Annotated in this window: 47 protein-coding genes (1 of these 47 cut by a window edge); 30 read left to right on the top strand and 17 right to left on the bottom strand. The window is 60.9% G+C overall.

The window, feature by feature from the left end; all coding sequences use genetic code 11:
• Nucleotides 1-142: 142 nt before the first annotated feature.
• On the top strand, nucleotides 143-382 hold the full coding sequence (locus tag D2K64_RS24435; RefSeq protein WP_157985860.1) for a DUF6894 family protein: 240 nt from the start codon (nucleotides 143-145) through the stop codon (nucleotides 380-382).
• 82 nt (nucleotides 383-464) lie between these two features.
• Here D2K64_RS24435 and D2K64_RS14635 read toward each other — a convergent pair whose 3' ends face one another.
• The 5 genes from D2K64_RS14635 to D2K64_RS14620 all read right to left on the bottom strand — a co-directional run bounded on the left by D2K64_RS14635 (nucleotide 465) and on the right by D2K64_RS14620 (nucleotide 4,177).
• Nucleotides 465-1,157 (bottom strand): Crp/Fnr family transcriptional regulator, encoded by a 693-nt coding sequence (locus D2K64_RS14635; RefSeq protein WP_238384200.1) that lies wholly within the window; start codon nucleotides 1,155-1,157, stop codon nucleotides 465-467.
• 857 nt (nucleotides 1,158-2,014) lie between these two features.
• Nucleotides 2,015-2,383: a hypothetical protein gene (locus D2K64_RS14630; RefSeq protein ID WP_157985859.1), complete on the bottom strand. Its 369-nt coding sequence runs from the start codon at nucleotides 2,381-2,383 to the stop codon at nucleotides 2,015-2,017.
• Nucleotides 2,384-2,756: 373 nt separating this feature from the next.
• Entirely contained in the window at nucleotides 2,757-3,026 is a 270-nt protein-coding gene (locus D2K64_RS24430; protein ID WP_157985858.1) for a hypothetical protein, read from the bottom strand.
• 42 nt (nucleotides 3,027-3,068) lie between these two features.
• Nucleotides 3,069-3,407, bottom strand: a complete 339-nt coding sequence (locus D2K64_RS14625) for a hypothetical protein (protein ID WP_157985857.1) — start codon at nucleotides 3,405-3,407, stop codon at nucleotides 3,069-3,071.
• Nucleotides 3,404-4,177 (bottom strand): hypothetical protein, encoded by a 774-nt coding sequence (locus tag D2K64_RS14620; protein ID WP_120009118.1) that lies wholly within the window; start codon nucleotides 4,175-4,177, stop codon nucleotides 3,404-3,406. Before D2K64_RS14620 ends, D2K64_RS14625 begins: the two co-directional genes overlap by 4 nt.
• A 908-nt stretch (nucleotides 4,178-5,085) precedes the next feature.
• Between D2K64_RS14620 and D2K64_RS14615 the strand changes: the two genes are divergently transcribed.
• The 4 genes from D2K64_RS14615 (at nucleotide 5,086) to D2K64_RS14600 (ending at nucleotide 9,092) form a co-directional block, all read left to right on the top strand.
• On the top strand, nucleotides 5,086-5,655 hold the full coding sequence (locus tag D2K64_RS14615; protein ID WP_120009117.1) for a hypothetical protein: 570 nt from the start codon (nucleotides 5,086-5,088) through the stop codon (nucleotides 5,653-5,655).
• A gap of 171 nt (nucleotides 5,656-5,826) precedes the next feature.
• Nucleotides 5,827-6,507 carry a hypothetical protein gene (locus D2K64_RS24425; RefSeq protein ID WP_157985856.1) on the top strand — a complete coding sequence of 227 codons (681 nt, stop codon included), beginning with the start codon at nucleotides 5,827-5,829 and terminating at the stop codon, nucleotides 6,505-6,507.
• 298 nt (nucleotides 6,508-6,805) lie between these two features.
• Complete coding sequence (locus tag D2K64_RS14605; RefSeq protein ID WP_120009115.1) at nucleotides 6,806-8,152, top strand: phosphatase PAP2 family protein; 1,347 nt, start codon at nucleotides 6,806-6,808, stop codon at nucleotides 8,150-8,152.
• A gap of 250 nt (nucleotides 8,153-8,402) precedes the next feature.
• Complete coding sequence (locus tag D2K64_RS14600; protein ID WP_120009114.1) at nucleotides 8,403-9,092, top strand: hypothetical protein; 690 nt, start codon at nucleotides 8,403-8,405, stop codon at nucleotides 9,090-9,092.
• A gap of 316 nt (nucleotides 9,093-9,408) precedes the next feature.
• On the opposite strand, the gene D2K64_RS14595 is transcribed toward D2K64_RS14600, so the two are convergent.
• Nucleotides 9,409-9,966: a recombinase family protein gene (locus D2K64_RS14595; protein WP_120009113.1), complete on the bottom strand. Its 558-nt coding sequence runs from the start codon at nucleotides 9,964-9,966 to the stop codon at nucleotides 9,409-9,411.
• Between the two features lie 379 nt (nucleotides 9,967-10,345).
• Here D2K64_RS14595 and D2K64_RS24420 point away from each other — a divergent pair, with 379 nt between their 5' ends.
• Nucleotides 10,346-10,966 (top strand): hypothetical protein, encoded by a 621-nt coding sequence (locus D2K64_RS24420; RefSeq protein ID WP_157985855.1) that lies wholly within the window; start codon nucleotides 10,346-10,348, stop codon nucleotides 10,964-10,966.
• A gap of 15 nt (nucleotides 10,967-10,981) precedes the next feature.
• Here D2K64_RS24420 and D2K64_RS24415 read toward each other — a convergent pair whose 3' ends face one another.
• Nucleotides 10,982-11,221 (bottom strand): hypothetical protein, encoded by a 240-nt coding sequence (locus tag D2K64_RS24415; protein ID WP_157985854.1) that lies wholly within the window; start codon nucleotides 11,219-11,221, stop codon nucleotides 10,982-10,984.
• Nucleotides 11,222-11,351: 130 nt separating this feature from the next.
• Here D2K64_RS24415 and D2K64_RS14590 point away from each other — a divergent pair, with 130 nt between their 5' ends.
• From D2K64_RS14590 to D2K64_RS14510, 17 genes are all read left to right on the top strand, one after another.
• Nucleotides 11,352-12,257, top strand: a complete 906-nt coding sequence (locus D2K64_RS14590) for a phage tail protein (RefSeq protein WP_120009112.1) — start codon at nucleotides 11,352-11,354, stop codon at nucleotides 12,255-12,257.
• A 15-nt stretch (nucleotides 12,258-12,272) separates the two neighbouring features.
• Entirely contained in the window at nucleotides 12,273-13,907 is a 1,635-nt protein-coding gene (locus tag D2K64_RS14585; protein ID WP_157985853.1) for a hypothetical protein, read from the top strand.
• Between the two features lie 266 nt (nucleotides 13,908-14,173).
• A complete protein-coding gene (locus D2K64_RS14580) occupies nucleotides 14,174-14,497 on the top strand; it encodes a hypothetical protein (RefSeq protein WP_157985852.1) in 324 nt (107 codons plus the stop codon).
• A 13-nt stretch (nucleotides 14,498-14,510) separates the two neighbouring features.
• The gene (locus D2K64_RS14575) at nucleotides 14,511-15,758 is read left to right on the top strand and encodes a hypothetical protein (protein WP_120009109.1); all 1,248 of its coding nucleotides are present in this window, start codon (nucleotides 14,511-14,513) and stop codon (nucleotides 15,756-15,758) included.
• Nucleotides 15,759-15,770: 12 nt separating this feature from the next.
• Nucleotides 15,771-17,564, top strand: coding sequence for a transglycosylase SLT domain-containing protein (locus D2K64_RS14570; RefSeq protein ID WP_120009108.1), 1,794 nt, complete (start codon nucleotides 15,771-15,773; stop codon nucleotides 17,562-17,564).
• Nucleotides 17,564-19,351, top strand: coding sequence for a hypothetical protein (locus D2K64_RS24410; protein ID WP_157985851.1), 1,788 nt, complete (start codon nucleotides 17,564-17,566; stop codon nucleotides 19,349-19,351). Before D2K64_RS14570 ends, D2K64_RS24410 begins: the two co-directional genes overlap by 1 nt.
• Nucleotides 19,344-19,910, top strand: a complete 567-nt coding sequence (locus D2K64_RS24405; protein ID WP_157985850.1) for a hypothetical protein — start codon at nucleotides 19,344-19,346, stop codon at nucleotides 19,908-19,910. The genes D2K64_RS24410 and D2K64_RS24405 overlap by 8 nt, the downstream gene beginning before the upstream one ends.
• Nucleotides 19,907-21,496 (top strand): phage terminase large subunit family protein, encoded by a 1,590-nt coding sequence (locus tag D2K64_RS14555; RefSeq protein WP_120009105.1) that lies wholly within the window; start codon nucleotides 19,907-19,909, stop codon nucleotides 21,494-21,496. The genes D2K64_RS24405 and D2K64_RS14555 overlap by 4 nt, the downstream gene beginning before the upstream one ends.
• A gap of 8 nt (nucleotides 21,497-21,504) precedes the next feature.
• A complete protein-coding gene (locus D2K64_RS14550; protein WP_157985849.1) occupies nucleotides 21,505-23,565 on the top strand; it encodes a portal protein in 2,061 nt (686 codons plus the stop codon).
• A gap of 3 nt (nucleotides 23,566-23,568) precedes the next feature.
• On the top strand, nucleotides 23,569-23,841 hold the full coding sequence (locus D2K64_RS14545) for a hypothetical protein (RefSeq protein WP_120009103.1): 273 nt from the start codon (nucleotides 23,569-23,571) through the stop codon (nucleotides 23,839-23,841).
• A 35-nt stretch (nucleotides 23,842-23,876) separates the two neighbouring features.
• Nucleotides 23,877-24,908: a hypothetical protein gene (locus tag D2K64_RS24400; protein ID WP_157985848.1), complete on the top strand. Its 1,032-nt coding sequence runs from the start codon at nucleotides 23,877-23,879 to the stop codon at nucleotides 24,906-24,908.
• A 30-nt stretch (nucleotides 24,909-24,938) separates the two neighbouring features.
• Complete coding sequence (locus D2K64_RS14535) at nucleotides 24,939-25,823, top strand: SU10 major capsid protein (RefSeq protein WP_120009101.1); 885 nt, start codon at nucleotides 24,939-24,941, stop codon at nucleotides 25,821-25,823.
• Nucleotides 25,824-25,907: 84 nt separating this feature from the next.
• The gene (locus tag D2K64_RS14530) at nucleotides 25,908-26,210 is read left to right on the top strand and encodes a hypothetical protein (protein ID WP_120009100.1); all 303 of its coding nucleotides are present in this window, start codon (nucleotides 25,908-25,910) and stop codon (nucleotides 26,208-26,210) included.
• 16 nt (nucleotides 26,211-26,226) lie between these two features.
• A complete protein-coding gene (locus tag D2K64_RS14525; RefSeq protein WP_157985847.1) occupies nucleotides 26,227-26,850 on the top strand; it encodes a phage adaptor protein in 624 nt (207 codons plus the stop codon).
• 1 nt (nucleotide 26,851) lies between these two features.
• Nucleotides 26,852-29,305: a tail fiber domain-containing protein gene (locus D2K64_RS14520; RefSeq protein WP_157985846.1), complete on the top strand. Its 2,454-nt coding sequence runs from the start codon at nucleotides 26,852-26,854 to the stop codon at nucleotides 29,303-29,305.
• Nucleotides 29,298-29,597, top strand: a complete 300-nt coding sequence (locus D2K64_RS14515; protein ID WP_120009097.1) for a hypothetical protein — start codon at nucleotides 29,298-29,300, stop codon at nucleotides 29,595-29,597. The genes D2K64_RS14520 and D2K64_RS14515 overlap by 8 nt, the downstream gene beginning before the upstream one ends.
• Nucleotides 29,598-29,681: 84 nt before the next feature.
• Entirely contained in the window at nucleotides 29,682-30,134 is a 453-nt protein-coding gene (locus D2K64_RS14510) for a DUF6876 family protein (RefSeq protein WP_157985845.1), read from the top strand.
• Between the two features lie 113 nt (nucleotides 30,135-30,247).
• Here D2K64_RS14510 and D2K64_RS14505 read toward each other — a convergent pair whose 3' ends face one another.
• Entirely contained in the window at nucleotides 30,248-30,799 is a 552-nt protein-coding gene (locus D2K64_RS14505) for a lysozyme (protein WP_120009095.1), read from the bottom strand.
• A 326-nt stretch (nucleotides 30,800-31,125) separates the two neighbouring features.
• Here D2K64_RS14505 and D2K64_RS14500 point away from each other — a divergent pair, with 326 nt between their 5' ends.
• From D2K64_RS14500 to D2K64_RS14490, 3 genes are read left to right on the top strand one after another with little or no spacing between them, the layout of a single operon-like run.
• Nucleotides 31,126-32,013 (top strand): hypothetical protein, encoded by an 888-nt coding sequence (locus D2K64_RS14500; RefSeq protein ID WP_157985844.1) that lies wholly within the window; start codon nucleotides 31,126-31,128, stop codon nucleotides 32,011-32,013.
• Nucleotides 32,013-32,639 (top strand): AAA family ATPase, encoded by a 627-nt coding sequence (locus tag D2K64_RS14495; RefSeq protein WP_120009093.1) that lies wholly within the window; start codon nucleotides 32,013-32,015, stop codon nucleotides 32,637-32,639. The genes D2K64_RS14500 and D2K64_RS14495 overlap by 1 nt, the downstream gene beginning before the upstream one ends.
• 1 nt (nucleotide 32,640) lies before the next feature.
• On the top strand, nucleotides 32,641-33,210 hold the full coding sequence (locus D2K64_RS14490; RefSeq protein WP_120009092.1) for a hypothetical protein: 570 nt from the start codon (nucleotides 32,641-32,643) through the stop codon (nucleotides 33,208-33,210).
• Between the two features lie 96 nt (nucleotides 33,211-33,306).
• Here the strand turns inward: D2K64_RS14490 and D2K64_RS14485 are convergent, their stop codons facing one another.
• The 5 genes from D2K64_RS14485 to D2K64_RS14465 all read right to left on the bottom strand — a co-directional run bounded on the left by D2K64_RS14485 (nucleotide 33,307) and on the right by D2K64_RS14465 (nucleotide 37,205).
• Nucleotides 33,307-34,971 (bottom strand): recombinase family protein, encoded by a 1,665-nt coding sequence (locus D2K64_RS14485; protein WP_120009091.1) that lies wholly within the window; start codon nucleotides 34,969-34,971, stop codon nucleotides 33,307-33,309.
• A gap of 93 nt (nucleotides 34,972-35,064) precedes the next feature.
• Nucleotides 35,065-35,928, bottom strand: coding sequence for a portal protein (locus tag D2K64_RS14480; RefSeq protein ID WP_120009090.1), 864 nt, complete (start codon nucleotides 35,926-35,928; stop codon nucleotides 35,065-35,067).
• 7 nt (nucleotides 35,929-35,935) lie between these two features.
• A complete protein-coding gene (locus D2K64_RS14475) occupies nucleotides 35,936-36,166 on the bottom strand; it encodes a hypothetical protein (RefSeq protein ID WP_120009089.1) in 231 nt (76 codons plus the stop codon).
• A gap of 141 nt (nucleotides 36,167-36,307) precedes the next feature.
• On the bottom strand, nucleotides 36,308-36,757 hold the full coding sequence (locus D2K64_RS14470) for a hypothetical protein (protein WP_120009088.1): 450 nt from the start codon (nucleotides 36,755-36,757) through the stop codon (nucleotides 36,308-36,310).
• A 10-nt stretch (nucleotides 36,758-36,767) separates the two neighbouring features.
• A complete protein-coding gene (locus D2K64_RS14465; protein ID WP_120009126.1) occupies nucleotides 36,768-37,205 on the bottom strand; it encodes a hypothetical protein in 438 nt (145 codons plus the stop codon).
• Between the two features lie 121 nt (nucleotides 37,206-37,326).
• Here D2K64_RS14465 and D2K64_RS14460 point away from each other — a divergent pair, with 121 nt between their 5' ends.
• Nucleotides 37,327-37,977, top strand: a complete 651-nt coding sequence (locus tag D2K64_RS14460; RefSeq protein ID WP_120009087.1) for a S24 family peptidase — start codon at nucleotides 37,327-37,329, stop codon at nucleotides 37,975-37,977.
• 96 nt (nucleotides 37,978-38,073) lie between these two features.
• On the opposite strand, the gene D2K64_RS14455 is transcribed toward D2K64_RS14460, so the two are convergent.
• Nucleotides 38,074-39,999 carry a phosphatidylglycerol lysyltransferase domain-containing protein gene (locus tag D2K64_RS14455; RefSeq protein ID WP_120009086.1) on the bottom strand — a complete coding sequence of 642 codons (1,926 nt, stop codon included), beginning with the start codon at nucleotides 39,997-39,999 and terminating at the stop codon, nucleotides 38,074-38,076.
• Entirely contained in the window at nucleotides 39,996-41,639 is a 1,644-nt protein-coding gene (locus D2K64_RS14450) for a lysine--tRNA ligase (protein ID WP_120009085.1), read from the bottom strand. The genes D2K64_RS14455 and D2K64_RS14450 overlap by 4 nt, the downstream gene beginning before the upstream one ends.
• A gap of 142 nt (nucleotides 41,640-41,781) precedes the next feature.
• Between D2K64_RS14450 and D2K64_RS14445 the strand changes: the two genes are divergently transcribed.
• The 3 genes from D2K64_RS14445 (at nucleotide 41,782) to D2K64_RS14435 (ending at nucleotide 47,251) form a co-directional block, all read left to right on the top strand.
• A complete protein-coding gene (locus tag D2K64_RS14445; RefSeq protein WP_238384199.1) occupies nucleotides 41,782-44,640 on the top strand; it encodes an ATP-dependent DNA helicase in 2,859 nt (952 codons plus the stop codon).
• A gap of 84 nt (nucleotides 44,641-44,724) precedes the next feature.
• A complete protein-coding gene (locus tag D2K64_RS14440) occupies nucleotides 44,725-45,147 on the top strand; it encodes a tellurite resistance TerB family protein (protein WP_120009083.1) in 423 nt (140 codons plus the stop codon).
• Between the two features lie 13 nt (nucleotides 45,148-45,160).
• Complete coding sequence (locus tag D2K64_RS14435) at nucleotides 45,161-47,251, top strand: prolyl oligopeptidase family serine peptidase (protein ID WP_120009082.1); 2,091 nt, start codon at nucleotides 45,161-45,163, stop codon at nucleotides 47,249-47,251.
• Between the two features lie 54 nt (nucleotides 47,252-47,305).
• On the opposite strand, the gene D2K64_RS14430 is transcribed toward D2K64_RS14435, so the two are convergent.
• Nucleotides 47,306-47,509: a cold-shock protein gene (locus tag D2K64_RS14430; RefSeq protein ID WP_120009081.1), complete on the bottom strand. Its 204-nt coding sequence runs from the start codon at nucleotides 47,507-47,509 to the stop codon at nucleotides 47,306-47,308.
• 269 nt (nucleotides 47,510-47,778) lie between these two features.
• On the bottom strand, nucleotides 47,779-47,980 hold the final stretch of the coding sequence (gene groL / locus D2K64_RS14425; protein ID WP_120009080.1) for a chaperonin GroEL. 1,448 nt of this gene lie beyond the right edge of the window; only the last 202 of its 1,650 coding nucleotides appear in the window; its start codon lies off the right edge, out of view; it ends in the stop codon at nucleotides 47,779-47,781.

Below are 47,980 nucleotides of genomic sequence, written 5' to 3'. Positions count from 1 at the left end.
CTGGCGACGACAGCATCAGGCGGCCGCACGTGCCGCTCACCTCAAGTCACGCTGTAAAAAGCAACTGTAGTACTAGGGGGGGGAAAACTCAACCAGAACGACTGCTACCGAAACTCCTAGCCCCTCCGCACGCTCTTGCTTCATGCCCCTGTATTTCTTCCATGTGCGCACCATCGATCGGCTATTCCAAGATGTGGAAGGGGCTGATTTTCCGCATCTTGAAGCGGCACAAGATGAGGCTAAGACGGCGGCCCGCCAGTTGCTGGCTCAGCAAGTCGATAGCGATGGCGTGCTCATCAGGAACCAGCAATTCGAGATCTGCGACGAAGCAGGGCAGCTTCTTGCAACAGTTCCTTTCGCCGACGCAGTCAAGCTGAAGTAGCTTTAAGCGTTCTTCGGTCGTTGCTGGTTGCTGCCTTTGATTGAATCTTCAACCTAGCGAGAAGAGCAGACACACAGGGCTTTCACTGGCAGACGAGCTGTGGTGATAAGATTTGCTGCCCATGAAAGCGATCCGAGGCACGGCGCACGATGCCGTAGCACTCGCAGGCGGCAGCCTCCAGGCCGGGCCGGTTGGTCACGGTGATCTCCCCCCGCTCGTAGTGGATGAGGCCTGCTTTCCGTAAGAACCCCGCTGCTACGGAGACGCCGGCCCGACGCACCCCGAGCATCATGCTCATAAACTCCTGCGTCATCGAGAAGGTGTCGCCTTCACTCCGATCATGCGCCATCAGCAGCCACCGGGCCAGACGCTCGGCAACTCCGTGGCGCCCGTTGCAGGCGCCTGTGCGGGCCACCTGCTCATGATGCACCAAGGCGTAGCGAAGCAGCAGGGAGTGGAGCGCGGGCGTGCTCTCCAGCATCTCCCGCAGTGCCGCCGCGCTCATCCGCAACGCGGTGCCTGGGTGCTGCACCATGGCCTCCAGGCCATCGGAATCACCTTCAAGCACGACTGGAATCCCGACCATGCCATCGAAGCCGATCTGCCCGACCTCGATGGCATCACCATCCTCCATGTAGACCAGCATGGAAACATAGCCGGTCTCGGGGAAGTAGATCTCGGTGATGGGCTGTTCCGGCGCGTGCAGGACCCGCCGGATAGGCAGTTCAACAAGCTTCAGCTGTGGCCAGAGCGTCGCGAGGTCTTCAGGCGGCAAGGCGGCCAGCAGGCGATTGCGGGGAGCGGGTCGAGACGGGGGGGCCATGATGAGCTCTAGCGAACGGGTGTCGGCGGGAGCGCATGGCATCTCTCAGCTGCCTGCGCCGGAGGGGGCCTCAGCAGGCAATAAACGGTATCTGGTGCGGGGAGGCACCGGATATAAGTACGAAACCGCACAAAAAGCTCCAGAGCTACAGTTAGCGGCTTCCTGATCGAGGCTTCACCCTGATTGGCGACCTGGGAGGAGTATACTACTTCGGGTGTCTCGCCAAACAACGGCTATTCGCTGCTCCGGCAGTCGGCCCTCAAACCGGCCCGCGCAAGTCATGTGCCAGTGCTGCCACGTCGCGACTGCTAAGGTCCAGGCTCTTGCCCTGTAGGTACGTCTCAATCCACGCAGTGCGTTCGGGCGACCCGGTGACAATCACCCTGGCTTCAGCAGCGCTGAGCCCTGTGCGGATCAAAGCCGCTTGGACCGCGAGAGTGGTGGTAGACAGTGAAGTAACAGCTTGGGACATTTTGCACGCTTCCCTCTGACTGGTCAGCCTCATCTACTTGCCGAGTTCGGTGCAAACGTGGCTGCAAGTTGTCTAGAAACGGTCAACGCCACCGAACTGTTGCAGTGCAGCACAAATGTCGCACTGCACAAATGCGAAGTGTGGAAGTTTTGTGAAACCACTTGGTAGAAGAGCAGTTATTCCACACAGCAACGCATGGAGGTGAACCCCTCAGTGATCTTGCAAGTGACGACTACGGCGTAACTCTGTTATCGCTCTCCGTAAAATCCTAACTGTCGAGTGTCATTCTTGATGTCGTGGAAATGGCGAGCGGACAATCCGCTCGCCATTTTTGTTTTCAGCTGACCAGCTTGGCTGCAATGGCACCTAACGTCTTAACCGCCTCGGTGACTGCAATGTTGCCATCGCGTAGATCCCTGAAGCACTGCATGACCTGTTCGCCTGCTTCCTTGCGGATCACGTCCACACGCACACGCTCTTCATCCACGCGCTCGCGTTCCTCGCGTAGCTGCGCCTCGAAGCTGACACGCTGTTCCTTCATCTCACGCTTGAGGTTGCCATGGCTGACTAGCAGCACGAACACGAACCCGATCAACAGGTATGCAGCGCCAGGACCGGCACCAGCGATTGTGGTCACCGCAGTTAGCATGGCTGTGACGAGTGCGGCACCAACTGGCCCGTTAAGAATGTCCTTGAGTGTGTCCATGCTCGCCTCCCAATAGCTGTGCGAGGAAGGCCTTCAGGCGATCAACCTCTTTGTCTCTGACGATGCGTGAGCGCTCTGCTTCATGCTTGGCATCTTGGATCTGTGTGTCGATGTTCTGTGGATTGCGTGGCTTTCCGCGACGCTCAATGGTGACTGATGTGCTCATACAGGGCTTTCATGCTGGCGTTGATGCCAGCATTGCGCATGGCCAATGCCTGTATTTAATCCTGTGAGAGTGATGTTCCGGAGAGTGATAAGTAGAAGAGCGCCAGACTTCGTGCCAGGACAGCTGAACTATCGAAGCTGCTCTTCTAGACGACTCCTAAAGGTGGATGAACCCTATGCCCTCACTATGGCATGGGGTTCTTCTTTGTCAGCCGAACGCCTGCCACTCACGTAGCTTGGCTTCGCATGCCTTTCGGCTCTTCTTGCATTCCCACGGTGGGTTGCCGTCATCGTAGAAGTGTGTGCCGTGCATCGCTGGTGTTAGCTGCACTGGTCTCGAATGTTGCTCCACCACATTGCCTGTTCGCAGTAGGATCTTGTGGTAGTTGCGATTGACCATGAGTTCCGAGCCATCCTCCAGCTTGTAGATTGCATAGGGCAACTCGGTGCGTAGGCGCTGGCTAAGCGTCTGCTTCATTGATGTGACTCCTTGACGGTGTTCTTGTTGTTTGTGCGACTGTTAGTCGATGCCGTGTGTCATTCTAGCTATGAGTATGTCGGTGCCCTTCTTCTCGTGCTCCTCCACGACAGCATTCAACAGCACCAAACGCTTCTGCTCCGCGGTTTGAAGTTCACTGAGCTGATCGTGTTGCTTCCTAAGATCCTGCCTCATACTCTGTAGCGTATCGCATTCCTCGTAATGCTCCATGCCCGCAAGCGCTCTGATCTTCTGGAGATTGCCCCGCATGATCAGTCCTTGGAGGGTGGTAATGAACTCCTCCCTCATCCGGCATCGGATTGAGAGATCACGCATTTCGATGCGAACACGAACTTCCTGATTCACCTTGTTGTTCTTCATGATGCGTCTGCCTCTCTGAACATTGCTGCCTGTCGCTTCACTAATGCGAACACATCCAGGTCGTCTTTATGTGATTTGATGTCTGCGATGATCTTCATGGCCGGATGAGTTTCGTGAGCCAGCTTGATGTCTTTGATGCGGGCTAGCACCTGTTCCGCGCTGTTGTCCGGGGTGGCGTTAGCAACTGGCTGCTCGGCCTGCTGTACTGCGTTCTCAACGATTGCGGCTTCTAGCTTCTCGGTCTGTGCAGTCTGCTGCATTGCGACCTTCTGCGCGCGCACGCGTGCCCAACGCTCCTGCGCCTTCAAGCGCTTCTTCTCGCGCGTCTCGTCTGAGTCCTTTGTGCCAGTGAGCGTCTTTGCAATCTTGTCGGCCTTCTCACGTGAGCAAGCGATGCCGGTCTTCACTAGTGACTGACGAGCTTTGGTCTTCTCGCTATGCCTGTCGCCCTTTTTGAACTGGGCGTTCTTGATGCTCTGCTTGCGGGTCATGATCTGCACGTCATTGACCGTCATCACAGCAGCCGGCTTGCCGGTCTTCCATGTGAGAACCAAGCCTGTCTCTGGATCGCGGAACATCTTGGCGAAGGCATTCAGCCCACGCTTGTTGAGGTGCTTGAGCAGTGTGTTTCGACGGAAGGAGGTGTAGAGGCTGAGATACTGGGACAGTGTCAGCTGGAAATCGACGCCTTTGCCGGTCTGATACCGACGGGCTGCTTCATAGCGGCCGGTGAGGAATGCGACGACGTCTTCGGGTGTGTATGTCTTCATGGGGTGGAAGCCCTCGTGTTAGAGAAAAGAAAAAGCCCGGTGCGGGCTTCCAAATCGCACCGGGCTTACCAAACAATCGAACCCTGGCCGGGGTCAGTGACTGCTGGAAAACTGTATCTGAGACGAGTTGTTGGAAGCCTGTCTCTCCGATCTACACATCTATTTATCTAGCAGCGTCATTTCGCTGCACCCTGCGTCTGAGTTCGTTGTAGCTGGGCTCAGCTGGCTTTCTCAATATTCATCCGACGTGACACAAGAAAACAGGTAATAGGCTGATCCCATATGACTCTTCTTGATTGACTTGGCTTTCCTCTCTCAGAAGTAATTGGCTGATCCCATCTACTTCGTAGAAGTAGATAGGACCACCCACTTTCCCCTGAAAGAAGAAACACAAGACGAATCGTCTTTCGCCTGGCTGCGCCACTTTCGTGGCACGCCTCAGGCGAACACGTCGCTTTCAGCTCGTCAGGGCTTCGCCCTTTCAACGCTTCGCTTGTGCTCATCTGTCGTGGCTTTGCCACTCCTCAGGTGTCGTGACTTCGTCACTCCTGGGTTGTCAGATGTGTGGGTCATTGGCTGTGGTCGTGGCCTTCTGCCACTCCTGGTTCTTGAGAGGAATTGGCAGGGTGAGTGACGTGGCGCGCGTACGAAATCCAGCAGCACACGCGCCCTGCAAACACGCCCACAGATGCCCTGCGCGGGTCACACAGGGCAGCTCATGCACCGAGAGCCAACTGTATAGCAGCCAATCACACAGGCGCTCACAGGGCATCGTAGACGCTGTCACTGAGTGCATTAACTGCGCATAGAACCTCAGACGCATGAAGGTAAATACCAATGGCAGACAGAGAAAGCGCTGCCCAAGTCATTCATTCCTAAATTCATTCGTTCATGAAAGGACACGCAAGATGTCTGGAATCAGAAACTTCCTCGTCAAGCTCGTAGAAGTCACCGACGAGCAGTACCAGGATCGCGCACAAGAGATCCTCAACCGCTTCGACAAGTACGGCGCAGAAGGCTTCTATCTCGGCCCCAATCTCAAGCTATGGGCAGCACGCGCGCTCAAGTTCAATAAGAAGCTCAAGAAGGTCGCAGTGCCGCAGTGGTTCAAGGACTACGTGAACAGCGACGACAGTGACACAGACAATGAGCGCTTTGGCAGCACTGTTCCGACAAACATCACGAACCACCGCCTTGGTGGTGTCGTGACCCGCACACCGACAACACCGGCCATTGTGCGCAATATGCCCGAGCCCATCCTACTACCCAGCGCCAAGCGCCTGCTTGCAGAGACTACCAAGAACGCCACACCGGATGAGATTGCCCAGGCATTTGCCACCATGGAAGACGAAGATCCTTCCGTGGATGACCTAGTGCTCAACCCGCAGATGGTGGAGTTGGTGCGCTGCTTGGTACAGGTCGAGATGCGCAAGATGTTTACCCAGCTTGCAGCTCTGCCCCCACTGGCCGACGAATAAATACCACTGAGAGTGCAAGGTCCTCCAATCCATTGGCTGCTCAATCTCAATGGCACCAGCACTTCAGACCCCATGGCCCCCTGCGGTCATGGGGTTCTCCTTTGGCCACCCCTCAAGCTCAAGCTGGCCTCATGCGGCGGTAAGTAGGCTGAGAAGGAGAACCCGCACGCAATGACCAGCCCATTCACCATCCTCGCCCCACCCGTCGAAGGCCTCTATCGGCTCAGCCCCCTCACTGAACGAGCCAAAGGCAAGATCACGGTCCATCACTGGCCGCTGACCCAGCAGGGCAGAGAGCACTATCAGGCCGAGTACCAGGCCCTCCGTGAGCAGCTGGCCCAACAGCGCAGCCCACTGTCCGCACAGCAGCCCTGTCCCGAGCCACAGACGCCCTACAAGGCTCCTAAAGCCAATCCCCTAAGCCGGGACAGTGTTGAGCCTGAAACGCCCTGTACGGTGCCCGCAGAACCCCTATGGGACGCTTATCCGGTGGAAGAGCAAAGCGGGCCAGGACGCCACGCCGCGATGTTCGCGCACAATGGCCTAGTGATGTCCGGCAAGGCTTGGGCAGATCGGTTAGGCTACAGCTACGGCAACATGCTCCATCGCCTGAGGTGCATGCCCATTGAGCAAGCCCTCACTTCCAAGCGCTGCCCCTCTTACAGCAAACCTCACAGGGGCAACCGCCATGGTCGCTCCATCACGTACCAGGGCAAGACTGCCACAGTGCGTGAATGGGCCGAGAGTATCGGCGTCAAGGCAGACACACTGCACCGCCGCTTGCGTGATGGCGAGAGTTTGGAGCAGGCCATGGACCTCAGAAGCCGCCGTGGAGGCGCCCGCACGCGATGACTACTCGCAGGCAGAGAGGGGCAATACGCCCCTCATGGTACGCACTACAGCCGCGAGATCGAAACGCGCTGTGTGACCCGCGCAGACCCGCTCAGCATCACTTGCTCAGGCCGATCCACCACAAGTGCCCGGCCGCCTCACCACTAGGAGCCAGCCCAGCTTTGAAAGCACAACGCTGGAAGCAAGTGAGGCTTTCCAACACAAATTCGTCACCATCGCCTAAACACCAAAATCCATGTGGCATTGTTCCATTTCGATTATACACTGATTTGCCGTCAACCAAAACGAGGATGCCAATATGGACGCAGCGTCAGGCGCACAAGGCGCCCTGCGGTATGAACTGCCTGGAAATCAAGTCGAGCCAACAGCAGGACATTGGCTAACTGAACGGAGCCTGTGTCTGCCGTCGCTCAGCGACATTCAAAACATCATAGGTGGCGACAGCAGATTCAAGCTCACGAACGCTGACTTCCCGCAGAATTACGATGATCTTGCTGCGCAGTTTGCCATCTTGATAGCTTTACAAGAGGCACGCTCTTCCGACGCCTATCCCACCCACGTCTCTTATCAAGCCCCGAATGCCGCTGGAGATGAGCAGCAGCGCTTTGATCTGACACCACTTAGCCGCTTCCTCCACCTACAATCAGTTCCCTTTGGAGCCATCATCGACATCGAAGAGCACACCGAATACAGTATAGGCAATGTGAACGAGCAGCATCTGCGCATTCTGTCTCCCACGACACTCGTGAAAGAAGGGCAAGAACTAGCGCGATTGTTCGAGAACGAAACACCAGGACTATACCATCGCCACGCGATGAACTGGCTGCTGTTCGGGCGAATTGATATCTCTCCGCCACGGCAGGCACGAATGTGGATGGCATTGGACATGGCCATATACGCGGCTCTCAGTGCCGCGTGGCACTACAAATGGCTCGATGCCACGCAAAGCCGCTTGCTGCGTCCATCGGAGTATGCGGCCGCCGAGGCCAAGCGTGCCGACAGCAAGGATGATTCAGCCAAGACAGCCGCAAACACATTCACTGTGCTGTACGACACCATTGTGGATCCCGAGGGTCACGAAGTGAACACCTCACCTCGCCCATTTCCCTGCCCTTCTCCCGGCACGCCACGCCACCCGGCATGGCCCTCCGGCCACAGCACTTACAGTGCAGCCGCCAGCTGGCTTCTCGAATACCTCTTCTGTCCTGACGAAACACGCAACATGGAAGATGCTGTGATTTTCGACCGAGCAGACAAGCTCAAAGATCGGCAAGGCAAATTTGACACGAAGGACATTGAGAACCCGATATGGATTGCCGCTGAGCTACGTCGGCTTGCGAACAACATTGGCGAAGCGCGCATGTGGGCAGGCGTGCATTGGCACTTCGATCACTTGGCTGGCCAGAAGATCGGTCGCGCTGCCGCCGAAGCAGTCATCGCTCAGCTACAGAAAGACTGTATCAAGGCCTACACCAAACCGAACCTCCCTGACCCAGACGTCGAATGCATGTCAGATCAACTGCCCACGCCACCCGATGATATTCCAACAGATCGCACGCCATGTGCTGGCAACGAGACGCATGACAAAGTAGCGCCGCAACCCAAGCGTGGGCTGCCTCTGCTCAGAATCCTCGGCACCACCTGAAAGCCGCATTAGACCTGCGCAACAAGAACCCGCAGCAGCCTGAGCTTCAGCCGACGTATTCGCGCCTCACCAGTTAAGCCTTGCTTCGTCTCCGGGAGGCTTAACTGGACAACTACAGACGCAGGCTGCATCACGTGCAGCGAGCCGTCTGGCAGTCATGCTGCTCAAGCTGAGCAGAGCCATCTGACCTCCAACTAGTCACCCGTCAGAGTTAGTGATACTCTTGTGTAACGGAACAAGAGGTTCGCGCGTGCTGCTGATCATCGCCAGGTACTTGCGCAGTTGGCTTCACGTCCCCACACCCACCGAAGTACTTTGGGCGTATCTGATCTCGGTGTCCGCCACGGCTGTGACAGTTGGCTTGCTGGTGGAGCAAGCGGATCTCATGGATGCCATGGCGGCCTACTGGACCGCAGCGGCGGTGTTTACTGCTCTGGTCTGGAGCAGCTGGCAAGAATGGAAACGCGACACGGCACAGCGGGCCGAGTACCACAAGCGCGCCCGTGCCCTTTCACCCGCATTGTACCAGCAGACCAAAGCGCTCGTGGATGTCATGAGGGACATGGCGCGACAGCTCAAGAGTAGTGACAGCTCGTACCACGTCTCCTATCTAGTCGCGAAGCAGTGGTTGCACCCCAAGGTTCAAAAGCAGATCCAAGCGCTGGTCGCACACAATGGCAGCTTTCATCTGTTCCGCGATCGGACGTGTGATCACCTCATTCGCGTGATTGCCAAGATGCAGACATACTCAGCCAGTTGCATAGATCTGACCAACGAAGAGTTCATAGTGAACATCCATGCACGCAGCGGACATGCCCCATACATGTCCGACATGCTACGCGACACTGCAAACCTTAGTGCCACGCTACTGATGCTCTCGCGACACGGAGGCGATTTCATCTTCGTGCCCGACAGGCCATCACCGAAAAGGAAGACTTGATTGGCTGTTGAGAGATCAGAAGACGATGTCTCGTGCTGTGGAAACACCGCACGGCTGAAAGAGATCAGGCACACCGCAGAGAGACACAGTCACACACCTAGACAGCCGAAATACCACTGGCCCCTGCAACACAACGGAGAAATGCCACTCACAAGAAGAGAAATGCATGATCCACCCTTCTCCTCCACCTCTCCACTCACTCCTGAAAATCGCCTCAGTACTCCTGCCCTCAGAAGCCCGCAGAGGGCACAGACAGGAAGAGCGCTACGTGGATAGCGCTCTGTTGCCCTACAGCCCTGTGTGACGCTCTGTGACCCTAGCTGACCCGCATCAGCCTATGCACTGTGGCCCTGTTGATGCCCAGCTCAGCCGCTATACCCACCACTGACATACCGCCCTCCTTCAACTCCCGAATGCGGTCCAGCTGGTTGCGCGCAGTGGGAGCACGACCCTTGTACTTCCCTTCCGCTTGAGCCTTGGCAATGCCTGCGCGCTGCCGTTCAACGATCATGCTGCGCTCCATCTCGGCCACTGCGCCCAATACTGTCAGCATGAACTTGCCAGTAGCCGTGCGGCTATCGATCTGCTGCCCACCCATGCTGAGAATGATCAGCCCCACAGAGCGTCTGTCGAGGTCAGCGACAACCCTGAGCAGTTCCTCCGTACTACGTGCAAGCCGATCCATCTTCGTCACTACGAGAACGTCTGAGGGCTTCAGCGACGCAAGCAAGCTGTCGAACATGGGACGGTGGCCAACTGCACTGGCCTTCTCACCCACTACGTTGCTGCACCCAGCAGCACGCAACTCCGCGTGCTGGTCCTCAAAGCCTGCGTCCTGACCTTGCGTGCTAACACGCGCATACCCGATTTTCACTTGCTCACTCCATCAACTGCATCACTCGCTCAGCGAAGTGTCGCAGCAATCAAAGAGCAAGAAGTATCTCAAGCCGACACAGTCACACTAGGACATCCTCATTGCGATACTCACGCACACATTCCTGTAGGCCACGCAGTCTTCGGCTGACATGCAGGCTCATGATGCTAGAGTTGTTCGCCCTAGGTCATCTCGGTCTCGTTTCCAAAACCAAACTCACATCTGCGAACTGTGAATTAAAAACCACGGCTTCACCCTTCCTCATTGCCCTTTTTGATGCAGCATCCCGACAGCAACTCTGCTCTGTAGAGTTCGCTGCTACTATCTAGGCACCCCTCTTGGCCACTGTTACGATGTGCGGTCGAGAAGAGGCACACGCATGCGCAAACTGATTGATTTTGTATTGCTCGCGCTGCCTTTGTTGGCGCTCGTGCTGGCAGGTATTGGCGGTTGGTATCTGTTTGATTCCCAAAGCGAGATCAATCGCTGGAATGCACTCAGCGCCTACGCCACTGCTGTGGCTGGTGTATTGGCTGTGACAGTGGCCGTGTGGATCGAAGTAGTACGTATTCGTCAAGCGTCGCGCGACCGCAAACCACTCATGGTGATCCAAGCGTATCGTCTGTTGCCGCTGATCAACGAGCTCGTGGCTGAGACTGCAAAGGGTCAAACATCACTGGCGCAACGTGGCTATTTCAGCGATTTGGCATTAATTGGAGTTCGACCCGATCCGATAATCAGCCCCAGCTTGATGACTGAATTCGAGAACGCCTCCGGGGGATTTCAGCATCTGCCAGAACGTGGGCGCAACTCCGCAGCGTACATCCTTGGTAGCTTGGCCACGTACCGCAAGAGCATAGATCGCATGAACAATGGCTTCAATGCGCAGAAGCCCGACACCCAAGCTGTGCGTGATCTAATCAAGCAGCTCAAAACTATCACCGACCACCTCGCGATCTTGCAAAAGGAGGTGCACGCTGTGATCGACGGCAAGCGCTGACTTACATGGCCTGCACTACTGCCCACGCATCCGATAGGGTGGCGGCAATGTCTGCTCATCCACCCACGCAGCAATGATCCGAAACACTGCTTCTGCATTGCCCCAGGCACTCAGGCCGTCATAGGGGTGGCCCGGCAGCTTGAGAATGGCTGTGCTCTGACTGTGCCGCACTGTGGTGCCCCGGTACTCATACACTGTCCAGTCGGTGACTTTCTCACCACGTTCAATGATCCGGGGGCTGTGCTTCTGGCTCATGGGCAGAGAATACCATCCCCCGCCATTAAAAACAGCACGCATGCCCTGAGATCCGTTTCGGCGGCCAACACCCCAGCCCTGTCTGTGAGGTCGGTAAATAAGCAAAACCACTCACAGCTAGGGACACCGCATGGCATTAGAGACATTCAATCTGGTCAAAGACCTAGACATCAACAGCCCTGCCGGTGGTGACAGCCGTGCTCAGGGTGATGACCACATTCGCGGCATCAAGAAGACCATCAAGAACCAGTTCACCAGCTTGGAAGGTCCGGTCACTGTCACAGCGGCACAGCTCAATGACGTGGTGGCTCTTCGCACGGAGCTAAACACTGCCAAGACAGATCTAACCAAGGTGCTCACTCTGGCTGGTGGCATCATGAGTGGCCCCATTGTGGCACCTGCATTCACCACGCCGCCAAGCGGCGTGATCAACGCGGGCTTGATCCAGCAGAATGGCGTGCGACTGATCCCCGTGGGCACAGTGGTCATGTGGTATGGCGATCTCAACGCTGTGCCCGCTGGCTGGTACGTGTGCAATGGCACCAATGGCACTCCCGATCTGCGCAACCGCTTCATCGTGGGTGCAGGCGCAGCGTATGGCGTTGGTGTCACTGGCGGCGTGGACACCCACAACGTGCAGACTTCCACCAATGGCCATCACAACCACACTGGCGTGGTCACGGCCGGTGGCTATCACACCCATGGCGGCACCGTGGGTCATACCGCACTGGGCATTGAGCACATTCCAGCACACCAGCATGGCATGGTATCTAACAGTGGTGGTGGTGGCGGTCTCATCGAGATCACCGGAAACTACGGCAACACCAACAACTACATTCTGCGCATGGATGGCACTCCGACCAGCACTGTGGGCCTTACCAGCGCCACTGGCTCCGGTCATGGCCACACGCACGGCATCGCAGGCGATGGCGAGCACACGCATGGCATTCAGCCGGAAGGCGGCCACGCACACACCATCAGCTTCGACAATCGCCCCAGCTTCTTCGCGCTGGCCTTTCTGATGTTCAAGGGCTGATCGGGGGATAACACCATGGCAAGACACATCCCCCTGCCAGTTCGCAACTTGGCACAAATCGGCATCGTGACTGACGGGCCGTCCTATGACCTGCCACTCAATGGCTTCACGGGTGGCAGCAACGTGGTGTTTGAAAATGGCGCAGTGCGCGACGCACCCATCTGGCGCAAGGCATTTGATCTAGGCACCACAGTGCCCGTGTATGCCATCAGCATGCGCGGCACTCAGACCTATGACGAGACATTTCACGTCACGTCAGACGGACGCATCTTCCGCTTTCAAGATCGCAGCAACACCGAAGTCACACCTGCTGGTTTCACACCCATCGAGGGCATCACACCCTTCACGGGCACCGTGCTGGGATCGGTGGTTTATATCAGTCGCGAAACTCACGTGCCCATGTGCCGCTTGCCAACTGAAACTCAGTTCAAGCCACTGCCCAACTGGGACCCCAACTGGCGTGCAAAGGCTGTGCGCAGCTTTCGTGATTTCGTGTTCGCGATCAATGTCACCAAGGATGGTGTGGACAATCCGAACCTCGTGAAATGGTCAAACCTCGCTCTCCAAGGACAGGTGCCCGACACCTGGGACAGCACTGACATCAGCAACAACGTGGCCGGTGAAAATCCACTCACCGATGCCACAGCACCGCTGATCGATGCCGGTACACTGCGCGACTTCTTCATGATCTACGGCGGTCGCGAGACGTTCAAGGCACGTTATGTCGAGGGCCAGTTCATCTTCGACTTCCAGAAAGTCAGCGGCAATGGCGGCATCATCAACGCCAACTGCTTTGCGGAGGTCAATGGCGAGCATTACGTGTTCGGCCCCAACAACATCTACAAGACCGATGGCACCAATCAGGTCAGCATCAGCGAGGGCATGGTCAACAACGAGATCTACGGCACCATGAACAAGCTGAAGGCGCACCGCTTCTTCGTGTTCCACAATGCCAAGCTGGGTCACGTGATGTTCTGCTTCGTGAGCGGCAACAACGTTCACTTCGAGAACACCGAGTTCTGCAACCGCGCTGCGGTGTTCAACTACAAGAACAACACGTGGTCCTTTGCCGATCTGCCCAACGTGCCCATGATGGTCAACAGCAACATGGACAGCCGCCGCACCTGGGATGAGGTGGAAGGCACATGGGATGATGATGGGGGCACCTGGTATGACGAAGAGCACAGCAGCGCCACGCACGCTGTAGGCTTTGCCTGCCAGTGGAGTGACGTGGGTTCCGGTCGTTCGATCCCCACCAGCCGCGTGGTGGCCTATGACTATCTGGATGATGGTTCAGTTGGCTACCCCATGGACCCGGATTGCTACGCTCCAGTTTGGATCGAGCGCATCAACATCGACCTCGACGAGCTACAACTGCCCATCAAGACGCAGAAGAGCATCCGAGAGCTGGCGCCGCAGGTGGACACTGCGCGCAACATGCCCTTCGTGTTCCGCATCGGCGCTGGGCGTACAGCCAGTGAACGCACCTACAGTGATCCTGTGGAGTACAACCCCACCGATCCTGTTCGCGTGAAGGTGGATAGCCGCGCTACAGGTCGCTACCTCAACATTCGCGGCACTACCACCACCCCGGCTGGCTTCAAGTGGAGTGGTTATGACCTGCTCGTGCTGCCCATTGGCAGGAGATAAGCCATGGCACTGAATTCACGTGATTATCTGGTGCTGGTGCCCTATCGGCCCACCAGCCCACCGGAAGACCCTCGCAGCCTCAAGCAGTACTTCCACAATGAGCTGGAGAAGCTGAGTGCCACAGTGGCTCAGATTGCCGAGGCAGCACCACAGGCCGCAGATACAGCACCTCGCAACCCTCGCAGGGGCACAATCCGCCTCAACGTCCTGCCCTGGAACCCTACTGGGGATGGGGCAGAAGGGCTTGTGTGGTGGAATGGCACATCATGGCGCCGCATCACGTCGGCGTAACGCCCAGCCACAGCTTCAAGGTGCCGGTGGTTGTCCGCCCCGGCTACCTGATCAGCCTTGAGCGCTTCGGCGCTGTGACCTTTGGCCACATCGACGTAACTGCCCCCTACACACCCAGCCTCAAGCGCCAGATCGCAGCCGATTTCCAGCTGGTGCGACAGCTACAGGGCGCACCTGTGTTCATCCACGTGGAACGCACCAATACCAAGCTGGCAAGGTTCGCACAGAGCTTCGGCTTCCGCCTGATCACCAGCTGCACCGATGACCGAGGAGTAAATACGGACATCTACGCAATCTGATCAAGGAGATGCCATGGGAAGCCTATTCGGTGGTGGCGAAACCAAGCAAACCACAAAGTCCTCGGTGCTACAGGAAGAGCAGGTCAAGGCTATGCTGTCCGGCGCTATCGATGACTACAACAACAAGCAGACCCAAGATCTGCCTCTTCAGCAATACGCCGGGCTCAACTCCAATCAGCTTGACGCAATCAACTACATCCAGCAGTTCGCAGCCAACAATGGCTCAGTGGCTCAGACAGGTGACGCAGCCTCGACCGGCCTAGGCGCCATGAACCCGTTCGTGCAGAACGCCAGCAACTTCGCAGCCGGCAATTTCGGCAATGCAGGTGGCGCCAATGCCGGACAGGTCAACGCGTTCAACGACAGCAGCCTAGCAGCACTCCTGCAATCAGGCACCTATGGCAACAACGCACAGACGTTGTTCAACACTGCCATGGGTGATCCCACTCAGCAGAACGTGTCCGCGGCAACTGCCTACATGAACAACCCGCTTGTTCAGGGCCAGATCGACGCAGTGAGCCGCGACGTGGCTCGCAACCTTAGTGAGAACACACTTCCCACACTCAACATGGCAGCCAGTGCAGGCGGCAATCTCAACTCCAGCCGTGCTGGTGCTGCCGAAGCAGTGGCTACACGCGCTGCAAGCGATCAGATGGCCGACAACGCCTCCAACATTCGCAGTGCGGCTTACAACAATGGCCTACAGCTAGCCGAACAGGCTCGCAGCACCAACCTGAATGCGGCCAATGCTGCAAATGGTCAGGTGGGCAACTACGCCAACATGGGCTTCACCAACACATTGAATGGCATGAACTTTGGTGAAGGTCAGCGCCAGTTCAACGTAGGCACTCAGCAGCAGGCAAACGCTCAGCTTGGCCAAGCAGCCAACATGGGCACAGAGAACGCCACTGCACAGACCGATCTCGCCAGCAGCCTCTATCAGTTGCTCGCCGGTGCCGGTGCTACCAAGCAGACCGATCAGCAGAACCAGAACAACACCGACTACCTGAACCAGATGGGTCTCTACAACAAGGACAGCGCGGATCTCGCGACATTCAAGAGCCTGCTTGACGGTAACTACGGAGGAACAGACGTCACATCTTCAAAGAAGTCCAGCAACGTAGGCGGACAGGTTCTCGGAGCCATTGCCACTGTAGCAGCGGCCTACTTCACAGGCGGTGCGTCTCTTGCTGTGCAGGCTGGTGCAACTGCGGCTGCGGGTGCGGCTGCTAGTGCCGCATCAAACTCCGGCTCAAAGTGAGGGGAACACACCATGACAGTTAATCCCACAATGCCAGCATATGACCGCACGGCTTACCTGGCACAGCTTCGTCAGCGCGAAAGCTCTGGCAACCCCAATGCAGTGAACAGCCGCAGTGGCGCAACAGGCACATACCAGTTTCTACGCAGCACTTGGGCCGACCTCATGCGTCGCCGCCCGGAGCTAGGTCTGACACCTGATGGAATGACTGACCCGACGCAGCAGGAACGTGCCGTGGCTGCGTACACAGAGGAAAACAACTCTGTGCTCCAGAACCGCCTAGGCCGCACACCGACCGCTGCTGACAGTGCAGGTGCGCATCGCCTTGGTGCGACTGGCTACACTCGCGTTGCCAGCGCCGATCCGAACACTCCGCTTGTCGATCTTGTCAGCCCCGCTGCTGCAAGAGCAAACCCTGACTTCGCACAGCACACAGCAGGCAGCTTCGTTGCCATGCTCAACGGCGACTACAACGGCGTAACGGCTTCTACTGCACCGGCTGCACCGGCAACTCAGGAAGACCGCAACACGTCACGCATCGCATCTGCATTCCCTAGCGCCGACGTGCCCGGCGACGTGCAGAACTCCGCAAGCACGCCTACTCCGGCACCCGCCGAACGTCCTGAGATCACCAGCAGTGACGTGGCCAAGGAACTCGCAACACTAGAGTCCTTCATGCCGCAGAACACCGATCAGCGTGGCATGTTCGAACGTCCTGACACTTGGTTCAACATTGCAGCAGGCTTGTTCAAGGGTGAGAACCTTGGCGACAGCTTGGGTAATGCAGCTGGTGCAGTCGGGCAGAGCTACGCGAATGATCGTCGCCGTGGTGATGAGCTTGGCAAGCAGCGCAGCCTGTTGGCTCAGCAGGCCTATCGCGACATGACCAGCCGCAACAACAGGCTGGCAGATCGTGAACACGATGAACGCCGCCAGGATGGACGTTTCAAGGTGCAAGATCAGCAGCACGCTGAAAGCTTGCAGGTCCAGCAGTCGCGCCTTGCACAACAAGATGAGCGTCTTGCTGCGTCTGAGCGTCGTGCCGATGCTACACAGACCCGCTTGGAGACAACCGCACGCAATCAGCAGATCCAGCAGTATGTGCGCCAGGGCTACACCCAGGCTGATGCTGCCCTGCTTGCTGATGGCAAGGTCACAAGCCCCGAGGACATGACCGCCGTTGAGCAGCGCCGCCAGCAGAACGAGAAGCTGCCCAGCACTGTGACAAAGGCTGATGATGCTGATTTCGCCACGTTCCAAGAGGCTGAGCAGGCTCGCGTCAACATTGGACAGGCCCGCCGCCAGCTAGAGGTCAAAGACAAGAACGACACCAACTACGTGGACATGGATGGTTTCACTCCCTGGGTCGGCACTGCCGCTGGCATGAACAACACCATCGGTGCGCGCAACTATGGCAGCTTCCAGGCCAACATGAAGGGCCTCGTCAACGATTTGCTTCGCCAGAACAGGGGCGTGCAGACGGACGGTGACGCCAAGCGTGAGACTGAAGCACTGATCAACAGCTTGCCCCAGGCTGCTACGCGCGAGGAGTACCTCACCCGCTTGAACGAGATTGAAGCCCGGTTCCGTGCTGCTTCTGAGCGCTCACGCAACAGCATCGACCGCCGCCGCAGCGAGGGCAACCACCGTGGCTTCGGATGGGATAGCTACAAGGCACCGGCACCTACGCAGTTCCTAGGTGATCCCACCGCCGCGAAGGAACAGCAGGAGCGTGCAGCTAGCCAGCCCACTGCTCCGGCTACCGGGACACGTCGCCCGCTCGGCGCTTTCGGAGGTTCTAACTGATGGCTACTTTTGACGTAAAGGGCGCACTTTCCGAGGGTTACTCCCTCGGTGAGATTGCCGAGCATGTTGCGAAAAGCAGTCGCTTTGACCTCGATGCCGCTCGCCAGGAGGGCTACAGCGACGCTGAGATTGTCAGTCACTTGACCGGCTTCGTGCCGCCGATGCCTGCGAAGGCACCAGCCGACACCCGCTCTAGCGGTGAGGTTGCCGCCAACAGCGTTGGTCTATTCGGACGCGGCTTCAATGACCGCCTAGCCGACGTGGTTGGTGCTCCGGTGGATCTAGTGACTGCCGGTATGAACTACCTGGGTGCTGACATTCAGAACCCGGTAGGCGGCTCGGAGAGCATCAAAAGCGCGATCCGTGGTGTCACCGACATCGCGGGTGCCCCTGCTGCCCCTACCACTACGGCTGAAGAGTTGGCCTATGGCGCTGGTACAGGTGTGGCAGACGCCGCTACGGTGGTGCTTCCGGCTGCTGCGGTAGCCCGCACGGCCCGCGCCGGCTCTGCTGTAGCAGCTGGTGCCGAGACCCTGGCCGCCCAGCCGGTCCTACAGGCCGCCAGCGGTGCCGCAGCCGGTGCTACTACCGAAGCCACAGACAACCCCTGGCTTGGTATGGCAGCCGGTATGTCTGTTCCCCTGGGTGCTAGCATGGGCACACGCCTAGTCAGCCCCACCCGCAGCACTCTGAACCCTGAGCAGGCCCGCCTAGCTACCGTGATCCGCAATGAGGGTGTGGAGCTAACACCAGGCCAAGCCACCGGCTCCAAGCCACTGCACATGGTGGAAAGCTCGTTCGCTGAGCTGCCGTTCACCTCCAGCGCCCGCCAAGCTGAAGTTCGTGTCCAGCAGAACGCCTTCAACCGCGCAGCCCTACAGCGTGCCGGTATCCAGGAAGAGCTTGCCACCCCAGACGTGCTGGTTCGTGGCCGTGATGACCTAGGTAACGAGTTCACTCGCCTCTCCAGCCAGAACACGCTGGATGCGAATAACGGCCAGTTTGTGAACGACCTCGTGACCCTGGACAACTCCCTGGTGGATGCAAGCTCAGAAGTGGCAGGCCGTGTGACCCGTCTCCGCGACGAGCTGCTAGACCACGTTGATGCCAATGGCCGCATCTCAGGTGCATTCTACCAGCGCTTCCAGAGCCGCTTGAGCAAGATTGCCCGTGAGAATGGCCAGTCCAATCCCGAGCTACGCAACCGCGTACTGGACCTGCGCAACGTCGTGCGAAATGCGATGGAGCAGAGCATCAGCCCTGGTGATGCCGCTGACTGGCGCGATGTCACTCGCCGCTATGCGAACTTGAAGAACATCGAAACTGCCATGGCTGCTAACCCCTCACAGGCCACAGCAGGCAACATCAGCCCATCGGCGCTCTATCAGGCAGTGAACCGCAGCACAGGAGGCAATGCTGCCCTCGGCCGTGGTGATCTGCGTGACCTAGCAGCCGCAGGCATCCAGTTCCTACGTGAGCCGATCGGCAACAGCGGCACCGCTGGCCGTGCAAGCATCATGAGCATGCTCAAGGGTGAACCGCTGCGCGCAGGTATTGCAGCAGCCACACTCGGTGGCCCGACCGGGTTGCTGGTCGGAGGCACGGCAGCAGCCGCAGCAGGCACAGCAGCAGTGGTGCTGCCGAAGGCTGTTCAGACTGCCTACAACAACCGCCTAGTGCGCAGCTACCTGACCAACCAGTTGGCCAACAACTACCGCGCTCGTCGCGCGCTGCCGGGTGTGGTGGCAGGCGAACTGGTGCGCCGCAGTGAGGGCGGCGATGACTAAGAAGATCTGGAACAACAGATCACTACGCAAGGACCGGCCTACGGAAGTCACCGACAAGCCGGTTCCTGTGAAGGATCTGAAGCGCAAACTGGCTCCTGGCAACGAGAGCTGGTTTGCAAAGTGCAAGCGTGAAGACCCTGAACGCTTTGCAGAGATGCGCCGCAAGGCGGAAGCCACAGGCCGACTAAGTACGGGCAGACCAAAGGGCGTCGGTCATGGCTTCACCAAGCATGTGATCATGGACGCCTACGAGACAGCAAAACAACGCGCGGAGGTGCGATACGAGCAGATGGAAAAGAACGGCGAAATCGACATCAACCTAGACAACGCATCCAAGATCGCTCTCAAGGCCGCCCTTCAGATCGTGGAAGCCAACAACAGCGTGGCCGACGACCACGTCAACAAAGAGCTGGTAAGCCCCAAAGATCGCATCGCAGCGGCGCGTTTGGTGCTGGACTTCACCATGGCCAAGCCTGCTGCAAAGACCGAGATCACACACAAGGGTGCAGAGGACTGGCTCAACGACCTGCTGGACGAGGACAAGAAGGGTACTGAATGAACGAAGCGGCCCTCAAGGCCCTTCGCAAACGGTTCTACACTGACTTCAAGTTCTATGCCGAAAAAGCACCGCTGAAGATCAAGACCAAGAAGGGCGAAACCACCACCCTCACTCTGAAGCCAGCTCAGCTGCGCCTGATTGACCTGATCGAAGAACTGCTGCGGACAAAGGGCCGCGCCAGCGTGATCATCTTGAAGGCACGTCAGCAGGGTATGAGCACGGCCACAGGTGGTTACCTCTATTACAAGGTCAGTCAGAACAAGAGCAAGAAAGCCATCGTGGTCACGCATAAGAGCGAGGCATCAACCAACCTCTTTGACATGACCAAGCGCTTTCACGACGGCATCAACAACCATCCCATGATGCCACTCAAGCCCAGCACCAGCCACCGCAACGGCCGCCAGCTAGCTTTCGACAAGCTGGACAGTGGCTATGCAGTAGCAACGGCGGGCGGTGACGGCATCGGACGCGGTGACACCTTTTTCTACGCGCATCTTTCAGAGCTTGCGTTCTGGCCAGCAGCCACAGCCGAAGACAACTTCAACGGCTTGATGCAGGCCATCTCCCCTGCCGATGGCACGGTGAGGATCATCGAGAGCACTGCCAATGGCGTGGGCAACATCTTCTACAGAGAGTGGCAGAAGGCCGTAAACGGCGAGAGTGACTTCGTGGCGCTGTTCATCCCGTGGTTTGAGGAAGCTGAATATCGCGAACCCGTTACGGGCAAGCTGGCCTACACAGACGACGAGAAGAAGCTCAAGCGCTTGAACAAGCTGGATGACGAGCAGCTGATGTTCCGACGCATGAAGATCGCGGAAATCGGACCCGATGCATTCAAGCAGGAATACCCCAGCACAGCTGAAGAGGCATTTCTCACTTCAGGTACGCCCGTGTTTCCGCCGTCGCACTTGGAGCAGCAGACAGCCAAGGAACCCAAGGCCACATACTCCATCGACAGCACTGGCCTTCATGAGAACAGCCGCGGCGCCTTGGCAGTGTGGCAGGAGCCCAAGCCCGGTGAGACTTACTATGTGTCAGGTGACGTAGCCAGCGGTAGCACTGCCAAGGGCAAAGACTGGTCAGTCAGTCACGTGCTGGATTCAGACGGCAATCTCGTGGCTCGCTACAGAGCACAGATCCAACCGGACGTGTTTGCACATCATCTGGAGAGGATCGCACTGCACTACAATGAGGCCAAGGTCATCGTGGAGAACAACAACCATGGTGGCACGGTGCTGAACGAACTCTACAAGCACATTGGCTACAAGAACGTCTTCACCGAAGTGGTGGTGGACAAGATCACCGAAGAGCAGACCGTCAAACTGGGTTTCAACACCAACAAGAAGACCAAGCCACAGCTCATCGACCGCCTCAAGAAAGCGCTGCGTGAGAGGGAGATAAATATCCCAGACAAGATCACGCTAGCTGAACTCAAGAGCTTTGTTGAGAAGCCAGATGGCGGCATGGGCGCAGAAGGCAGAAATCACGATGACTGTGTGATGAGCCTGGCACTGGCCCTTTGGATTCACGAACGCAGATGGGAGCCGATTACAAACCAAGAAGACTGGTATGTAGAAGGGCTGTAAGGGAATGAATGGCAGACAAGAAGAAGAAACTCTCTGACAGGGAAATCGTCAGCGTTCTAGACCAGCACCTTGCACGCGCCGATGGGCGCGGCGCAACCACGCGAAGCCAAGAGCGTGAGGAAGTGCTGAAGTACTACAATGGCGAGCTACCTCTACCAGTTGGCAAGCGCTCCAAGTTCAACAGCAACGACATCTACGACAACGTTGAGAGCACCAAGGCTGTCATTCTCAACGCCATCCATCAGGGCCTCAGCAACATCTGCTTCACACCCGAGGATGACAAGGATGAGGTAGAGGCTCGTGTTGCCACTGCCTACACGGACCACGTTCTGAACAAGCTCAATCCCGGCAGCCGCATCCTACACGACGCCATGCATGACGCACTTCTCGCACGCAATGCAGTCGTCAAAGTGTGGTGGGAGAAGATCACCGAGACTGAGGAATTCGAGATCAGCGGCACAGAGGATGCCGTGATGCTCATGATGCAGGAAATGCAGAGCGGCGTCAGCGAGCAGGACAAGTTCAAGCAGCGCGACGAGCCCTTGGAGATCGACCCGAAAACAGGTCAGATGAGCGGCAAGCTCTACAAGGACATCGACCGCAGCCAAGTTCGCATCGCCAACATTCCGGCCGAAGAGTTCATCATCAATCCCGGTGCCAAGTGCATTCAGGAAGCCACGTTCATCGCGCATCGCAGCCGCCGTCGCATCAGCGAACTGGTGGCGCAGGGCTATAACGAGGACAAGCTAGAGCAGGCACGTTCTGCCAGTGACGACCTCTCTTTCAACAGCGAGCGCATTGCTCGCGCCGATGCTGCCGGTGAGGACGGCACCGAGGAGAATGAGGACGATCAGCTAGTTCAAGTTGAGGAATGCTATGTCTATCTCAACGTGGACGGCAAGGGCGAGAAGCGCTGGCAGGTCACGAAGGTAGGCGACTACATCCTAGAGAAGCAGGTAGCCGACACCGTACGCTTCGTCAGCTATTGCGCTCTGCCGGTCAGCCACACCTTCTGGGGCAACAACTACGCTGCACGCCTCATCCCCACGCAGAACGTCAACAGCACGATCATGCGCTCCCTGGTGGATCAGACTGTGTTCAGCAGCATCCCCCGCTACATGGTGGCCAAGGGCGGCCTAAAGAACCCGGCTGAGCTGACCGACCTACGCTTTGGCGGCATGGTCAACGTGGACAACCTCAATGCGGTGGGTCTGCTGCCACAGCCCACCATCAACCCCTATGTGATGACCACCTTAGAGCTGATGGCCACCAAGGCTGAGAGCATCAGCGGCGTCAGCCGCACGGCCATGGGCATCAACCAGAATGTCGTCGGCAAGCAGAACAGCGGCGCACTGCTGGATCAGGTCACTTCGGCCAGCCAGCAGAAGATGACACTCAGTGCCAAGTGGCTTGCGGAGTTCATCGCTGAGCTAAAGCTAGCCATCTACGACCTGGCACTCCGCTACGAGAAAAAGGAAGTCATCGTGGAGGTGGCAGGCAGCTATGTGCCTGTTTCTCCTGAGAAGTGGCGCGAACGCCGCCAAGTGACCGCCGAACTCCATCTCAGCCCGGAACACCGTCAGGCTGAAGCTCAGAAGCTGGTGGCCACGTTTACCATGTTCAGCCAGGACCCCGCTCTAGCCAGCATGTTCGGCCCCGCACAGAAGCGCCTATTCGCTGCCAAGTACCTCAGCCTCATGGGCTTGCCCAACGTGGACAAGGTGCTGCTACCGGTTGAGCAGGCCGCCAAGCCCGGCCCCGATGCCAACCTCCAGCTACAGATGAAGCTCATCGAGGCTCAGCAGCAGGCCAATATGGCTCAGGTGCAGATTGGCCAGATGAAGGCTCAAGCCACATTGCGTCAGGCTCAGTTAACGGCAGAGGTCAAGGCACTCAAGGGTGAGCAGGACTTCGCACTGCGCAAGGCTGAGATTGAACTCAAGGCCATGACCGAAGAGAGAAAGAGCGCAGAACTCGACCACAGCATGCAGATGGAAGAAGCCAATCTCGAACTGGCCCGCGATGCGCAGGACGTGAATGCCATCATCAAGCTAACAAGCGGGAGCTAAGCAATGGACGAACAAGACCAGAAGATCATTCAGCGCGGCATTGCAGCTCAGGAGCTACTAGAGAACGAAGCCTTCCAGGCAGTGCGCTACGTGGTGGAGCAGGGTTATCTCTCCTCCATCATGACCACCGGGCTAGAGGATGGTGAGACGCGCGAGAGGCTGTTCCGCAAGGTGCATGCGCTGCGCGAACTGACCGTGGAACTCAATGACTGGGTGTTCCAGAAAAACTCACGTGAAGACCGTCTCGCACAGGGAGACGACTTCGCAGAGGATTAAATAGTGCTGTCAATAACTGAATCCAAGGACAGCACATGTCAGAGACTACTTCGGTCATCGTAACAGACACCGAGAACAGTTCAGGCCTAACTGATGATCAGGCCATTCAAGCCTTTCTAGATCGCTATGAGGACACCGAAGGGTCATCCGAAGACACGACACCCGGAAAGCGTGACGCCGAAGAGGAGGGCTTTACCTCTGAGGAACACGACAGCGACGAAGCAACCGACGAGGAGATTGAGGACACCGAGGACACTTCCGCCGAAGAGGCATCAGAAGAGCCAGAAGCTGCACCGCACACCATCAGCGATGATGATGTCGTGGAGGTCACAGTGGATGGCAAGACTGAGAAGTTATCCATACGTGATCTCAAGAAGACCGCCGGGCTACAGGCTTCGTTGACACGAAGAGCCCAAGAACTTTCTGCAAAGGAAGAGGCTGCTGCTACCAAGCACGCTCACGTTGAGAAGGTAATCAACGCGAACTACGAACGTGCAGTCGCCCGCATGAAGGAATTCGAGGCATACACACCAGCACGAGCACTCGCTGATCTACAGGAAAAGCGCATTTCTCGCGAGCAGTATGACGCACTTGAAGCCGAAGTGTCCGAGCGCTGGAATGATCTACAGAAGGCCGAACGCGAGAAGAAGGACTTCTCACAGGCCGCACAGGTAGAGCGCCAGCAATCCGAGCAGAAGCGCATCGCCGCTGTGTCCGCACAGATTGATGAGATGTATGAGAAGGAAGGCCGCACCAAAGAACAGGTGCGCGATCTAGCCATGAAGCTGGGCCCCTACGCATTGCAGATGGGTCTAACTCAGGAAGAGCAGATCAAGCACTTCAACGCACCTCTCTTTAAGATGATGGAAAAGGCATACCTCTACGATCAAGCCCAGGCCAAGAAGCCTGAGATCAAGAAGGTAGTGGCCGAACCAGCCAAGGTCATCAAGCCGCAGAGCACTGCTGGAAAGCAGAGCAACGGCACTGATGATGCGATGCGCAAACTTCGCAAATCCGGCTCCACTGACGACGCCATGGCAGCGCTCATGGCTTGCTACCGGGACTAACAACCAAGATGATCCAAGAAAGGACGCACAATGGCTATTGCAAGCACATCCACTCTAGTTGGCAAGGTTGAGGACGTATCTGACGTCATCAGCATGATTGATCCGGCTGCCACTCCTTACGTCACCTCCATCGGCAGCGAGAAGGTTCACAACCAGACCTTCGGCTGGCAGGAAGACTACCTTGACGCCCCTGGCGAGAACGCGGCCGTAGAAGGCGCCGCAGCCGGTGATGCCAACTACACCCCGACCGTGATGGTCGAGAACCGCACCCAGATCATGAAGAAGGTCTTCGGTGTAACTGGTTCAGTTGACGCAGCCAAGCTACATGGCCGCAAGAGCGAGAAGGCTCGCCAGCAGGTCAACGCCGGTAAGTCCCTAAAGCGCGATCAGGAGAAGGCTCTTCTATCTGGTCAGGCCAAGGCCGCTCAGGCTGGCGCAGTCGGTGCAAAGACTGCCTCTCTGCAGGCACTCATCAGCGCTGACATGATTGACCGCCCGAGCACCGCTGCTGCTTTCACTGAGGCCCGTCTGCTAGCCAAGTTCCAGGCTTGCTACACTGCCGGTGGCACACCCTCCATCCTCAGCTATGCTCCGAAGCACGCCAACACTGTGAACGCATTCGCCATTGCTGGCGGCCGCACTCGCAGCCTCAACGACAAGACCACCACCATCACCAACGTGGTGAGCGTGTATGAGTCCAGCTTCGGCACCCTGAAGACTGTTCTAAACCGTCTCCAGCTAGAGAGCGACGTGATCGCTTATGACCCGTCTCTCTGCAAGCTAGCCTGGTATCGCCCGTGGGCAACTCGCGAGCTAGCCGTAACCGGTGACAGCGACAACTACATGACCATCGGTGAGTTCGGTCTAAAGAACTACAACAGCAAGGGTCACTTCGTAATCGGCAACAACACCTAATCGGTGTGACACATGGCGCAGCGGCAACGCTGCGCCATTCCTGTGACTGAACGACCGCAGTTCGCTGGCGTCAATAAATAGCTGATGTTCAAGCTAATTGACCCAGAGCAGACCTTTTTCTTCGAAGATGATGGCACTGTGGCCATCAAGAACACTCAGCGCCTTGACGACCAATGGCTCGCGCGTCTGCGTGAAGAAGAAATGGCGATGCAAAACCAGAAGCTAGGCGAGTTCGTCAAGCTCGGTGAGATCCCGGCCATCTTTGTCACCAAATGGCTAGGCGAAGGTTTCAACATCTTCGATCCCAACGTGAAGGCACGCGACATTCAGAAGCGGCTGAAGCGAGGCGGGCTGGAAGCGTTCATGACAACAAGAAAGAGGCTGTAAAGGCCCGAGGTAGGGAATGGCAACATACAACTATGGAACGTTGAAGCGCCAGATTGAGGCCACTCTCAACAACGGCTCTGTTGGCGACATCGACACAATCGACGGGTACGCATATCGCGGCATGGTCAAGATCCAGCGCGACATTCCAACCCTACCTTTTCTCCTCAAAACCAACGTCACTCCGGTAGGCCCAACGACCGGCACCTACGCAGTCAAGCCAGATGACTACCTGCGCATGAAGACGCTCATGGTCAACATGAAGCCGCTTCTCAAGGTAGGCGAAGATCGCTTCTTCAAGCTGTATAACCCAGCCGCAGCACCCGAGTACTACACCGACTATGGCGACCGCTTTCTGATCGGTGGTCAACCGGCCGAAGGTGCCGAGATCGCGCTGCGCTACTACGCGGAAATGAAGTTCCCTGAGAACGATGAGGACGACAACGAGATCATTCGCTTGATGCCAGACCTGCTGATCTACGCAGCAGTGGTTGAAGCAGGCAAGGATCTACTGGCCGAAGAGAGCATCCTCAATCTCTGGAACAACACGTACCAAGAGCTGCGCGCACAGATCCAGAACCAAATCGATGAAGACGCCTTTGAAGGCATGATGACAGTGGAGGCGCCATTGGGCGAATACTGACGTGACCAAGAATGTAGAAACCAGCCTCGCAAAACTGACGGGCGTATCGCCCACAGTCACACAAGACTTGAACTCTCAGGTCACACTGGCACAGGAGCAGCTAGCCGAGATCACCGAGCGCTCCGCTGAGGCCAAGACCATCTTGGATGATGTGGATAGCAAGATCATCCTCGTGCAGAACACCAGTGCGCAGATCGTGTCTGACAGCACCACGGCTCTAGCTGCTACCAAAGCGGCCATTGACGAGCGCGAGAACACCGCGATCACCAACATCCTCGCACAGGCCACCAGCTCTGCCCAGAACGCAGCAGCCAATGCCAGTGCTGGCGTGACCAATGCAGGTGATCAGGCCATTGCGTCCATCAACAGCATTCGTGACAGTGCCATCAGCTCAGTCAACAACACTGCCACTTCCGCTATCGCCACAGTGAGCGGTGCATCGGCAGCCGTGGACAGCGCCAAGCAGCAGAGCTTGGATGCGATTGCCACTGCCGAGGCCGATGCCCTGGCCAGCGTGCAGGGCGTTGTTGACACTGCGGTTGCCAGCAAGAGCGCTGCTGGCGCTTCGGCCACTTCCGCCGAAACAGCCAAGGTGGCGGCCGAAGCTGCACAGAGCGCTGCCGCCACATCAGCCAGCAATGCAGCCGCCAGTGCCAGCACTGCCAGCACCAAGGCCAATGATGCCGTAGTGGCTGCTGGCAATGCCTCTACCTCTGCCACCAATGCAGCCAACAGCGCGACCACTGCCACTACCAAGGCCACTGAGGCTGGTAACAGTGCTACCGCCGCGGCTAACAGCGCCGCTCAGGCTTCTACCTTTGACCCAACCCAGTTCCTGGCCAAGACAGGTGGCACGCTCACTGGCGCGCTCAGCATCACTGCCAACGTTGGACCCTCACTGGCTCTCAGCCGCACTGGCACCGCCAATGTCAGCTTGAGCTTTGCCGATGGCACAAACACCAAGTTCCTGGGCATCAACACCTCTGGCGCGCTCATGGTGGGCACATCTGCTGATCTAGGTGCCACTGGCAAGCCGCTGGCTGTGACCACGGACAACAACTTCTGGCCCTCCAGCCAGACATTCCCGACTGGCTCCAACGTGTGGGGTTCCAGCGGCGATGCGGATTTCAGCATCACCACTGCTGCTGGCAACACTGCTGCCCTTCGCTTCATGAAGGACTGGAAAGTGCGTTGGTCCATGAGCGCGAACAACGCAGCTGAAACAGGCGGCGGCGCTGGCTCCAACTTCGCCTTTATGCGCTACAATGACCTTGGCGGCTATATCGACACACCCTTGCAGATCAACCGCGCAACCGGTCGCATCTTCGCTGGCAACATCGAAGCCTCATCACTGACCACCACGGGCACTGTGTCTGCTGGAACACTGGTCAGCACTGGCGACATGAGCGCCGTGAATGCCAACTTGAGCGGCACCATTACTGCTCCCACAGTGGCCATTGCTACCAACTTCGGTAGCTACATGAGCAGCGGTAACCCGGTCATCAACTTCGACCCCACTGACTACCTGACCTACAATCGCTCCACCGACACGCTGTCCATGTTTATCGGTGGCAGCAATCGCCTGTCAGTCAGCGGCAGCAGCTTGACCAGCACTGGCCCGGTGTTGCTCCCGGCCACACAGAGCACCACCACCAACGCTGCCGTTCACAAGAGCTACGTGGATACGGCTCTAGCAGGGCGCGTGGCGGATACCGGCGACACGATGACCGGCGAGCTAACGGTCACTGCGGACATCACCACCTACCGCAGCGCTTCGCCCAATACCGGCGCATTGTTCTTGAACCAGGCCAAGACCCGCTACCTGAGCTGGGATGGCACAAACTATCAGTTTGGTGCAGCAGGGCTGAGCGTTGGTGGCGCGATCAGCGCTACTAGTGGTGTGAACGCAGGCAGCACTTATGCGATCACTGGCTACCTGACCGACGCAGGCACCCATTACATCACACTGCACCAGGGTAACCCCAACTGGGGCGCTGTGTATGCTCAGGCCGTGCATGTGCCGGGCAACTACATCGCATACCGAATTGGCATGGGCGCTGGTGCTACCATCAAGAGCTGGGACTTCCGTGGTGACGGCAATGCCTACTCCGGTGGTAGCTGGGTAGCTGGTTCCGATGCACGCGTGAAGACCGATCTAGCGCAGCTAGAAGATCCACTGAGCAAGGTTGCTCAGCTGACCGGCTACACCTACACGCGCGTTGATCTAAACAACAAGCGTGACGCCGGTTTGATCGCACAGGACATTCGCGCGGTTCTGCCGGAAGCTGTCGTTCAGGACACCACTGCACCCAGCACTGACCCGGATGGCGAAGGCTTCTTGAGCGTCAACTACAACGCCGTGATCGCACTCCTCGTTGAGAGCGTGAAGGCGCTACGTGCAGAACTACTCGGAACAAAGGAACGCCTAGCAGCACTGGAGAACGGCGATGTCTGAAACAGTTGAGAGCAACGTCATCCCGCTGGGTCCGCCCAGCATTGATCCTGCGGTGCTGCTGACACCCCTGGAGTTCATTAATCGTCTGACGGCAGAAGACGCCGTGGGTATTCTCATTGCTGCCGGTATCCCGGCCGCAAATGCGCCGGTCATGTTGTGGTTGCTACGCTTGGCAGCCTCCACGCGTGTTGTGCTGGACGACCCGATGTTGATCGGTGGCGTGAATGCACTACAGCAGATGGGATTGTTGAGTGAAGCTGCTGTTGGCGAGCTATTGAAGCCGCGTAGCTAAGCCACACAGGGCCAGAGAGCGTCATACAGGGCAATAGAAAGCATTGGGCGTGTCTGCGTAGCGCAGGCACGCTCACGCGTCTGTATGACCCGCATTGATAGGTTGATCCTGCATCCACCTGATGTCTCTTCGCCAAAGGGCCGCAAAGAGGAGGCGGCCCTTATGGATGCAGCTACGCTTTCGACCAACCTCGCGCACTTCACAGGCAGTGAGTCCATTTATCGACACTGGATGAGCAAGTCAGCTTTCATGACGGAAGGCTGTATGTATCTGGCTGAGAACGGCAATTGCTTGTGGCTCTTCGACATCATCGTGAGCCACCAGAGCAATCCGCGTGTTCGGCGTGAGCCCTTCCAGGCTTGGAAGTTGGTAGTGAATGAGGATCGCAGCGCTGTGGTGTCTGTGACGGATGGGAACCGCAAGAAACCCATCCTTGAGCAGCTAGTGCCCTTCACTGATTTCATGCTGAAGGAGATCACCATTTGGATGGAAGGTAGCCCTGGGCAGATGGTGATGATGCTGAAGACCGAGAGATGACATAGGAATGGCGAGTGGAGCAATCCACTCGCCATCTCTGTCTGAACTTTAGGAGATACCAACCTCACTACAGCACATCACCGGGCATCCACTCTATCGGTGTCCCATATTTATCAGCGCTTCAATAGGCCAGTCAGCCAGGTAACCAGCAGTTCCATCAGGGTCGGGGCAACAATGTCCACGATGACCTTGCCTAGTGCCTCGTCCAGTACCGGGCTCAACAGGCCCATGGGCTGCGGAATGCCCAGGAACAGACTGCGCTCTGCCTCGCGGCGTCGGGTCAAACCCGCCAGCACTTTGCCCTTGCTCATATTCCAACGCAGCAGCTGGTCAGCAGCGCCAATGCGGTCGCCCTTGTTGAGCAGCTTGAGCAGTGTGCTCTGACGGAATGCGCCAATCCCCACGTTGTAGACAAAGGAGCAGAGGGCCGAGAATTGATCCGGTGTCATGGGCACCTTCACGGCAGCTAGGATGGCCTGCTCGGCTTCGACTACGTCGCGTGTCAGCATGCCGCGTGCTTCCTGCTCAGTGATGGTCTGTCCCAACCGCACGCCCCTGGTGGTGCCATAGCCGATGGTGGGCACTCCTGCCGGGCATAGGTAGGCTGTATCGCGAAAGCCCTCAAAGCGCTCGATGAGGCGCAAGCCAGCGTAGTTGATATTCATGCACGGTTCCTCCGCAAGTTCGCAGTTTGTTCTTGCGGGTACTTAGCCGGATGAAGAACCTGGCTCGGGCTTAGCGTTGGTCATGACCTCGACCTTGCTTTTGTTCGCTATATGTTCCTGTGGACATTCAGCCGTAGATCGTGTCATCCTCCGCTCTGATCGTGAATCGAACCCCTTGTTCATGGTCGTTTGGCTGGACCCCTCGGGGCGTTAGCCGGTGTCGAAGCCGGGTCAGCCACCAAGCCATAGCCCCTCATCAGAGGGGTCATGCTTGAGCTGTGCAGCGTGGCGCTGCGCGGCAACGATCACGTGTGGGTTCGATTTCGATGTCTCAACCTGACTTCTCCGATGCCAACGGTGGTGATCAGATCATCATTGGCCATAACCGCCCGCCTGAGTTTGCTTTCGATGTCATCCCTGCCGATGGCAATCTGGACGCCACTCGTGCCATTGAGACGCTTGCCAATGCTGGCAAGGATATCAATAGCGGGCGCAAAGCCATTGATCATGGTTGTCTGACCTGTGCTGTTGTGGCTGCCAGCATTGTCAGGCATGCGGCGCGCAGCAAAGACGAACGTCGGGATGTGTTGCTGGCGCTCAAGTCTCTAGAGCAGAAGCGCACCATTCAGCTACTCAAGGACGACAATCTACAGATTGAGCTAGCTGACGTGCTTACCGGTATGCCGGCCCTAGAGCGTGCCATAGATGGCAAGAGTTCCGGCGACATCGCGCGCATTCGTGCTGCTGCCGAAGATCTCGTCAGATACTCGCGCGCTGATCATGACGCGTGGTTCGGCGTGATCATGGGATTTCAAACATTCGCTGACGTGCAGAAGTGGCGTGAGAGCAAGGGCTTTGTCAAAACCCGTGCGCAGCCCAAGCGACTTAGCAAGATTGAGATCCTTTCATCCAAACTGCGCGAAGCGGGCTACAAAGGCGAGGTATCGGTTCCCGACGCATTGGATGTGCAACTTGAGCACACTGGTATTGCCTTTGTGGGACGAGACAGTGGTGGCGGTACTTACGTTTATCACTGGCTTCAGCCGACGAGCTACGGAAGTGACGAAGCTACGAGTGATGGCTCTTCCCCTCAGGACGCGCGGGCGGATGCCGCTTGGGCCAATGACCAGCTGCGCCTACTGAAAATCGCATGCAAAGCGGAGTTCGGCTGGACTGACGCGCAGATTGAGAAAGTTCTGCAGGGCAAAGCCTGATGAAGCTTGACACACACCCCACTTCTCCTGCCCATCTGTGGTTTCCCAATCAATGGGCGCAACGCGCGTGCGAAGCGTTTGTTAGACGGGAAATCCCGGCCATTCTACTACATGGCCCGGTGGGCACAGGTAAGAGCGACGCGGCCAAGGTACTGATTAAAGGAGCCATGACCTATCGGCCCGGCCTGCCTCCCGGTCCCTTCTGCAAGTTCGATTTGAAGCACGACAATGCCGCGCAGGACAGTGGTGTGGCGGTGCTGGAGTCTGCTGTGGTGTTCGCGTCCACGTATCCTCAGGGCGAGTGCCGTGGTTGGTGGGTGGATGAGGTGGATGAACTCTCGCAGAGAGCCAGTTCTGGACTGAAAGGCACTTTCGACAGACTGGAAAATCTGGGTGTGCAGATGGTGTTCACCACCAACTCTCCGTCTGCCGTTTCGGCTGCCATCCTAAGCCGCTGTGAGGTGATCGAATGGAGGCGACCTAGTCCGGCGCAGCTAGTTGCCCGCGCGCAGCAAGTGCTGGCCCAGCATGGCAAGACGCTCGACGCAACCACTCTGTACCAGTTGGCTGTGGAGAGAGGCGGCGATACGCGGCAGTTCTTCCGCGCGGTGGAGTTGATGGTCTGACATGCAGATGTTTGGAGACGCTGATCCACCACTCGACCTGCCGTTCGAAGAATGGCCAATCCGCTACGACGTTGGAGATCTGTTCTCGCTCTTCGGCATCGAGGTGGAGCTGATCCTGCACGATCCGTTCCGGTTTCATCTACTGGCGTATGCCGGAACACCAGAGATGGAGACCATCAGGATGCAAGCTTGCGCTTTGAATGAATGGCGCTGCAAGCCGCCGCAGGCGCTAGTTCAGAAGCGCTTTCGCGACTTGGATCTCGGTAAGTTGGATAAGCATGGCGAGATAGCGGCGACCAAAGCTGCCATGCTGTCTGTTTGGACAGCGTGGGCTGACAGGCACCAGTATCTTCGCGGCAAGCTGGTAGCCATCCCCCTTCCCTGTGAGTTGCCGCCGCCGAGCCCACAGGTGCGACGCAGAACCGCAAGAGAGGGTGTGAAGTGGTGCAGAGATAGGACCAAGGAAAATGAGCACGGCAAGCGCTGGGCGGTTGTTCAGTTGAAGGTAATGGATGTTTGGTTATTCAGGGACAAAGCCGACGCGGCGTTGTTCAAAATGACCTTCACCTGATCTGGTACGAAGGGCCGGGGGAGTGATCCCCCGGCCCTAGTCATGCGCAGCGTTGGATTGTGAGGCACAAGTGCAGTTGACGAAGCAGTAGAGTAATCACTCAGCAGCTTGTTGTCCGTCCTCCATCGTGTGCCACCACGTACCATTCACGCTGTGCGCCACGTTCTGCACTTCACCCTTCACTACATCGAAGCGCAGTGATCCATCGGCCAGCGTGACGTGTGCTCGCCGGTCGTCGTGAAGCTCAATGCGCCCGATAATGTTGCCCATGAGCACAAGCAGCTTGTTGCGTGCGGTGAGGCGTGTAGGCAGGTCGGCTGCTTTGGCGAGTGCTTCTAGGGCTTCAGCCTCTGCGATGATCTCGCCTGTAGTGCCAGTGCCCCGCGCCACCGCCAGTTGGTGTTCCAGTTCAGCCTTGCGAGTGTCCCACGTATCCAGCTCTCGGCTGAGTTCTCGATAAGCCAATCTGATGCTGGTGCTTTCCTCATCAGCCAGCATTTCACCCAGCATCTCGAAACGGCGCAGCTTGCGCGCGTGTTCGTCAGCCAGCCCGACAATCTGCTTACGCAGGAGCTTGACCTGTTCGTTCTCGACAGCCTGCGTTTCCCAGAACGTCTGCCGGTACTTGATGCCCGCGAGCACTCCCTGTTCGATCAGGTCGATGTCCCACCAGACCTTGCAGGTGCAGGTGCCTGCACTGCGGTGGTTGGCGGCGCAGATGAAATAATTGTAGCTGGTGCCGTTGGGCAGTGGCTTACCGTAGCGAGTGCGGGTCACTGAGCCACATGCTGCACAGAAGACCTTGCCCCTGAACAGGTTCCCTACCCTGCCGTCTTTGCGGCCGCTGCCAGTGCGGTTGTTCTGCGCCCTCACTGCCTGAGTGCGGTTCCACAGATCGAAGCCGATGACCCTGGGATAGTAGTCAGTCAGCACGTCTGTCTTGCTGTCAGCCTTGAATTTGCGTGGTCCGACCTGTCGCCGGGGCTGAAACTCGCCCAGCACGTTTCGGGCAGTGAGGATCTTACCGATAGTGGCAGGCTGCCAGCCAGGCGTTACACCCGGACTGAGTGTGCGGCCCGTGAAAGTCGGCACACCCTCGGCATTGAGGATGCTGGCCACTTTTGCCATGCCCATGCCCTGATCGGCGGTCATCTCGAATATGCGCCGGAGCACTGCCACGCGTTCGGGAACCAAGTCCCACTTCTTTGTGGCAGTGTTCCATTTGAGCCAGTGCGGCGCCTTCAGCGTGAAGGGCTTGTCGCGGCTGGTGGCCAGCTTGGCTCGCTTGTTGGCCCAAGCGTCTGAGATGCGGCCTGCTTTAGTGACTGATTCCTCGTGGGCGCGCATCATGACCATGATGGAGCCCAGCAACAGCGTGGGCTCAGCTGCAACGCTTTCCCAGGTGTAGTGCCGCCTGTCCGTCAGCGTGACGATCTCGATGCCAGCTTTCAACAAGACGTGAAACTGCGCTTGGGCGTCGAGTGGATGCGCGCGAGATAGACGGTCCAGGCTTTCGACAATCAGGATGCTGCCACGTGGCACCCTGCCCGCTTCGATCTCTCGCAGAAAGCCACCGAATGCGCCTTTCAAGTTGGCACCTGTGTAGGCGCTTACGCCCTCGTCGCGCAGGTCGGTGTTGAGTTCCCATCCCTGTGCAGCAGCGTAGTCAGCCGCCTTCTGCATCTGACGGCGTACACTGTCGCCTTTAGCCTGCTCTGGACTGGAAAATCTAAGGTACGAGTAGGCTAGCCGTTTCTGCATAGCACCCCTGTATTTCTCACTAGGAATCAATACCTAGCGCTCAGACGCAGCAGCTAGCAAGCACAGTCCTACATGTGCCGTACTAAAGAAGCCCTAAGCTGTTGATTTCAGGCGCAGGAAAGGTCCGCAAACTGCAAACCACGCTACCTTGTTGGCCGTGCGAATGTCGGGCAGCGCCTTCATCACCGGGCCGCGGCCATACACCTCGCCCGGCACCTTCATCCAGCGGAAGGCGATGAACGGGCTGTCGAGGAAGCGTCCCGACGCCAGCGGCACCGGCTGCCCATCATGGTCCAGCACGGCGAGGAAGCCGCTGCCGGACCGCTCCGGCCACACCGCTTCGACAACCCGCATCCGGCGCGGCGATGCCCCGTCCTCGTCCGGCACCGTCAGGACCGGCGGCAACGCGGCACCGGGATAGCGCGCCAGGATCGCGGAGGCGTCCAGCATCACCGACCGGTAGACGATGTCGAGCCTGCCGCTCGGCCCCTCCTCCAGCACGGCTTCGCGCAGCGGCACGGCGGTGAAGCGCAGCGCGGAAGCGGCGCCCGCCGGTGCTTCCTCCACCAGCAGCACGCCGGTCCCGGCCACCACAAGGTCCAGAAAGGCCTGGTGCATCTCGACGGCGAAGTTGGAACGGTCGAGGTGTCCTTGCAGCGTCTCAGCCGCCTCCTCCAGCGCGGCGGCGGCGGCGCTTCCATCCGGGCCATCCGCCAAGCCGCGGCTTGGCGCCAGGCCGAACCAGCGGGACCAGGGAGGGGTCAGCTCGGCCAACAGGCTGGCGGCAAGCTGCTCGGCGGCATCGGGTGCCGTTGCATCGTACAAGGCCGGGCCGCCGCTGCCGGGCGTGCCGTTCAACACGTGGTCGTAGCAATCCTGCCAGATGCTTTCCCAGGGCCGGCGGCGCGTTTCGGCGGCGGCCTGGCGCATCAGCAGCGTTTCGGGGGAGAGGCTCATCGCGTCCTTATTCCCCGAGCAGGGTTCTGCGCGCCCCGGCCAGGCCGGCGGGCGCCGGCTCCAGCACGCCGCGGGCGGAGGTCGTGATCGCGCCCGCCATGCCGCGGCGGGCGCGCTCCTGGTTGTTCTGCCGCGCGGCTCGTGCGGCGGCTTCAGGTGGGGGGCCGGAGGGCGGCGGCGGGGCCGGCTCGCTCGCGGTCACGACCACCGGCTTCGGGGCTCGGAACAGGCCACCCATGCGCGTGCTGGCTCCTCTGCGATGCGGCATTCAAAGGCCCAAACGACAAAGCCCGTCCGGAGGGGTCCGGACGGGCTCATTCGATCGGGGGATCGGGGATGGTCAGCACCGGGCGCAACTCGCCCGGTGACAAGCAGAGTTCTACAGCGCCTCCATTGGAGAGTCAATGATTTTTTTCCTATCATGCCTCCAGCGGCGCAGTGCACCAAATAGCTGGCGCGGCGTCAGCGCGAACGGCGCCTCGCTGCCCAGCAATGCGCGGCACACGGAAACGCAGGAATAAGGAGACAGCGGGGGAAGCATTGAGCAGGCTGCGGGGCCGGGCTCGAACGGCCCCAGCAGGGTCAGCCCGGCCCGCCGGTAGAACGCCGGCAGGTCGAACTCCGCCGGCAGGACGGGGCGCGCCACGAGCAATCGGCCGGATAATGGTTCCACCACGGTCCAGCCATTCGCGTCCTGCAGCACGGCGAAGCAGTGGCGGAAGCCGGGGCGCAACAGGCGCATCCAGAGCCGGTCGGCGCGCCCGCCGAACCCGATCCAGACGCGCTGCGCATCCTCGGCCAGGCGATGCGGCGCCAGACGGGGGATCATGGTGAAATCCTTACTCCGCAGGCCGGAAGGACAGGGCAACCACAGTGTTCTCGTCCGGCACCACCATCTCCGGCCCGACCACGATTCCCTTGACGCGCAGCGGCCAGTCCAGGCGCTGCATCGCCTCGGTCCACAGGCGCCAATCGGCCGCTTCGCGCTGATAGCGCGGATTGGGCGCCTCGCCCCGCTCACCCCAGATGCGCAGGATGCGGGCATGGTTCATGTCGATGCGGCGCTGGCGGTACAACCGGTCCAGGCACTTCACCACGTCATCCGGTTCGCAGGGTCGCTGCGCCTTGCCCGCCCCGGCCACGATGCGCGCACCGTCACGCCGTGCCGTCAGCGCGGCCATGGTCCAAAACCATGCGTCTTCGGCGCTGCGGAAGGGCTCCGCCTTGGCGAGGCTGGAAAGAACGGGGGCGGAGCTGGTGCGGAGCGTAGCGGCCATCGGAGTTGTTCGCCTGTCGGTTGCGATGGCGGCAATGTTCACGAACACGTTATAGGCGTCAACGCCTATTTATGATTTATTTCCTGTTGCAATCCGACGGAAAGCCTAGGACAATAGGCCCATGCGTCATGACGACATCTGGCGTGCAGTGGATGCCCTGGCAGCCGAGCACGGCCTTTCGCCATCCGGTCTCGCACGCAAGGCCGGGCTGGATCCAACCGCGTTCAATCCCTCCAAGCGCACGGGTGGAGATGGCCGCGCGCGATGGCCGTCCACCGAAAGCATCGCCAAGATCCTGTCGGCCACCGATACCGGGATGGAGAGCTTCGCATCCTTGGTAACCGGCACAGCACCGGCGCTGAACAGCGGGGCACGCAGCCAGGCCGGGCGCCGCATCCCCCTGATTGGCATGGCACAGGCAGGCGGCGATGGCTTCTTCGGCGATGGCGGCTACCCGGTCGGAGCCGGCTGGGATGAGATCAGCACGCCCGAGCTGAGCGATCCCAACGCCTATGCGCTGGAGATTTCCGGTGACAGCATGGAGCCGGTGTTCCGCGACGGCGACATCATCATCGTGTCGCCGAATGCGCCGGTGCGGCGTGGCGACCGCGTGGTGTGCCGCACCGCCCGTGGGGAGGTGATGGCGAAGGAGTTGCTGCGCCAATCCGCCCGGCGGATCGAACTGGCCAGCCTGAATCCGGCGCATCCCAACTACAGCTTCGACCTTTCGGAGGTCACCTGGCTGCACCGGATCCTGTGGGCCAGCCAGTAACCGCCAGGAAGACCATCCGGACGGGCCGGCGTCCCTGACAGGGCAGATGGCAGCCTGACCTGCCCACCCGACGCGATCGTTGCGGAGCGGAGCCTCCTAGCGTCCGGCGGCGAGCGCCTCCAACAGGCGTTGCGGATCATTCTCCGCCCGGCAGGCCAGGTAGCGGCCATCGCCCAGCGGAACGGCCGCCAGCCCGGTGTCCTCATAGGCACGGATCAGCTCCGGCCCGACCTGCCAGAAGGCATGTGCCACGCCATTGCGCTCGCACAGGTCGCGGAACCGCCACAGCACCGCGATCCGCGCATTCGCGTCGCCTGCCGGATCGCCCAGGCCGATCCACACATCGTCGCGCCGAACAAAGGCAAAGCCGGCGCCGCGGCCGCCCTCGGCGAAGATGGCGCCATCCGCTTCCGCCGGAACGCGTGCGCCCAGATCCAGGAGCCGCGTCCGCGTTGCCAGATCATAGGCCGGCGCCCGGATCCGCGCCGGCCGCAGCAACCGGAACACCGCCACCAGAAGCAGAACGCCGCTCACCCCCACGGCGAAGCGCAGGGTATGCGGGGTTTCGGTTGAGAACGGCACCGCCCACCAGGGTTCGTCCGCCACCGGCCCCTGCCAGCCGATCTGCGCCAGGATCAGCGCCGCCATCACCGAAGCCGCCAGCGGCATCAGCGTGCCGCCCGCCAGCGGTTCGCCGGTCAGTCTGGCATCGCGATAAAAGGCCGTCCGCAAACAGGCCAACAACCCGGCCAGCGCCAGAAAGCCGCCCGACACGAACCATGGCTCGCCCCGCAGCAGCGTGACAATGGAGCCCAGCATCAGCAGCACGATGCCCGAGACCCAGGCGATGCGCAGCCGCCGCACCATGCCGTAGGCGACCACCAGCAACAGGGATCCGATCACCGAGGCGGCGAAATGGCTGGCCAGCGCCGCCCATTCCCCCACCCACTGCGCCAGCGGCGAGCCGCGCGCCGGCAACGCGCCGATGAACAGCAGCGCCACGCCCGACAGGCCCGACAGCCCGGCCAGCGCCGGTCCTTCCAGCGAATCGGTGACGCGGCTTTCCGGGCCGATGCGGGTGAGCAGGTGCCGCCGCTGGTTCACCTCGAAACCGGCAAACAGCGCTCCGGCCAGGAACAGCGGCACGATGTAGTAGAAGAAGCGGAACAGCAGCAGCGCACCGATCACCTGCGGCGCCGGAACATAGGGCTGCAGTCCAATCAGCACCGCCGAGTCGAACACCCCCAGCCCGCCCGGCACATTGGCCGCCAGCCCTGCCGTATAGGCAGCGAGGTAGATGCCGAGGAAGCGCGCGAAGCTCAGCCCCTCGGCCGAGGGCAGCAGCGCATAAAAGATCATCGCCGTGACCGCCACGTCGACGCTGGCCAGCACCGTCTGCGCACAGGCCATACGAAAGCCAGGAAGATCGATGCGATACCCGAACAGGGTGAAATGCGGCAGAAACCGCGACAACAGGATATAGCCAGCCACCACCCCGAGCAGCAGCAGCCCCACCAGCTGCATCGCCCAGTGCGGCAGGTTGGCCGCGATCCAGGGCACCACCTCCGGCTCCCAGATCAGCACCAACCCGCCGAGCGCCATGCCGCCCAGCCCGAAGGTCAGCGAGGTGAAGGCGATCACCTTGGCGATCTCCGCCGGCGTCAGTCCCCAGGCGGCATAGAAGCGGTAGCGGACTGCCGCGCCGGACACGGCGGCGAAGCCGAGATTATGCGCCAGGGTATAGGCGCAGAAGGATGCCAGCGAGGTGCGCGCATAGCTCACCGGCTTGCCCGCATAAACGGAGCCGAGCCGGTCATAGATGGTCAGCACCCCATAGGCGAGCACCGTCCAGCCACCCGCCACCCACAGCGCGTGGGACGGGACGGCGGAGATCGCGGCCCGGATCTCCGCCATGGAGAGGTGCCGCATCTCGCGCTGCACCACGTAGAGCGCACCGATCAGCAGCAGCAGGCCGAACACGGTGGGGCCATGCCGGCGCAGTGCGCGCAGCACCGCGCTCACGCCTGTGCCGTCTCCGCGGCCGGCACTTCGAGGGGTCGGGCCAATGCTTCCTCGATCAGGCGGATGGTTTCCGGCACGCCATAGGCAGCGGCAAGGGAGCCGAAGCGGGGCCCCTGATCCGCCCCCACCAGCACCTGGTAGAGCGCGTTGAACCAACCGCGCGCCACGCCGGGCGAACCATCCTTCATCACCTGGATGAACGGCTCGCGCCGCCCGGCATCGTAAACATCGGTCTGGATGCGCTCCGCCTGCCTAAGACCCGGCGGCAGGGCCTCGATCTCGGCCTGATGCGCGCGCAGCAACTCGATCAGCGCCTGGAAACAGGGCCGTTCGGCGGCCGTCGGGGCGCGCGGCGACAAGGAGGGCAGGATGAAGTCGCGCGAATACGCCACGGCGTACTCCACCAGTTGCCCCAGCAGCGGCTGGGTTTCCGGCGTCACCCCGGGGGCATAGTTGCGCACGAACTGCCACAGCCGCTCTGGCGTGTCGGCGGCGGACACGGTGGCCAGGTTCATCAGCATGCCGAAGGTCAGCGGCGGCTCCGGCGTGTTCGGCACCTCTCCGCCATGGATATGCCAGTCCGGGTTGGCCGGGTCCGGATGGGCACGAAGGCGCTCGCGCTGCTGCAGGTACTCGTCGGTGGCGCGCGGGATCACATCGAAATGCAGCCGCTTCGCCCGCCCCGGCTGGCCATACATGAAATAGGCGAGGCTTTCCGGGGGGGCGTAGCGCAGCCATTCCTCGATGGTCAGGCCGTTACCCTTGGACTTGGAGATCTTCTGCCCATTGGCATCGAGGAACAGCTCATAGGTCATGCTCACCGGCGGCTCCGTTCCCAGCACCCGGCAGATCGCCGAGGACAGGCGCACGCTGTCGATCAGGTCCTTGCCCGACATCTCGTAATCGACGCCGAGCGCGAACCAGCGCATGGCCCAGTCCGCTTTCCACTGCGCCTTCACGTGGCCACCGGTGACCGGCGTCTCGTAGCGCTCGCCGGTGTCCGGGTCGCGCCACACCACCGTGCCATCCCGCGGCCGGGTTTCCTCCATCGGCACCTGCATCACAATGCCGGTTTTCGGATGCACCGGCAGGAAAGGCGAGTAGGTGGCGCGGCGATCCGGCCCCAGCGTCGGCAGGATCACCTGCCGCACCTCCTCATGCGCCTCCAGCATGCGCCGCAGCGCGGCATCGAAGCGGCCGGACCTGTAGTAATCGGTGGCCGAGGCGAATTCATATTCGAAGCCGAAGGCATCGAGGAACTTGCGCAGCCGGGCGTTGTTGTGGTGCCCGAAGCTCTCATGCGTGCCGAAGGGGTCGGGGATCGCGGTCAACGACTTGCCGAGATGCATGCGCAGCATGTCGCCGTTCGGCACGTTGTCCGGCACCTTGCGCAGCCCGTCCATGTCGTCCGAGAAGGCCAGCAGCCGCCCCGGCAACCCGGTGAGGCGCTGAAAGGCCTGCCGCACCCAGGTGGTGCGCGCCACCTCGCCGAAGGTGCCGATATGCGGCAGGCCGGAGGGACCGTAGCCGGTCTCGAACAGCGCCGACGTTTTTTCTGCCGCAGCGATGCGGTCAGCGACCTTGGCAGCCTCCTCGAAGGGCCAGGCCTTGACGGTGCGAAGCGATGGATCGGCGGTCATGTGCGCCCCATGCCAGCGGGAAGGCCGGCGGTCAACGCGCCAATCCGGGAGCCTGCCCCGGGGTTGCGCGCGGGTGAGCCATGATCGGCAAAAACCCTGTGGTGATCTGGCCTCGTTCGCCTTTTGCCCCTAGTTTCCCGCCGTGTCCTCCACGCCTGGCGCCAAGGGTGCCCTCCCCCCTCGCCTCGTGCTGCCCGGCGCGCCGGCCCTGGTGACCCCGGCGCCCGGCCGGGCCGCGCTGTTGACGCCCGATGGCGAATTGTCGCTGCTGACGGCACGCGAAGTGCCGGCGGCGCTGCGCGAACTCGGCCCGCCGATCTGCGTCCATGCCCCCGCCACGGCGAAGCGCCTGAATCTTCCCGGCCTGCCCGGCGCCTGGGACCTGCTGGAACTGTTCGCCTTCTGCCTGCCCGCGCAGCCGGCGCCGCCGACGCCGCGCGGCCTGGCCCTGGCACTGGACCTGCCGCCGCCCGCCGACGCCGAATCCGCGGCCGCCCTGTTGCCGGAAATCGCCACCGAATTGCTGCGCCGTCTGGCCCGCGCCCGCAACGCCCCGCTGAACCGCGACGCCGCCACGCTGGCGGCCCGGTTGTGGGAGGCGGCCCAGTGGCCCTGGGCGGAATCCGTGCTCGCCGCTCTCGGCCAGGCCACCGCCCGCCCTTCGCAGGACGGCCTGAAGGTGTGGCGCAACCTGCCCGAATGGGAGGAGCCCTCCCCGCCGCCGCCGCCCGGCTCCTTTTCCGTCACACCGGCCGAGGCGCGTGCCAGGCTGGCCGAGATCCTCGGCGACGGCGCCGAGCAGCGGCCGTCCCAGGGCGATTTCGCCTCCGCCGCCTCCATGGCCTTTACTCCGCGGGAACTGCCCGGCGAGCCCCGGCTGGTGCTGGCCGAGGCCGGCACCGGCACCGGCAAGACGCTGGGCTACGTGGCGCCAGCCAGCCTGTGGGCTGAGCGCAACGGTGCGCCGGTCTGGATCGCCACCTACACCCGCAACCTGCAGCGCCAGCTCGATCAGGAACTGGCGCGCCTTTACCCCGACCCCGAGGAGCGGCGGCAGCGCGTGGTGATCCGCAAGGGGCGCGAGAACTACCTGTGCCTGCTCAACTATGACGAGGCCACGGCGGCGGTGATGCCGGCCCGCCTGCCGGCCATGGCGCTGGTGTCGCGCTGGGCGCTGGCAACGCGCGACGGGGACCTGCTGGGCGGCGACTTCCCGGGCTGGCTGGTGGAGCTGTTTCCGCCCGGCGCCATCTCCCTGCTCGCGGACCGTCGCGGCGAGTGCATCCATTCCGCCTGCCCGCATTGGAAGCGCTGCTACGTGGAACATTCGATCCGCCGCGCCGCGCATGCCCGGCTGGTGGTGGCCAACCATGCGCTGGTGATGGTGCAGGCGGCACTGGGCGGCGGCGATGACGGCGCCGCGCTGCGCTACGTGTTCGACGAGGGCCACCACCTGTTCGACGCCGCCGACGGCGCCTTCTCGGCCGAGCTCTCGGGTGCCGAGATGGCGGAGCTGCGCCGCTGGCTGCTGGGCAATGAGGGCGGCCGCAGCCGCGCGCGGGGCCTGCGCCGCCGGCTGGATGAATTGCTCACTGAGCATCCCGCCCTGGTGCCGCCGCTGGAGCTGATCGAACGTGCCGTCCGCGCCCTGCCCTCCCCCGGCTGGTGGGACCGCTGGGCCGCCCTGCCGCAAGCAGAGGAGGATCGCGCCGAAGATCAGGACGAGACACCAGCCGATCCGCGCCCCGTGATCCCCGCCGAGGCCCATCCGGACGTGGCGGAGAATTTCCTGCGCGCCGCCCGCGCCCAGGTTCTGGCACGCACCGCCGAAGGCGATCCGCTCTACGATGCCGAATGCGACCTCCATCCGCTGCATGACGGCCTGCCGGCAGCCGCCGCCCTGCTCGAGGATGCGCTGGAGCGGCTGCGCACCCCGCTGAAGCACCTGAACAAGCTGCTGGGCGACCTGCTGGAAGATCCAGACCAGGAGCTGGAAACCGGCGACCGCATCCGGCTGGAAACCGCCACCCGCTCGATCGACCGGCGCGCCATCATGCCGCTCACCGCCTGGATCTCCATGCTCGCCCGGCTGCGTGAGCCGCCGGCCGAGCCGGGCCAGCGCCCGACCTATGTGGACTGGCTGGCGCTGTCCCGGCGGGAAGGGCGCGACATCGATGCCGGGCTGCACCGCCACTGGCTCGACCCCACCGTGCCCTTCGCATCCCAGGTCGCGGCGCCGGCGCATGGCGTGCTGATCGCCTCCGCCACGCTGCGCGACGCGGCCAAGCAGGATCCGGATGCCGCCTGGCGCGAGGCGGAGGCGCGCACCGGCGTGCAGCACCTGCCCAATCCGGCGATCCGCGCCGCCCTTCCCTCTCCCTTCGACTACGCCGCCAACACGCGTGCCTTCGTGGTGGAGGACATCTCGCGCGACAGCCCGGGTCAGATCGCCGCCGCCATGCAGCAGCTGTTCCTGGCTTCCGGCGGCGGTGCCCTCGGCCTGTTCACCGCCATCCGCCGCCTGCGCGACGTGCATGCGCGCATCGCCCCCGCCCTGGCCGAGGCCGGTCTGCCGCTTTATGCACAGCACGTGGACGCCATGGACAGCGCGACCCTGGTGGACATCTTCCGCGCCGAGGAGGATTCCTGCCTGCTCGGCACCGATGCCTTGCGGGACGGGGTGGACGTGCCGGGCCGCGCGCTCCGCCTGCTGGTGTTCGACCGTGTGCCCTGGCCGCGGCCTTCCATCCTGCACCGGGAACGACGCATCCATCTCTCGGGCGGCCGCCCCGGCGCCTATGACGATGCCATCGCCCGGCACCGGTTGCGCCAGGCCTTTGGCCGTCTGGTGCGCCGCGCCGATGATCGCGGCGTGTTCGTGCTGCTCGACCCCCGTACCCCTTCCCGCCTGCTGACCGGCCTGCCCGAAGGCGTGGTGCCGCAGCGCCTGGGCCTGGCCGAGGCGGTTCGGCAGGCGGCGGCCTTTCTGTCGGAAGCCTGACCCCCCGCCCAGGCGGGGCCTCCGGGGCGCGAGCCTTGCAGGATCCTCCGCGCGGGGCGAACAATACTGAAAAGGATATCGCCCATGCCCCACACCAAGATCCGGTTCACCAAGCAGGAGGCGCTGGTTTGCGCCATGGTGCTGATGTCGGCCGCCGACCAGCAGATGTCGGATGCCGAGCTCGGCATGATGTCGCGCCTGGTGCAGGAACTGCCGGTGTTCGACGGCTTCCAGCTGCGCGAGATCGAGACGGTGACCGAATCCTGCCTCACCCTGCTCGGCCAGAGCGACGGCCTGGACCGCGCCTGCAGCCTGCTGCGCGAGGTGCTGCCGCCCCGGCTGCGCGAAACCGCCTACCTGCTGGCCTGCGAGGTCGCCGCCGCCGATGGCGAGGCGACGCAGGAGGAGCTGCAATTCCTGCAGGATTTCCGCATCGGGCTGGACATCGACCGGCTGATTGCCGGCGCCATCGAGCGCGCCGCCAAGGCCCGCTACCAGATCATCTGATCGATCCCCATCCATGACCGACCCTCGCCCCACCGCCGACGCGCCTGACGACGATCCTTATCTCTGGCTGGAGGAAGTGGAGGGCGAGCGTGCCCTCGGATGGGTCGAGGCGCAGAACGCCGCCACCCTGTCCCGCCTGTCCGACGCCCGGGTCGCCGCCGACCGGGATGCCGTGAAGGCGGCGCTGGACCGGCCGGACAAGATCCCCTTCGTCACCCGCCGCGGTCCGCACCTGTACAATTTCTGGCAGGACGCCGCCCACCCGCGCGGCTTGTGGCGCCGTACCAGCCCAGCCTCCTTCGCCACTGATGCACCCGATTGGGAGGTGGTGCTCGACCTCGACCGACTGGCCGAGGCGGAAGGTGAGGATTGGGTGTGGCACGGCGCCGTCACCCGTCCCGGCGCGCATGATCGGGCCCTGCTGCGCCTGTCGCGCGGCGGCGGCGACGCGGTGGTGCTGCGCGAATTCGATACCGGGACGCGCAGCTTTCCCCAGGACGGCTTCATCCTGCCGGAAGCCAAGGCCAGTGCCGACTGGCTGGACCTGGACACGCTGCTGCTGGGCTCGCCGCTCGGCACGGCCGGCGACGGCACGCCGGCCGCCTCGGCCTCGGGTTATCCCCGGGTGATCCGCCGCTGGCAGCGCGGCATGGATCCTCTGGCCGCGCCGATCCTGTTCGAGGCCGCCCCTACCAGCATGGGCGCCTGGGCCGGGGTGGACCGGGAGAACGGCCGCGAAATGCTGGTCTTCACCGAGCAACTGGGCTTCTTCGACACGGCCCACCATCTGGGCGACCGCGACGGCCCGCAACAGCGCCTGCCCCTGCCGACCGACGTGCGCGGCGCCTGGCAGGGCGGCTGGATCGCTGCGGTACCGCGTACCTCCTGGACGCTGGATGGGGTCACCCATCCGCCGGACACCTTGCTCGGCACCTCCGTCGCCGATCTGCTGGCTGGCAGGGCGCGTTGGCAGGTGCTGTTCCGCCCCGGCCTGCGCCGCGCCATCCAGACGTTCTTCTGGTGCAGGGGCCGCCTGATCCTGTCCGTGCTGGACGAGATGCGGCCGGTGTTCACCGCCTTCACCCCCGGCCCGGCGGCCTGGGCGGAAGCACCTGTGCCCGGCCTGCCCACCACCGGCGTGGTCAGTCTCTGGCCGCTGGATGAGCGGGAAGACGAATCCGACGGCACGCTGCTGGCCATGGCCCAGGACCCGGTGACCCCGCCCGAGCTGCTCCGGCTCGATCCCGGTCCGGCGGCGCCGCTGGTGCTGAAGCGTTCATCCCCCGTCTTCGACGCTGACGGGCTGATGGTGACGCGGCACGAGGCCGTGTCCTCGGATGGCGAGCGCATCCCGTATGTGCAGGTCGGACCCGCCGAAGAAACCGGCGAGGCCCCGGTGCACCTGAGCGGCTATGGCGGCTTCCAGGTTTCCATGCTGCCGAGCTACCGCGGCACGGTTGGCCAACTCTGGCTCCAGCGCGGCGGCACCGGCGTGATCGCCAATATTCGTGGCGGTGGCGAGTTCGGCACGGCCTGGCACGAGGCGGGACGGCGGGAGCGCAAGCGCCTCTCGCATGATGATTTCGCCGCCGTGGCGGCAGACTTGGTACGGCGCGGTGTCACCATGCCCGGGCGGATCGCGGCGGAAGGCGGCTCCAATGGCGGGCTGCTGATCGCCAACATGCTGACCCGCTATCCGGAACGGTTCGGCGCCCTGTTCTGCACCATCCCGCTGATCGACATGCGGCGCTACACCAGGCTGCTGGCCGGGGCGAGCTGGATCGCAGAATATGGTGACCCGGACGAGCCCGGGGACTGGAGCTTCATCCGCGGGTTCTCCGCCTACCATCAGGCGGCGCCGGGGCAGCCCTATCCGCCAATCCTGATCGCCACCACGCGGCGGGATGACCGCGTGCATCCCGGCCACGCCCGCAAGATGGCGGCCAAGCTGCAGGCCATGGGCTATCCGGCCCTGTTCCACGAGCCGGCCGCCGGTGGGCACGGCTATGGCAAGGACAATGGCGAGGTCGCCGGCTTTGCGGCCCTGGGCGCCGCCTTTCTGCGGCGGGCAATCGGCTGGGAAAGCGCAACCACCGAAGCATGAGGCGGCCCGCCACCGCTGGCGGGCCGCCCATCCGTCCGCGCGAAAGCGCGGGCCTTACAGCGGCTTGAGGTTGGTCGCGGCGGCCTTGCCGCGCTCCATGGCCACGTCGTAGCTGACCTTCTGGTTCTCGTTCAATCCGGACAGGCCCGCCTTCTGCACGGCAGTGATGTGCACGAACACATCCTTGCCGCCATCCTGCGGAACGATGAAGCCGAAGCCCTTGGTCGCGTTGAACCACTTCACTGTGCCAATCGCCATGCGATGCACCCCTTCTTCGCGTGGACGGGGACGCTGCCCCCGGACGATCCAGCCCGGTTCCCGGAACGGCTTGATGGGCGACCGGGTCTCCGGAGGCACGGCAAGGCGGCGGAAGCGGTTGGCGAAACGAAGTGGGGCAGATCGTTAATGAACTGTCAACGTAAACGATTCGGGACAGTTCTCCTGCCTTGAAACGTCGCTGCAGGCACGAAAAAGGGGCGGCCCCTTCGGGCCGCCCCCTTCTGTTTCGGCGTTCCGATCCGTTCGGATCAGAAATCCATGTCGCCGCCCATGCCGCCCATGCCACCGCCCGGGCCACCGGCCGGGGCAGAGGCCTTGGCCGGCTTCTCGGCGATCATCGCCTCGGTGGTGATCAGCAGGGCTGCGATGGAGGCCGCGTCCTGCAGCGCCGTGCGCACGACTTTGGTCGGGTCGATGATGCCGGCGCCGACCAGGTCCTTGTACTCGTCG

Source organism: Teichococcus vastitatis (genome assembly GCF_003604215.1).
GTDB lineage: Bacteria > Pseudomonadota > Alphaproteobacteria > Acetobacterales > Acetobacteraceae > Pseudoroseomonas > Pseudoroseomonas vastitatis.
This window is presented reverse-complemented; position numbering and strand designations above follow the sequence as displayed.

Excerpts from the sequence above, each read along its gene's own strand:
- D2K64_RS24435 (WP_157985860.1), top strand. The coding sequence starts at position 143 with ATGCCCCTGTATTTCTTCCATGTGCGCACCATCGATCGGCTATTCCAA.
- D2K64_RS14630 (WP_157985859.1), bottom strand. The coding sequence starts at position 2,383 with ATGGACACACTCAAGGACATTCTTAACGGGCCAGTTGGTGCCGCACTC.
- D2K64_RS24430 (WP_157985858.1), bottom strand. The coding sequence starts at position 3,026 with ATGAAGCAGACGCTTAGCCAGCGCCTACGCACCGAGTTGCCCTATGCA.
- D2K64_RS14625 (WP_157985857.1), bottom strand. The coding sequence starts at position 3,407 with ATGAAGAACAACAAGGTGAATCAGGAAGTTCGTGTTCGCATCGAAATG.
- D2K64_RS14620 (WP_120009118.1), bottom strand. The coding sequence starts at position 4,177 with ATGAAGACATACACACCCGAAGACGTCGTCGCATTCCTCACCGGCCGC.
- D2K64_RS14615 (WP_120009117.1), top strand. The coding sequence starts at position 5,086 with ATGTCTGGAATCAGAAACTTCCTCGTCAAGCTCGTAGAAGTCACCGAC.
- D2K64_RS24425 (WP_157985856.1), top strand. The coding sequence starts at position 5,827 with ATGACCAGCCCATTCACCATCCTCGCCCCACCCGTCGAAGGCCTCTAT.
- D2K64_RS14605 (WP_120009115.1), top strand. The coding sequence starts at position 6,806 with ATGGACGCAGCGTCAGGCGCACAAGGCGCCCTGCGGTATGAACTGCCT.
- D2K64_RS24420 (WP_157985855.1), top strand. The coding sequence starts at position 10,346 with ATGCGCAAACTGATTGATTTTGTATTGCTCGCGCTGCCTTTGTTGGCG.
- D2K64_RS24415 (WP_157985854.1), bottom strand. The coding sequence starts at position 11,221 with ATGAGCCAGAAGCACAGCCCCCGGATCATTGAACGTGGTGAGAAAGTC.
- D2K64_RS14590 (WP_120009112.1), top strand. The coding sequence starts at position 11,352 with ATGGCATTAGAGACATTCAATCTGGTCAAAGACCTAGACATCAACAGC.
- D2K64_RS14585 (WP_157985853.1), top strand. The coding sequence starts at position 12,273 with ATGGCAAGACACATCCCCCTGCCAGTTCGCAACTTGGCACAAATCGGC.
- D2K64_RS14580 (WP_157985852.1), top strand. The coding sequence starts at position 14,174 with ATGGCGCCGCATCACGTCGGCGTAACGCCCAGCCACAGCTTCAAGGTG.
- D2K64_RS14575 (WP_120009109.1), top strand. The coding sequence starts at position 14,511 with ATGGGAAGCCTATTCGGTGGTGGCGAAACCAAGCAAACCACAAAGTCC.
- D2K64_RS14570 (WP_120009108.1), top strand. The coding sequence starts at position 15,771 with ATGACAGTTAATCCCACAATGCCAGCATATGACCGCACGGCTTACCTG.
- D2K64_RS24410 (WP_157985851.1), top strand. The coding sequence starts at position 17,564 with ATGGCTACTTTTGACGTAAAGGGCGCACTTTCCGAGGGTTACTCCCTC.
- D2K64_RS24405 (WP_157985850.1), top strand. The coding sequence starts at position 19,344 with ATGACTAAGAAGATCTGGAACAACAGATCACTACGCAAGGACCGGCCT.
- D2K64_RS14555 (WP_120009105.1), top strand. The coding sequence starts at position 19,907 with ATGAACGAAGCGGCCCTCAAGGCCCTTCGCAAACGGTTCTACACTGAC.
- D2K64_RS14550 (WP_157985849.1), top strand. The coding sequence starts at position 21,505 with ATGGCAGACAAGAAGAAGAAACTCTCTGACAGGGAAATCGTCAGCGTT.
- D2K64_RS14545 (WP_120009103.1), top strand. The coding sequence starts at position 23,569 with ATGGACGAACAAGACCAGAAGATCATTCAGCGCGGCATTGCAGCTCAG.
- D2K64_RS24400 (WP_157985848.1), top strand. The coding sequence starts at position 23,877 with ATGTCAGAGACTACTTCGGTCATCGTAACAGACACCGAGAACAGTTCA.
- D2K64_RS14535 (WP_120009101.1), top strand. The coding sequence starts at position 24,939 with ATGGCTATTGCAAGCACATCCACTCTAGTTGGCAAGGTTGAGGACGTA.
- D2K64_RS14530 (WP_120009100.1), top strand. The coding sequence starts at position 25,908 with ATGTTCAAGCTAATTGACCCAGAGCAGACCTTTTTCTTCGAAGATGAT.
- D2K64_RS14525 (WP_157985847.1), top strand. The coding sequence starts at position 26,227 with ATGGCAACATACAACTATGGAACGTTGAAGCGCCAGATTGAGGCCACT.
- D2K64_RS14515 (WP_120009097.1), top strand. The coding sequence starts at position 29,298 with ATGTCTGAAACAGTTGAGAGCAACGTCATCCCGCTGGGTCCGCCCAGC.
- D2K64_RS14510 (WP_157985845.1), top strand. The coding sequence starts at position 29,682 with ATGACCCGCATTGATAGGTTGATCCTGCATCCACCTGATGTCTCTTCG.
- D2K64_RS14505 (WP_120009095.1), bottom strand. The coding sequence starts at position 30,799 with ATGAATATCAACTACGCTGGCTTGCGCCTCATCGAGCGCTTTGAGGGC.
- D2K64_RS14500 (WP_157985844.1), top strand. The coding sequence starts at position 31,126 with ATGTCTCAACCTGACTTCTCCGATGCCAACGGTGGTGATCAGATCATC.
- D2K64_RS14495 (WP_120009093.1), top strand. The coding sequence starts at position 32,013 with ATGAAGCTTGACACACACCCCACTTCTCCTGCCCATCTGTGGTTTCCC.
- D2K64_RS14490 (WP_120009092.1), top strand. The coding sequence starts at position 32,641 with ATGCAGATGTTTGGAGACGCTGATCCACCACTCGACCTGCCGTTCGAA.
- D2K64_RS14485 (WP_120009091.1), bottom strand. The coding sequence starts at position 34,971 with ATGCAGAAACGGCTAGCCTACTCGTACCTTAGATTTTCCAGTCCAGAG.
- D2K64_RS14480 (WP_120009090.1), bottom strand. The coding sequence starts at position 35,928 with ATGAGCCTCTCCCCCGAAACGCTGCTGATGCGCCAGGCCGCCGCCGAA.
- D2K64_RS14475 (WP_120009089.1), bottom strand. The coding sequence starts at position 36,166 with ATGGGTGGCCTGTTCCGAGCCCCGAAGCCGGTGGTCGTGACCGCGAGC.
- D2K64_RS14470 (WP_120009088.1), bottom strand. The coding sequence starts at position 36,757 with ATGATCCCCCGTCTGGCGCCGCATCGCCTGGCCGAGGATGCGCAGCGC.
- D2K64_RS14465 (WP_120009126.1), bottom strand. The coding sequence starts at position 37,205 with ATGGCCGCTACGCTCCGCACCAGCTCCGCCCCCGTTCTTTCCAGCCTC.
- D2K64_RS14460 (WP_120009087.1), top strand. The coding sequence starts at position 37,327 with ATGCGTCATGACGACATCTGGCGTGCAGTGGATGCCCTGGCAGCCGAG.
- D2K64_RS14450 (WP_120009085.1), bottom strand. The coding sequence starts at position 41,639 with ATGACCGCCGATCCATCGCTTCGCACCGTCAAGGCCTGGCCCTTCGAG.
- D2K64_RS14440 (WP_120009083.1), top strand. The coding sequence starts at position 44,725 with ATGCCCCACACCAAGATCCGGTTCACCAAGCAGGAGGCGCTGGTTTGC.
- D2K64_RS14435 (WP_120009082.1), top strand. The coding sequence starts at position 45,161 with ATGACCGACCCTCGCCCCACCGCCGACGCGCCTGACGACGATCCTTAT.
- D2K64_RS14430 (WP_120009081.1), bottom strand. The coding sequence starts at position 47,509 with ATGGCGATTGGCACAGTGAAGTGGTTCAACGCGACCAAGGGCTTCGGC.